Source organism: Streptomyces sp. NPDC097981 (assembly GCF_040302565.1).
Classification (GTDB): Bacteria; Actinomycetota; Actinomycetes; order Streptomycetales; family Streptomycetaceae; genus Streptomyces.
Window position 1 is genome coordinate 30,389 of sequence record NZ_JBEORW010000013.1, and the last position, 57,671, is coordinate 88,059.

Sequence of the window (57,671 nt, forward strand, 5' to 3'; positions counted from 1 at the left end):
GGCCGTGAGCTGCTCGGCGGGCTGCGGCTGCTCCTGGTCGGCGGCGAAGCGCTCGACCGCGGCCTGGCCGACCGGGGCCGCGAGGCCCCCGGACCCCCACAGACTCTCCGGGCGGTGTGGCACAGGGAACGTCACACTTCCAGCCGCACCGCCCGGAGCCAGAAGTCCGGAGTACGAAAGACCGCACCGCTCGCGGTCCGTTCCACCGGCAATACCCCAACAGGAACACCCCCCGGTGGACCCGGCACCCCGGAGCCGCCGTCAGTACCGCAGAACCCCCGCAGTACCCGCAGTACACGCAGTGCACCTTCGCGTCGCCTCGGGCCGTCACCCCGGGTCGTGCAGCCAAACGGCGTTTCCCAAATCCCGCGTCTCCAGTCTCCATGCGGGTGCCCCTTTGAACCTTGGGAGTTAGGCACCATGACCCAGTCGTCTGTAGAGCCCAAGACCAGCGCGGAAGAGGCCGGCGACGGCTCTCGTACCCCCGCCGGGCGTTCTTGGCTCGACCGGTACTTTCACATCACCCACAGAGGATCCAACGTCGGCAATGAAATTCGTGGCGGAGTCACGACCTTCATGGCCATGGCGTACATCCTCCTGCTCAACCCGCTGATCCTCTCCGGCAAGGACGTCGCCGGAGACACCATGAGCCAGAAGGCTCTCATCACCGCCACCGCGTTCGCCGCGGCCCTGACCACGCTGCTCATGGGCTTCGTGGGCAAGGTCCCGCTCGCCCTTGCCGCCGGCCTGTCCGTGTCCGGTGTGCTCTCCTCGCAGGTCGCCCCGCAGATGACCTGGCCGCAGGCCATGGGCATGTGCGTGATGTACGGCGTCGTGATCTGTCTCCTGGTCGTCACCGGCCTCCGCGAGATGATCATGAATGCGATCCCGCTCGCGCTCAAGCACGCGATCACCATGGGCATCGGCATGTTCGTCGCGCTGATCGGCCTCGTGAAGGCCGGCTTCGTCGGCAAGGGCTCCGAGTTCGGTCCCCCGGTCCAGCTCGGTTCGGTCGGCGAGCTCGCCGGCTGGCCCGTCCTGATCTTCTGCGTCACCCTGCTCACGATCTTCATGCTCCAGGCCCGCAAGGTTCCCGGCGCGATCCTGATCGGCATCGTCGGCGGCACTGTACTCGCCGCGATCCTCAACGCCGTGGCCGACATCGACGCCAAGGCCTGGCGCAACGGTCCGCCGACCCTGAACGGCTCCGCGGTCTCGATGCCCGACTTCTCGCTCTTCGGCAAGGTCGAGTTCGGCGGCTGGGGCGACGTCGGCATCATGACGGTCGGCATGATCGTCTTCACCCTGGTCCTCGCCGGCTTCTTCGACGCGATGGCCACCATCATCGGTGTCGGCACCGAGGCCAAGCTCGCCGACGACAAGGGCCGCATGCCGGGTCTGTCCAAGGCGCTGTTCATCGACGGTGCCGGCGGCGCCATCGGCGGCTTCACCGGCGGCTCCGGCCAGACCGTGTTCGTCGAGTCCGCCACCGGCGTCGGCGAGGGCGCCCGCACGGGCCTCGCCTCCGTCGTCACGGGCCTGTTCTTCGCCGCCTGCCTCTTCTTCACCCCGATCACGCAGATCGTCCCGGGTGAGGTCGCCTCCGCGGCCCTGGTCGTCATCGGCGCGATGATGATGCAGAACGCCCGCCACGTGGACTGGTCCGACACCGCGACCGCCATCCCGGTCTTCCTGACCGTGGTGGTCATGCCCTTCACGTACTCGATCACCCCGGGTGTCGCCGCCGGTGTCATCTCCTACGTGGCCATCAAGATCGCGCAGGGCAAGGCCCGCGAGATCGGCGCCTTCATGTGGGTCCTGACCGGTGTCTTCCTGGTCTTCTTCGCCCTCCACCCGATCGAGGCGTGGCTCGGTGTGAAGTAAGACCGGGCCCGTGATCAGGACCTGACCCTCCACGCATCCGATACTGGAAACCGAACCTCTCCGAGGAGGCCGCAATGCTGGACATCGCCGAAGAACTGAACCGGTGGGTCGAGCAGGGACGTGACTTCGCCGTCGCCACCGTGGTGGCGGTCGGCGGGAGCGCGCCCCGGCAGCCCGGAGCCGCACTCGCCGTCGACGGCGAGGGCACGGCCATAGGCTCGGTTTCCGGCGGATGCGTGGAGGGCGCGGTGTACGAGCTGTGCCGGCAGGCGCTGGAGGACGGCGAGACCGTCCAGGAGCGCTTCGGCTACAGCGACGACGACGCCTTCGCCGTGGGCCTGACCTGCGGAGGGATCATCGACATCCTCGTCACCCCGGTCCCCGTGGGATCCCCCGCACGTCAGGTGTTCGAGGCCGCGCTGGCCGCGGCCGCCCACGGCGAGGCCGCGGCGGTCGCCCGGATCGCGGAGGGGCCGGCCGAGCTCAGGGGCCGGGCCGTGCTCGTCCGGGGCGAGGGCGGCCACGAAGGCGGTTTCGGGGGCCACCCCGAGCTGGACCGCACCGTCGCCGAGGAGGCCCGCGCCATGCTGGACGCGGGCAGGACCGGTGTGCTGGAGATCGGCGCCGACGGGCGGCTGTGCGGAGAGCCGCTCAAGGTGCTCGTCGAGTCCAGCGTCCCGCCGCCGCGGATGATCGTCTTCGGTGCGATCGACTTCGCGTCCGCCCTGGTGCGGATCGGCAAATTCCTCGGCTACCGCGTGACCCTGTGCGACGCGCGGCCCGTCTTCGCGACGAAGAACCGTTTCCCCGAGGCGGACGAGATCGTCGTCGAATGGCCGCACCGCTACCTGGAGGCACAGTCCTCGGCGGGTTTGCTGGACGGCCGGAGCGTCCTGTGCGTGCTCACCCACGATGCCAAGTTCGACGTCCCGCTCCTCGAACTGGCCCTCAGGCTTCCCGTCGCCTACGTCGGTGCCATGGGCTCCCGCCGCACCCACGAGGACCGCAACGAGCGGCTCCGCGAGGTCGGCGTGACCGAGCTCGAACTGGCCCGGCTGCGCTCCCCGATCGGCCTGGACCTCGGAGCCCGCTCCCCGGAGGAGACCGCGCTGTCCATCGCCGCCGAGATCGTCGCGAACCGCCGGGGCGGCTCCGGCGCGGCCCTCACCGGAGCGCACATCCCGATCCACCCGGACACCTCGAACACCGTGATCGGCAGGATCGGCTCCGTCGCCTGAAGGGCGGCGGGCTCTGCGGCGCCGCTGGAGGAGTCGTAGCGCGACAGCAGGGCGCAACTCCGTGAGGGTTGCGCCCTTTCGCTGTTCCGCCTATTTTACCGGCCGGTAACAGCGCCTTCCTGCAACGGAGTTGAGCGGATGTCCCGGAATACCCGCACCGCACGCACCGCCCGTACTGTTCCCGTACGCACGCTCCTCGCCGGCTGCGTGCTGGCCGCGGTTTCGCTCGCGGCGGGCCCCGCAACCGCTTCCGCCTCCGCCCCGGCCTCCGGTCCGGCGGCCTCCGGCTCCGGCGTCCGCGAGGTGCTGTTCGTCGGCAACAACTGGGAGGGGACCGCCGATGTGCTCGCCTCCACCGGGGACCTCGCCAAGATCGGCCGGATCAACATGATCCCCGACAAGGAGGAGCGGCTCCGGGAGATCTACCTCAATCCGATCAAGCTCGGCTTCTTCCTCGGCATCCGCAACACCGCGGGTGAGGGCCACGACCAGTTCGTGGACGACATGTACACCACCCCGGACGGCACCGCCGTGGTCGCCTCCCGCCCCAGCTTCGCCGACGTCGTCTCGATCGACGTGCGGACCGGTCGGGTCAACTGGCGCTTCCCCGTCGCCGGCTACCGCTCCGACCACATGGCGGTCTCGCCGGACGGCACCCGCGTCGCCGTCTCCGCCTCCACCGCCAACACCGTGCACGTCCTGGACATCGCGACCGGCCGCCAGGTCGGCTCCTTCCCGACGGGGGACAAGCCGCACGAGAACACGTTCAGCCGGGACGGGCGCTACCTGTGGAACAGCTCGATCGGGGACGTGACCTCCGCGCTGGACGCGCCCTGGCTGGACTGGACGAAGGGCGACCGGAAGATCACCGTCGTCGACGCGCAGACCTTCCGCACGGTCCGCGTGATCGACATGCGCGAGCGGCTGAACGCCTTCGGCCGCCCGGACCTGTCCGACGCCGTCCGGCCGATGTCGTTCAGCCCCGACGAGTCCACGCTCTACTTCCAGGTGTCCTTCTTCAACGGGGTCGTCGAGTACGACGTCGCCTCCGACCGGATCACCCGGATCAAGGAGCTTCCCCGCAGCGCCGCCACCAACGCGGACCGCACCACCTGGGTCAACGACTCCCGCCACCACGGCCTGTCCATGAGCCCGGACGGGGCCAGACTCTGCGTCGCGGGCACGATGGACGACTACGCCACCGTCGTGGACCGAGCCACTCTCGCAGAGGGGCCGCTGGTGCCCGCCGACAAGCCGTACTGGGCCACCGTCGACGGGGACGGCTCGGCCTGCGTGATCTCCGAGAGCGGCGCCGACCGGGTCACCGCCATCGACTTCGCCACCGGGACCAAGCGGGTGTCCGTACCCGTCGGGGACCATCCCCAGCGCGTCCGGCTCGGGCACGTCCCGGCCGACTGGACCGGCCCGCGGTAACCGCATTCCGCAGGAGCGGCGTTCGCCCGCCCGGGCGGGGTGCGCGACCCGCCCGGACGGGCTGTCCGCCCTGCCCCGCCGGGATCAGGCCGGCAGGGAGATCCGGGCCGCCGACATGCGGAGAAGGAGCTCCAGGCCCCGGGAGTGAGCCCGGTGGGCTTCGGATGCAGGTCCTCGTCGCGGTAACGGCGTACGCTCCGGTGCCAGTTGAGTACGCCGGCCATCCAGTCCTCCAGCTCCCGCACGTACGCGTCGAGCGAGGCGCGCTCCGTGCGGCCGAGTCCGTGGTCCTCGTACAGCACCGGCAGCTGGTGGTCCCGGATGTGCTCGAACTCCCTGGTGCGCTGCACGAGCAGGTCCGCGACGATCCCGAACGCCTGGGGGTAGCCGACGCCGAAGAAGTTCTGGGTGACGAGGACGTGGTTGTGGACCCCGCCCTCGACCTCGATCTCCTTCTGGTACGAGTGGAGGTCGTTGACGATGCACCCGACGTCCGCGGCGGCGCTCTCCAGCGAGCGCATCACGCCGTCCCGGTAGACCTCGGGCGGGACGCCGTCGCCCTCGTGTCCGGACCTGGCCAGGAACATCGTCGGGTACGCGCCGAACGTGAAGCGGCGCATCTCGGCGTAGTCGACCGGGTCGGGAATCCGGTTCACGACGGCGTTGCCGGTCTCCCAGACCCAGCTGTCCAGCATCCCGGTCATGTGCCCGCGGAACTCCGCGCGCATCGCAGCGCTCATCCCGGCGACGGTGCGGGCCCACAGGTCCTTCAGGCTCCGTTCCATCGCGGTGACCGGCTCAGGGGCATCGGCCGGGTCGACCGGGATCATGGAGATCAGCCGGTCGGTCGCCGCCCGGGCCGCGCCGGGTGACTTCGGGCCGCCGAAGACCTTGGGGTAGTAGTCGTCCGCGTACGTGCCCCAGGCCAGCCACTGCGCGCTCAGGCTCAGCGCCTCGGGCGTGGCGTCGGGGTCGATGCCCGCCGAGCACAGCGCGAAGTCCATGCCGACCAGCTTGGCCTCGTCCCAGATGTCGGAGCCGGGGTCGCCGGGCTGCGGATGCAGCAGGCCCATCTCCCGGCACCAGACCGCCAGTTCCCGGCGGGCCCGGTCCAGGTGCGGACTGAGGGTGAGCGGGAACGGCAGGTGGAACTCGGGCAGCAGCGAGGGGCCCACCTTCTGGAACGGCACGTGCGTGAAGCTGCGCCGACGCATGTCCATGGCGCGCGGGGTGAACAAGGACCGCAGGTCGAGTGCGGCGGAACCGGGACCGCTGGGCATGAAGGGCAGCGTGAGCGGGGCGGCTCCCCGGGCCTCCTCGTTCATGTAGCGGCTGGAGACCATGTGCCATTCGTGGCCGCCCGACTGCCAGTCCTGGAGGCCCTTCGCGTACGCGAGGACGGACGCCGTCTCGACGGGGCCGAGCCCATGCCGGGCGGCGAGCGCGGGCACCTCGGCGAGGGCCGTGTGCTCGAACTGCTGGAGCCGCGAGGTCAGCAGGTCGTTCGACAGGTCGGCGGCCTCCTGGGTGGTGCACTTCAGGAAGGTCTCCAGCACCAGGACGGCGTTGGAGAGTTCGCCTTCCTGCTCGACCTCGCGCTGGTAGGAGAAGATGTCGTTGCGGATGTGCACCGCGTCGGCGAAGGCGTCGCGCAGCACTTCGACCGGACGCGCGTGCGCGACCCGGGCCGGCACCTCGGCGGACACGTACTCGACCAGCCCGGCGGACCAGGGGGCGCCGCCGACCTTGCGGCGCATCGCGATGTATTCGAGCGGGTTGGCCACACGGCCGATGTTGATGTTGTGGAGCTCCCACATGGACTCGTTGAGGAGGTTCCGCGTCGACTCGGAGAATCGTTCCCGCCAGTCCATCGACATCGCGGGCACGGTCCGCGACCACAGGTCCTTGAGGCCCGCCTCGACCGGGTTCGCGGGCTCGGGGAACCCGTCGGCGAGGTCCATCGGCATGAAGGCGGCCAGCCCGTCGAGGTACTTCTTCGCGCCCTCGCGGTCCAGGGTGCGCTTGTAGACCTCCAGGAAGTGGTCGTCGAAGAAGAACACCCACACGTACCAGTCGGTGACCAGGTCCAGCGCGTCGCCGTCGCAGTCGGGGTGGGTGTACGAGCACAGCAGCGCGTAGTCGTGCGAGTCGAGGTCGTTCTCGTCCCAGACGCCGGACCCCTCCAGCATCCCCAAGCCGCGGGCCCACTGCTTGGTGTGCGTTCTCGCGGCCTCCAGGCGGGGGTTCAGTCGCGCCGGATACGGTACGTAGAAATCCGGCAGTTGAAACGGCTGCGTCACGGCGGGCGGGCCTTTCCGTCCGAGGATGCGGGGGCCCTGGCTGCGACCCCCGCACGAGATCAGCAGTGCCCTACCCCCGTGGCCGCGGGGATACGGGGGAGTTCACCGCTTCAGGTGACGCAGGAGCCGTTCCGTGGCGCGGGGGCTTGGCGGGGGATACGGCCACTGCTTCCGCGCCCCCGCGCCCGCCCCGCCGCCCCCTCCGAGGCCATGCGCCCGAAGACCGGTGGCATGTGTATTCGGCATCCACCACTGCCTCGGAGCGCCGCTCGCCCGCCTCCAGGGCGAGATCGCCCTCACCCGGATCATTGAGCGCTTCCCCCGCCTGCGGCTGCACGAGACGCACGAGGCGCGGTGGCAGCCCAACCCCCGCCACCGCGGCCTGCTCAGCCTGCCCGTCCGGCTCCGGCGCGGACTACTCGGCCTCGCCCTCCAGGTTGCCCTCCGTGTCCAGGTACACCTGGCGGAGGGATTCGAGGATCTGGGGGTCCGGCTTCTCCCACATGCCGCGGGACTCGGCCTCCAGCAGACGCTCCGCGATGCCGTGCAGGGCCCAGGGGTTGGCCTCCTCCAGGAAGGCGCGGTTCTCCGGGTCCAGGACGTACGTCTCGGTCAGCTTGTCGTACATCCAGTCCGCCACCACGCCCGTCGTGGCGTCGTACCCGAACAGGTAGTCCACGGTCGCCGCCAGCTCGAAGGCGCCCTTGTAGCCGTGGCGGCGCATCGCCTCGATCCACTTCGGGTTCACCACGCGGGCGCGGAAGACGCGGCTGGTCTCCTCCACCAGGGTGCGGGTCTTGACCGTCTCCGGGCGGGTGGAGTCGCCGATGTACGCCTCCGGGGCCGTGCCCCGCAGAGCGCGCACCGTGGCCACCATGCCGCCGTGGTACTGGAAGTAGTCGTCCGAGTCGGCGATGTCGTGCTCGCGGGTGTCCGTGTTCTTCGCGGCCACCGTGATCCGCTTGTACGCCGTCTCCATCTCGGCACGCGCCGGACGGCCCTCCAGGCCGCGGCCGTACGCGTAGCCGCCCCACACCGTGTAGACCTCCGCGAGGTCGGCGTCCGTACGCCAGTCGCGGGAGTCGATCAGCTGGAGGATGCCGGCGCCGTACGTGCCCGGCCGCGAGCCGAAGATACGGGTCGTCGCGCGCCGCTCGTCGCCGTGCTCGGCCAGGTCCGCCTGGGCGTGGGCCCGGACGAAGTTGCCGTCCGCCGGCTCGTCGAGCGAGGCCGCGAGCCGCACGGCGTCGTCCAGCAGGCCGATGACGTGCGGGAACGCGTCCCGGAAGAAGCCCGAGATGCGCAGCGTCACGTCGATGCGCGGACGGCCCAGCTCGTCGAGTGGGATCGGCTCCAGGCCCGTGACGCGGCGCGAGGCCTCGTCCCATACCGGCCGGATGCCGAGCAGCGACAGCGCCTCGGCGACGTCGTCACCGGAGGTGCGCATCGCGCTCGTGCCCCACAGCGACAGGCCGACGGAGGCGGGCCACTCGCCGTTGTCCGTGCGGTAGCGGTTCAGCAGCGACTCGGCGAGCGCCTGGCCGGTCTCCCATGCGAGGCGGGAGGGCACGGCCTTCGGGTCCACCGAGTAGAAGTTGCGGCCGGTCGGGAGGACGTTGACCAGGCCGCGCAGCGGCGAGCCGGAGGGGCCGGCCGGGACGAAGCGGCCGTCCAGGGCCGAGACCACGTGGGCGATCTCGTCCGTGGTGCCGGCCAGGCGCGGGACGACCTCGCGGGCGGCGAAGTCCAGTACGGCCGCCACGTCCGCCGAGTATCCGGCCGCGACCGAAGCCACCGCCTCCGGGGCCCAGTCCGCGTCTTCCATCGCCTGGACCAGCGCGCGGGCAGCCTCCTCCGCCTCGTCCGCGGTCGTACGGGTGGCCGCGGACTCGTCCAGGCCGAGCGCCTCGCGCAGGCCGGGCAGGGCCGTGGTGCCGCCCCAGATCTGACGGGCGCGCAGGATCGCGAGGACCAGGTTGACGCGGGCCTCGCCGGTCGGTGCGCCGCCCAGGACGTGCAGGCCGTCACGGATCTGGGCGTCCTTGACCTCACACAGCCAGCCGTCGACGTGCAGCAGGAAGTCGTCGAAGCCGTCGTCGTCCGGGCGCTCCTCCAGACCCAGGTCGTGGTCGAGCTTCGCGGCCTGGATCAGCGTCCAGATCTGGGCGCGGATGGCCGGCAGCTTGGCCGGGTCCATCGCGGAGATCTGCGCGTACTCGTCGAGGTGCTGCTCCAGGCGCGCGATGTCGCCGTACGACTCCGCGCGCGCCATCGGCGGCACCAGGTGGTCGACCAGGGTGGCGTGCACGCGGCGCTTGGCCTGGGTGCCCTCGCCCGGGTCGTTGACCAGGAACGGGTAGATGAGCGGCAGGTCGCCGAGCGCTGCGTCGGGCGCGCAGGCCGCCGACAGGCCGGCGTTCTTGCCCGGCAGCCACTCCAGGTTGCCGTGCTTGCCCAGGTGGATCATCGCGTCGGCGCCGAAGCCGCCGTCCTCGGCGCGCGCCTGGATCCAGCGGTACGCGGCCAGGTAGTGGTGCGAGGGCGGCAGGTCCGGGTCGTGGTAGATCGCGATCGGGTTCTCGCCGAAGCCGCGCGGCGGCTGGATGAGGATGAGGAGGTTGCCGCGGCGTAGGGCCGCGAGGACGATGTCCCCTTCGGGGTTGGCCGAGCGGTCGACGAACATGTTGCCCGGGGCCTCGCCCCAGTGCTCCTCGACGCTGCCCCGCAGCTCGGCGGGGAGCTCGGCGAACCACCGCTTGTAGTCGGCGGCCGGGATCCGGACCGGGTTGCGGGCCAGCTGCTCCTCGGTCAGCCAGTCCTGGTCGTGGCCGCCGGCCTCGATCAGGGCGCGGATCAGCTCGTCGCCGTCGCCGGAGACCAGACCCGGGATGTCCTCGACGGGGCCGAAGTCGTAGCCGCCCGCGATCAGGGTGCGCAGCAGCTCCACGGCGCTGGCCGGGGTGTCGAGGCCGACCGCGTTGCCGATGCGGGAGTGCTTGGTGGGGTACGCGGAGAGGACGAGCGCGATCTTCTTGTCGCGGCGCTCGATGTGCCGCAGCCGGGCGTGCCGGACGGCGATGCCGGCGACGCGGGCGGCGCGCTCGGGGTCGGCCACGTACGCGGGCAGGCCGTCCTCGTCGAACTCCTTGAAGGAGAAGGGGACGGTGATCAGGCGGCCGTCGAACTCGGGGACGGCGACCTGCGTCGCGGCGTCGAGCGGGGAGAGGCCCTCGTCGTTGTCCTCCCAGGCGCTGCGCGAGCCGGTCAGGCACAGGGCCTGGAGGACCGGCACGCCCAGCGCGGCCAGCGCGCCCGCGTCCCAGGACTCGTCGTCGCCGCCGGCCGAAGCGGTGGCGGGCTTGGTGCCGCCGGCCGCGAGGACCGTGGTGATGATCGCGTCCGCCGACTCCAGTTCGGCGATCAGCTCCGGTTCCGGGGTGCGCAGGGAGGAGACGTACAGCGGTACGGGCGTGCCGCCGGTCTCCACGATCGCGTCGCACAGGGCGTGCACGAAGGCGGTGTTGCCGCTCATCTGGTGGGCGCGGTAGTACAGCACGGCGATGCGCGGACCGTACGGGCGTACGGGGGTGCGCTCCAGCGGGCCCCAGGTGGGCGCCGCGGTGGGCGGCTCGAAGCCGTGGCCGGTGAGGAGCACCGTGTCGGACAGGAACCGGGCCAGCTGGTCCAGGTTGGCGGGGCCGCCGTGCGCGAGGTAGCCGTGCGCCTCGGCCGCGATGCCGATCGGGACCGTGGAGGCCTCCATCAGCTGGGCGTCCGGGGCCTGTTCGCCGGTGAGGACGACCACCGGGCGGGTCTGCCCGGGGGCCAGGAGCAGGTCGAGGCCGTCCTGCCAGGCGCGCAGGCCGCCGAGGAGGCGGACGACGACCAGGTCGACGCCGTCGAGCAGTCCCGGGAGGTCTTCGAGGGGAAGGCGGGAGGGGTTCGCGAACCGGTACGGCACAGGGCCGTCCGCGGCGGCGCGGGCGCTGAGCAGATCGGTGTCGGACGTCGACAGCAGCAGGATCATGCGGCGGCAGGCCTTCCTCGGGGTTTCCGCGCCCCGGGCAGTTTGGACGGCGGGAGTTCCTGACTCACCCGGCGGAATGCTCTGCAGGGTTCACAGTGGCGGGACCGCGCCGGAATCGCACCGGGCTTCCTCCCATGTCGCCGTCCTCGGCGATGGCGGGCCGTGTGGCGCCGCCGGTGGTCATCTTAGGTGGCGTTTTCCCTGGCCGGGAGTGGGGGTGGCGCGCGGGCGGGAGCACGGCCGGCGGAGCCCGGCGCACGCCGGCACCCGGCGCGGGCGCAGCTCCCGGGCCCGCGGGGTGCGCCGGCTTGGCGCGGGCGCGCGCCGGAACCCTGTGCCGTCCTGGTGTGCCTGCGCGCATTCGGCGCCGGGCGCCGCGTCGCGGGCGCGGCGCGTGCCTTTGCGCCGCCCGGTGCGCGGCTCCACATCGCGGGCAGGTTCGCCGCGCAGGCGCGAGCCCGGGCGCGCGCCGCCCGGTGAGCCGGCGCATACGCGGCGCGGGAGGTCAGGTCATGGGCGCGGATGTCCGGCTTTGCGCCGCCCGTTGCCCGCGGCTGCACCTCGCGCTGCCTTGCCGGGCAGGAGCCGGCCCGGGCGCGTGCCGCTCGGTGGGCCGGCGCGCATCGGGCGATCGGTGGGTCCGGGGCCGCGGGTTCGGCTTCCCGCCATTGCCGCGCAGCCCGGGCCTCGGGCCGCTCGGTGTGCAGGCGCCTCCCCCGGCGGCGCCGGTCAACTCACCGGCCGCGGACGCCGGACCGGGTGCTCCGGGCCCCGTGCCGCCCCTGCGGTGGTATCCGGCCAGGTCGGGCCCGAAGCGGCGGGGTGGTGACGGCCACAGGTCGGGTCGCCGTAATCGTGGGTATGCTCGCCGCCATGCCGCCCCAACCCCCTTCCGCCGCATCGCGGGACGAACCCGTCATACGGGATCGCGGTGACGCCTGCCCCGGTGCGCTGCGGCTGCACGCGGCCGACGACGGGTACCTGGCCCGGGTCCGGATTCCCGGCGGGATGCTCGATGAGGGCGCGGCCCGGCTGCTCGCCGATGCCGCGGACCGGCTCGGCGACGGGCACATCGACCTCACCTCGCGCGGCAACGCGCAGCTGCGCGGACTCGGTGCGAGCTGCGGCGGCGAACTGCAGGCGGTGCTCGTCCGCGCCGGGCTGCTGCCCGCGCCCACCCACGAGCGGGTCCGCAACATCGTCGCCTCGCCGCTGACCGGTCTCGACCGGCGCGGCCTGCCGGACGTGGCCCCCTGGGTCGGGGAACTGGACCGGCTGCTGTGCGCGAGCGCGCCCGCCGCCGAGCTGTCCGGACGCTTCCTGTTCGCCCTCGACGACGGCCGCGGCGACGTGACCTCGCTCGCCGCGGACGTCAACCTGGCCGCCCGGGACGCGGACCGGGCCCTGCTGTGGACGGCCGACCCGGCGGACGCCGTGCTCGTGGCCACCGCCGACGCGCCCCGGGCCGCCCGCGTGGCCGCCGAGTACTTCCTCGACGCCGTCCGCGAAGCCGGCACCCGGGCCTGGCGGGTCTGCGAACTCCCCGCCGAACAGGCACTGCGCTCCGCCGAGTTGACCGCCCGTCTGGCTGCCGCCGGGATCGAGGCCCGCGCCGTGCGGGATACCGCCGCCCCGCACGGCCGGGCCCCCGAGCCCGGCGTGGTCGACGGCCCAGACGGCCCCGACGGCCCGCACGGCACCGCCGCGCTCAGCGTGCTCGCCCCGCTCGGCCGGCTGACCACCGCGCAGTGGCGCCGGCTGGCCGGCCTCACGGGCCGCTTCCGCCTGACCCCCTGGCGCGGGATCGTCGTCCCCGGCCTGCCCGCGGGCACCGCCGCCGACGCCCTCGCCGTCCTCGCGGACGCCGGCCTGATCACCGCCCCCGACAGCCCCTGGCGGTCCGTCACCGCCTGCACCGGCCGCCCCGGTTGCGCCAAATCCCTCGCGGACGTACGCGCCGACGCGCAGGCCGTCGTCGAACGGGCGACCGGCCCCTCCCCGAGCTCTTCGAGCAGGGGATGCCCCATGCCCGTGCACTGGTCCGGATGCGAACGCCGGTGCGGACACCCCCGCGGCACCGCATGGGTGGACGTGGTCGCCACCTCCGCCGGGTACGACCTCTCCGCGCCGGGCCGCACCCCGCGCCGCGGCGTACAGACCTCCGAACTTCCCGCGGCCCTCGCGGACGCACGCCGCACCACCTCCCACGACGCAGCGAAGAAATGAGCGAGTACACAGTGTTCGAGTACGAGAAGGACGGCGCGGCGATCTACCGCCAGTCCTTTGCCACGATCCGCGCCGAGGCGGACCTCTCCGGGCTCCCCGCCTCCGTCGCCCAGGTCGCGGTGCGCATGATTCACGCCTGCGGAATGACCGACCTGCCCCAGGACCTCGGCTACACCCCGGACGTCGTGCTCCGCGCGCGTGCCGCCCTGTCCGCCGGCGCGCCGATCCTCTGCGACGTGCAGATGGTCGCCAGCGGTGTCACCCGCAAGCGACTGCCCGCCGACAACGAGGTGATCTGCACCCTCTCCGATCCGGCAGTGCCGGCCCTCGCCGCGAAGATGGGCACCACGCGCAGCGCCGCCGCGCTCGAAGTCTGGCGCGACCGGGGCCTGCTGGAGGGCTCCGTGATCGCCGTCGGCAACGCGCCGACCGCGCTGTTCCGGCTGCTGGAGATGATCGAGGAGGGCGCCCCGCGCCCTGCCGCCGTCGTCGGCGTCCCGGTCGGCTTCATCGGAGCCGCCGAATCCAAGGACGCCCTCGCCGCGCACTCCTCGGACCTGGACCACCTGATCGTGCGCGGCCGGCGCGGTGGCAGCGCCATCGCGGCAGCCGCCGTCAACGCGATCGCGAGCGAGGAAGAATGAGCACCGGAAAGCTGTACGGCGTCGGGCTCGGTCCCGGCGACCCCTCCCTGATGACCCTGCGGGCCGTCGAGGTGATCGCCGAGGCCGACGTCGTCGCGTACCACAGCGCCCGCCACGGCCGCTCGATCGCACGCTCCATCGCGGCGAAGCACCTGCGCGCCGACCACATCGAGGAACCGCTGGTCTACCCGGTCACCACCGAGACCACCGACCACCCCGGCGGCTACCAGGGGGCGATGGAAGAGTTTTACGAGGCGTCCGCCGCCCGGCTGGCCGCGCACCTGGACAACGGCCGGACCGTCGCCGTGCTCGCCGAGGGGGACCCGCTCTTCTACGGCTCGTACATGCACATGCACAAGCGGCTCGCCGACCGGTACGAGGCCGAGGTGATCCCCGGCGTGACCTCGGTCAGCGCCGCCGCCGCCCGCCTCGGCACCCCGCTCGTCGAGGGCGAGGAGGTGCTGACGATCCTGCCCGGCACCCTGCCCGAGGAGGAGCTCACCGCCCGCCTCGCCGCCACCGACTCCGCGGTCGTCATGAAGCTCGGCCGCACCTTCCCCGCCGTGCGCCGCGCGATGGAGGGCAGCGGCCGCCTCGCCGAGGCGCGCTACGTCGAGCGCGCCACGATGGAGGGCGAGCGGACCGGCGTCCTGGCGGAGACCGACCCCGAGAGCGTCCCGTACTTCGCCGTCGCCGTCGTGCCCAGCCGCATCGGAAACCCGGGCAGCGTGCCGTCCGGGCCCGGCGAGGTCGCCGTGGTCGGCACCGGGCCGGCCGGGCCGCTCTGGCTCACCCCCGAGACGCGGCGGGCACTGGCCGATGCGGAGGTGCTCGTCGGGTACACCACGTACCTGGACCGCGTACCCGTGAAGCCGGGCCAGATCCGGCACGGCTCCGACAACAAGGTCGAGTCGGAGCGCGCCGAGTTCGCGCTCGACCTCGCCCGCCGCGGCAAGCGTGTGGCCGTGGTCTCCGGCGGCGACCCGGGCGTCTTCGCCATGGCCACCGCCGTCCTGGAGGTCGCCGGGCAGCCGGAGTACAAGGACGTCCCCGTACGGGTCCTGCCGGGGGTGACCGCCGCCAACGCGGCAGCCGCCGCGGCCGGGGCCCCGCTCGGCCACGACTACGCCACCATCTCCCTGTCCGACCGGCTCAAGCCGTGGGAGGTCATCGCGCAGCGGCTGCGCGCCGCCGCCGCCGCGGACCTGGTGCTCGCCCTGTACAACCCCGGCTCGCGCAGCCGGACCTGGCAGGTCGCCCAGGCCAAGGAGCTGCTGCTTGAGCTGCGTTCGCCGCAGACCCCGGTGGTCGTCGCACGGGACGTGGGCGGCCCGGAGCAGTCGGTCCGCATCCTCCCGCTCGGCGAACTGGAGCCGTCCGAGGTGGACATGCGCACCATCCTGCTGATCGGGTCCTCGCAGACCCGGGTCACGGAGCGGCCCGACGGCTCCCGGGTCACCTGGACCCCGCGCCGCTACCCCTGAGCGGGCGGCGGTACGACGAAGGCCCGGGGCGGTACGCCGCCCGGGCCTTCGGCCTTCGCCGGTCTCTCTGGCCGGAAGAAGGGTCGACCAGCGGGCGCGCGTTCGCCAGACTGGCCGGGTGACGACACCGCCGGCCTCTCCTGCCCGTCTGCGCGCCGTCCTCTTCGACTCGGGCGGCGTGCTGATGCAGCCGATCGGCGGCCGTTGGAACCCGCGGGCGGACTTCGAGCAGACCGTGCTCGCCCACACCCCATCGATCACACCGGAGCAGTTCGCGGCGGCCATCACCGAGGGGGACCGCTTCTTCGCCGACTCGCCGTCGACGCCCGACTACGACGACTACCACCGGGTGCTGCTGCGCCACCTCGGGGTGGAGCCGACCTCGCAGCTCCTCGGCGACCTGCGCCGCGAAGTCCCTCCGTCCGTGCTCCTGGAGACGTACCCGGACGTCGAGGAGACCCTGGAAGTGCTGAGCCGCCGGGGTGTGCGGATGGCCGTGGTGTCGGACGCCTGGCCCGACCTGCCCGCCCTCCACGCCGGGCTCGGGATCGGCCGGTTCTTCGAGGCGTACGCGATCTCCGCCGTCCTCGGCTGCACCAAGCCGGACCCGCGCATGTACCGCCATGCCAGCGACGCACTGGACCTCGCTCCTGCAGAGTGTCTGTTCGTCGACGACGATCCGGACCTGGTCGCCGCGGCGATCCGTCTCGGCTACGCCGGACGCGCGCTGTGCCGGGGCCCGGCCGTCTCGGACGTGCCCTCCATCGCCTCCCTGACGCAACTCCTGGACTTCTTCTGACACACCCGGGACGGTCCTGCGGCGCCCGCTCAGGTGCGTCGTGCGAGGCCGTGACCGCGCAGCCAGTCGGCTGCGGCCGCCGCCGTCGCCGTCTCCGGTACGCCCTCCGGGACCGGGGGGCGGCGCACGACGAGCACCGGGATGCCGGCTTCGCGGGCCGCGGTCAGCTTGGGGGCGGTGGCCGAGCCGCCGCTGTCCTTGGTGACCAGGACGTCGATCCGGTGGCGGGCCAGCAGCTCCCGCTCGTCGTCGAGGGTGAACGGGCCGCGGGCCAGCAGGACTTCGAGGCGCGGCGGCACCGGCGCGTCCGGCGGGTCCACGGAGCGCACCAGGAACCACGGGTCGGCCAGGTGCGCGAAGCAGTGCAGCCCCATCCGGCCGGTGGTCAGGAAGACCCGGCTGCCGAGCCCGGGGAGCAGCGCCGCCGCCTCGGCGAGGCCGTCCGCGAAGGCCCAGGCGTCCCCGGGCCCCAGGGTCCAGCCGGGGCGGCGCAGCGCCAGCAGCGGAACGCCCGAAAGCTCTGCTGCCCGGGCCGCGTTGAAGCTCATCCGCTCCGCGAACGGGTGGGTGGCATCCACCAGGTGGGTGACCCGGTGGGCGGCGATCCAGGCCGCGAGGCCCTCCGGACCGCCGAACCCGCCGATCCGCGTCCCGCCCGGCGGGAGTACCGGGGAGGCCACCCGTCCGGCGAGGGAGGTGGTCACCCGGTACGGGACGGGGTCTGCGGAGCCCTCGGATCCCCCGGGCCTGGCGGCGGCCAGCACCTCCGCGAGACGCCGGGCCTCGGTGGTGCCGCCGAGGATCAGGACGTGCGGGCAGGCGGGGACCGTACCGTCAGCAGACATGCCGGTCGCGCTCGGGGGAGTACAGGTGGCTGTCGCGGAACTGCTCGGCGCCGAGCGTACGGCCCACGATGATGACCGCGGTGCGCACCAGGCCCGCCCCCTTCACCTGGTCGGCGATGTCGGCCAGCGTGCCGCGCAGGATCAGCTCGTCGGGGCGGCTGGCCATCGCCACCACTGCGACCGGGCACTCGGCCCCGTAGTGCGGAAGCAGTTCACCGACGACCCGGTCCACGTAGCGCGTGGCCAGGTGCAGGACCAGCAGCGCGCCGCTGCGGCCGAGCGTGGCCAGGTCCTCGCCGGGCGGCATCGGGGTGGCCTGCTGGGCGATCCGGGTCAGGATCACGGTCTGGCCGACGGTGGGGACCGTCAGCTCCCGCTTCAGTGCGGCCGCCGCCGCGGCGAACGCCGGGACGCCGGGCACCACTTCGTACGGGATGCCGGCCGCGTCGAGCCGCCGCATCTGCTCCGCGACCGCGCTGAAGATCGAAGGGTCGCCCGAGTGGAGCCGTGCCACGTCCTCGCCCGCCGCGTGGGCCCGTACGCACTCGGCGATGATCTCGTCGAGGTTCAGCTGCGAGGTGTCGACCAGGCGGGCGTCCGGCGGGCACTCGGCCAGCAGTTCGCGCGGGACCAGGCTGCCCGCGTACAGGCAGACCGGGGCGGCGGCCAGCGTCCGTGCACCGCGCACCGTGATCAGGTCGGCGGCGCCGGGGCCCGCACCGATGAAGTACACGGTCATATCGTCTGATCCTTTTCGTTCCGTGCGGTCGCTTCGGTGTTGTCCTGTGCTCGCGGCCGGGGCTTGGCCACGGACCACTGCGTGACGGGCATCGCCTGCCGCCAGCCGGTGAACCCGCCGACCGGCACCGCGTGCGCCACGGCGAGCTTGACCAGGTCGCCGCCGTGGCGACGGTAGCGCTCGGTGAGGACCGCCTCCGACTCCAGGGTCACGGTGTTGACCACCAGCCGGCCGCCCGGGGCCAGCGCCGCCCAGGCCGCGTCCAGCAGGCCCGGCGCGGTCAGCCCGCCGCCGATGAACACCGCGTCGGGGGCCGGGAGCCCGGCCAGGGCCGCGGGAGCGGCACCGGTGACCACGCGCAGCCCCGGCACGCCGAGCGCCGCCGCGTTGCGGGTGATGCGGGCCGCCCGCTCCTCGACGCGCTCGACGGCCACCGCCCGGCACGAGGGGTGCGTCCGCATCCACTCGATGCCGATGGAGCCGGAACCGCCGCCGATGTCCCACAACAGCTCACCGGGGGCCGGGGCGAGAGCGCACAGGGTCGCGGCCCGGACGTGCCGCTTGGTGAGCTGGCCGTCGTGTTCGTACGCGGTGTCGGGCAGGCCGGGGGTCGCACCGAGCCGCGGGACCCCGCTCTCCTCGTCGCGGCGGCAGTCCACGGCCACCACGTTCAGCGGATCGCCCGGCGCGCGGTCCCAGCCGTCGGCCCGGCCCTCGTACGTGTCCTCGCGCTCGGAGCCGAGCTGCTCCAGCACCCGCATCCGGCTCGGGCCGAAGCCCCGCTCCCGGAGCAGAGCGGCGATCTCGGCCGGGCTCGCCGCCCCGGCGCTGAGCACCAGCACCCGCCGGCCCTCGTACAGCGCGGCCGCGAGGCGGGCCACCGGGCGGCCGACCACCGTGACCACCTCGGTATCCTCCACCGGCCAGCCCAGGCGGGCACAGGCGTACGACACCGAAGAGGGATGCGGGTGGACCCGCAGGGCGTCCGGCCCGAGCTCCTGCGCCAGGGCCCGGCCGATCCCGTAGAACATGGGGTCGCCGCTGGCCAGCACGGCGATCCGGCGGCCCGCGTGCTCGGCCATCAGCCTCGGCACGGCCGGCCGCAGCGGGCTCGGCCAGGCCACCCGCTCGCCTGCGCACTCGCCGGACGGCAGCAGGTCCAACTGCCGCGGCCCGCCGATCAGCACCTCGGCCTCGATCAGCGCGGACCGCGCGGCGGCGGTGAGCCCGGTCCAGCCGTCGGCACCGAGGCCGACGACCGACACAGGCATGGGGGGCGGTCCTGAACTCACTGCGCGGTACCTCGGGAACGGTAAGGGAAGCGGGTGGACCCGCAGCCTACTGGCCGGGGGCCCAGCCCCCGGCTCCGCCCCCGAGGAGCGGGAGGTCTACCCTCGGTAACCCCGGTGGGCCCCGCCTCACCGCACCGTCGCGAGGGAGCTCACATGCCTGGCTGGAACGCCGAGAACATCCCCGACCAGAGCGGCCGGACCGCCGTCGTGACGGGTGCCAACAGCGGTATCGGCTACGTGGCGGCGCGGGAGCTCGCCCGGCGTGGGGCGGACGTGGTGCTGGCCTGCCGCAGCGCGGTCCGCGGCCGGGCCGCAGTCGTACGGCTGCGCGCAGAAGTCCCCCGGGCCGAGGCCGAGTTCGCGCCGCTGGACCTGGCCGACCTGGCCTCCGTACGGGAGTTCGCGCAGGCGTACGGACAGCGCCGCCGCTCCCTCGACCTTCTCGTGAACAACGCGGGCGTGATGGCCCTGCCGCACGGGCGGACCGCCGACGGCTTCGAGACCCAGTTCGGGGTCAACCACCTCGGCCACTTCGCGCTGACCGGACTGCTCCTGCCCCGGCTGCTCGCCGCGCCCCCGGGAGCCCGGGTCGTCACCGTCTCCAGCGGGTTCCACGCGCTCGGCGACGTCGACCTCGACGACCTGAACAGCGAGCAGGGCTACCGGCGCTGGATCGCGTACGGCCGCTCCAAGACCGCCAACCTGCTCTTCACCCACGAACTGGCCCGGCGCCTCGGGTCCGCCGGCTCCGGGATCGTCGCGGCCGCCGCCCACCCCGGCTACGCCTCGACCAACCTGCACGTCGGGGCCTCGCGGCAGGAGGGCCTGCGCCCCATGTCGCGGCTGCTGGGGCTCGGCGCCGCCGTCCTCGCCCAGCCCGCCGCCTCCGGGGCGCTGCCCACGCTGTACGCGGCCACCGCGCCGGGGGTGCGGCCCGACGAGTTCTTCGGACCGCGGCTCGGCTGGCGCGGGGCGCCCGTCCGCTCCCCACGGGCGAAGTGGACCCTGGACGACACGTCCGGCGAACGGCTCTGGGCGGCCTCGGAGAAGCTCACCGCCGTCTCGTACCCCTCCCTCGCCCGGTGACCCGGTCCGGTCCGGGCGCCCCGTCGTGAGCCCGTCCGCCCCCGGGGTGCCTCGGGGCGCCCCGGGCGGGACCTGATCCGGGGTGCGGCCGTCGCGGGAGACTCGGCGCCATGGACGACACGGACAACCACCCAGAAGCCCACGATCACGCGGTGGTCCTCGGCGCCGGCATGGCAGGGCTGCTGGCGGCGCGGGCGCTCGCCCAGAGGTTCGCGCGCGTGACCGTGGTGGAGCGGGACGAACTGCCGGACACCGGACCGGCCTTCCGGCCCGGCGTGCCGCAGTCCCGGCACGTGCACGTGCTGTGGTCGCGGGGCCTGGAGCTGATGGAAGGGCTGCTGCCCGGGGTGACCCGCGAGCTGCTGGCGGCAGGGGCGGCCCTGATGGAGTCGCCGCGGGACTTCCTGTGGCTGAGCCCGGCCGACTGGTTCCACCCGGTTCCGGGGTCCCGGATCCTGATCGGCAGCCGCGAGCTGATCGACTGGACGGTACGCCGAGAGGTGCTGCGGGACGACCGCATCACGGTCCGCTCCGGATCGACGGTGACCGGACTCGTCGCCGGACCGGACGGGCGCTCCGTCACCGGCGTGCGGCTGCGCGAGGGCGGGCCGCTGGCCGCCCGCTTCGTGGTCGACGCGACCGGGCGGACCTCCCGCGCACCGGCCTGGCTCGCCGCCCTCGGCCACCCGGCCCCGGCGACCACCCGCTACGACTCCCATCTCGGCTACTCCAGCCGCTACTACGAGATCCCGCCGGATCCGGCCCGTCGCTGGCAGGGGATGTACGTCCAGGGCCGCCCCGACAGCCCGCGCGGGGGAGTACTGGTGCCCCTCGACGACGGCCGCTGGCTGGCCACCCTGATAGGCAACGGCGAACACGCCCCGCCGACGGGGGACGAGGAGTTCCTCGCGTACACGCGCAGCCTGCGCACCCCGGCCCTGTACGACGCCCTCCGCGACGCCAAACCGCTCTCCTCGCCCACGGGATTCCGCAGCACCGCGAACGAATGGCGCCACTACGAGCGCCTCGACCGCTGGCCGGCCGGATTCGTCGTCCTCGGCGACGCGGCCTGCCGGTTCAACCCCGTGTACGGGCACGGGATGACGGTGGCCGCCCTCGCGGCGGATGCACTGGCCGGCGCCATCCGGGGTCTCGCGCCCCGCGAGATCGCCGGTGCCGCACGGCGGATCCAGCGGCGTACGGCCGCCGCCGCCGACGTGGCCTGGCAGATCGCCACCAGTGAGGACATGCGGTACCCGGAGACCGAGGGGCCCCCGCCCGACCGGGCGACCAAGGTCCTGCAGGCCTACATGTCCCGGGTGATCGTGGGCGCCAACGCCGACCCGGAGATCTCCCGCCCCTTCTTCGGGGTGCTCTCGCTGTCCGCCTCGCCGAACACCCTGCTGAGCCCGGGCACGGTGATCCGGGTCCTGTCCAAGTGGCGCCTGCCGACGATCCCGGAGACCACCGCCTACCCGCCCCACCACCCCGGCCCGCCGGACTCCGGTTCCTAGGCGGTCCCTGGGATCCCGGGGCCGCGGCGACGGACCGCTCGTACACGCCGCGGACCCCGTCGTCGAAGCGGCTGCTGTACGAGGTCACCTCGTCGCCGCCCCCGTCGCGGCCGCCGATCACGCCGATCAGGGTGTGCGCGTCGGTCAGCACCGGACCACCGCTCGTGCCGTCGGGTACGTCCGCGCAATCCAGCCGCAGCTGCGTGGGCCCCGCGGCGCGGGCGGTGTTGAAACACTCCACCGGGTACTCGGTGTCGTTCGGATAGCCCACGACACGGGCCGGGGCCGGCAGTTCGGGCCGGAACCGGATCGCCTGGGCCCCGGTGGCGTCCTCCAGCCGCTCGCCGGGACGCCCGGGCCGGCGCATCCGGAGGAAGGCCACGTCGTGGTCGGGGTCCTGGTCCTCGGTCCAGCGGGGGTCCACGTCGATCCGGGTGGGCACCCAGATCCCGTACGGGGCCCTGCCGTCCCGGTAGCCCGGGGCGAAGACGAGGTTCGTGCGGAAGCCGAGGCCGCCGCGGTACACGCAGTGGGCGGCGGTGGCGATGAGGTCGCCGCCGGGGGAGTGGACCACGGCGGCCGAGCAGTGGTGGTCGGGGTCCCCGTCGTCGCCGGGCGAGAACAGCGCCCCGATCGCGGGCTCGGCGGCGGCGGGCCGGGCGGCCAGCGGGTCGGAGGGCCGCCAGCCGCCCGACCGCCAGTGCACGCCGGCCGGGGGGCCGTCCGTACGCTGCGCGGCCGGGCCCGGTGCGGCGGGATCCGGGGCCGGATCCCGCCGCACCGGGACCTCCGGCGCTCCCCCCTCCGCCTCTGCTTCCGCTTCCGCCGCCGGAACCTCCCGCGCCAGGCCGTCCAGCACGGCCGCCGCCGCCTCGTCGGCCGGCTCGGGGTCCTGTACGTAGCTCCCCTCCGCGGGATCCCCCTCCGCCGCGTGCGCCATGACGCCGCGCAGCTCCCACAGGTACCCGGCGCCCCCGGCCAGCGCCGCGCAGGACACGCCGACGAGCAGGGAGACCCGCAGGGCCCGTGCGGCCCGCCGGTGAACCGTGGTGAACATGTGGCACTCCCGCCCGAAAGCCCCGATCGGCTCCCTGTTCGACGGGCGGCACGTCGACAGGAGTTCCGGAATCGGAATGTGTCCGTCCTCACAGGAGGGGGTCCGTCATCCCGCATCCTTCCGTTCCTCGCCCAACTCAACGACTCTCCAGGCGAATTGACAGATGGCACACCGACGGGGGCGGACAGGTTCCGAAGGGACGGGATCGCGGAACCGGACGAAGGGTGCGGCCCGGCAGCAGCCCGCGGCCGAGTGCGAGGACCCGGTCGGCGATCCCCCCGACGAGCGCTGCGCGCATGCGAGAGGGGTGCGGGGCGCGGCTGCCGCCAGGTCGGTGCCGAGTGACGTACATCCGCCTGCGGGCCCGTGCCGGGCGTTGCCGGGCCGTTGCCGGTGCGGGGGCGGCGTCGTTGGGCAGCGGGGCGTTTCCGGAGCGCGGGGCGCCCCGAAGGCATACCGGACTCGTGGAGGGCGTACGACATGGACAGGACCCCCGAGGGTGTGAAGACGGTGCACCTCACCGCAGAGGTGTACGGGTACCTGGTGGCCCAGGCCGAGCCCCCGAGCCCCGTCCAGGAGCAGCTGATCGCCCGTACGCGAGAACTCGGCAGCCCGGCGCAGATGCAGATCCCGCGCGAGCAGGGCGTCTTCCTCACCCTCCTGGGCAAGATCGTCGGGGCCCGCCGGATCGTCGAGGTCGGCACCTTCACCGGCTACTCCACGCTCGCCCTGGCCGAGGGTCTGGAGGCCGGCGGACGGGTCCTGGCCTGCGACGTATCCGAGGAGTGGACGGCGCTCGCCCGGGAGGCCTGGAAGGCGGCCGGGGTGGACGACCGGATCGACCTCGTGATCGCCCCGGCCCTGGAGACGCTCCGGGCCCTGCCCCAGGACCCGGTGATCGACCTGGCCTTCCTCGACGCCGACAAGCCCGGCTACTGCGCCTACTGGGACGAGCTCGTGCCGCGCCTGCGACCCGGCGGGCTGATCCTCGCCGACAACGTCCTGTACGGAGGAGAGGCGGTGCGCGCGGATGCGGAGGGGAACGGCCTGGCCATGCGGGAGTTCAACGCGCACGTGCGCGCCGACGAGCGGGTCGAGTCGGTGATGCTCCCCATCGCGGACGGCCTCACGCTCGCGCGCAAGCGCTGAACTCCCGAGGCCGCCGGGGCGCCGGCGCGTCGGGGCACTGGGGCATTCTTGGGCGACAACCGCACCCCGAGGAGCCCCAGTTGACCGTCCAGCCCGCCGCCCAGCCGGCCGACCCGCACGCGCACCGCCGCCACATCGGCTTCGGGCGCCTGCACAACTTCCGTGACCTGGGCGGCTACCGCTCTGCGGACGGCCGCACCGTCGCCTGGGGCGTGCTCTACCGGGCCGACTCACTCGGCAAGCTCGCGGGCGACGACTGGGAGCGCTTCCTCGGGCTGGGCATACGTACCGTCATCGACCTGCGCTACCCGTGGGAGATCGAGGCCAAGGGCCGGATCCCGGAGGCCGAGCGGTTCACGTACGCCAACCTGAGCATCGAGCACCGCCCGTACGACCAGGCCGCGATCGACCCCGACGTCGACCCCTGGCGGTACCTGGCCGACCGGTTCGCCGAGGTGACCGAGGACGGGGTCCTGGAGATCCGCCAGGCCATCGAGCTCATCGCGGCCGGTCCCGGCCCGGCGGTCTTCCACTGCACCTCCGGCAAGGACCGCACCGGCCTGATCGCCGCATTCGTCCTGACCCTCCTCGATGTGTCCGAGGAGGAAATCCTGGCCGATTTCGCGCTCACCGAGCTGGCCACAGCCCGCCTCACGGCCGACTGGCACGCGGCCAACCCGGGCCGCACCATGCGCTGGCCCGCGTACGGGCGTGCCCCGGAGACGATCCTGTCCCTCGTCCTCGCCGACCTGACCACGCGCTATGGCTCGGCGGCGGACTATCTCGCCGCCCGCGTCGGGATCACGCCCGCCACGGCGGCGCGGCTGCGGGAGCGCCTGCTGCGCTGATCATGGCCGGAACGTTACGCCAGTCAACTCGACTTGCACGCTTGCCAGTTGAAGCGGGTATCTCAACAATGCGCATGACAACCGGAGGATCTTCGGTTGCATCGTCATCAGAGGGGAACCCCCACATGAACAAGCCTCTCGCCGGCGCCCTGCTCTCGCTGCTCCTGATAGGAGCGGCGGCAGCCCCGGCCGTCGCGTCCGCACCCCAGGACAAAGCCGCGCCTGCCGTCACCGTGAACTTCGCGGGGACGGTCGCGCTCAGCAACTGCTCAGGCTCCGTCGTCCGCGCCCCCGGCTCCCAGCCGACCGACCCCGCGCTCGTGCTCTCGAACGGACACTGCCTGGAGACGGGCTTCCCGGGGCCGGGCGAGGTCGTCAAGGACCAGCCGTCCAACCGCTCGTTCACGCTGCTGGGCGCGTCGGGCTCGCGCGTCGCGACGCTGCGGGCCAGCAAGATCGCGTACGCGACGATGACCGACACGGACATCTCGATCTACCAGCTCACCAAGACGTACGCGCAGATCCAGAGCCAGTACGGCATCAGCGCGCTCACGCTCAACGACACCCACCCGGTGCAGGGCACGGGGATCAAGGTCGTGTCGGGCTACTGGAAGCGGACCTACAGCTGCAACGTGGACGGGTTCGCGTACCGCCTCAAGGAGGGCGAGTGGACCTGGAAGGATTCGGTCCGCTACACCTCGTCCTGCAACACCATCGGCGGCACCTCGGGCTCCCCGGTGATCGACACGACGACGGGCAAGGTCGTCGCCGTCAACAACACGGGCAATGAGGACGGCCAGCGCTGCACGGACAACAACCCGTGCGAGGTGGACGAGAGCGGCAACGTCACCGTCCGGCAGGGCATCAACTACGCCCAGGAGACGTACATCATCGTCCCCTGCATCGGCGCGGGCAACAAGATCGACCTGAACCGCGAGGGCTGCGTCCTTCCGAAGCCGTGACGCGACCGGCCGTCCGCCCCCCCGGGGGGCGGACGGCCGGCGTACCCGCGCGGCGGCGCCGCCCGGGATCCGGTGGGTCGATGGCCCGCGCCGCCCTCAGGATGTGCCAGCGTTGACCGATGCAATCCGCCCACGGTGTCCTCACACCCTTCCTGCACAACGAGATCGGGTACCTGGAGAAGGCGCTCCGCACCATCGCGGTCTACGTGCTGATCCTGGTGCTGCTCCGGATCGTCGGCAAGCGCCAGCTCGCCCAGCTCAGCACCTTCGACCTGGTGGTCATGCTGCTGCTGGCCAACGTGGTGCAGAACGCCGTGATCGGTCCGGACAACTCGGTCGTCGGAGCGGCCTTCGGGGCCGCCGTACTGCTCGCCGTCAACACCGTGGTGGTCCGGGCGGCGGCCCGCCACGAACGGCTGGGCCGCCTGCTGGAGGGCACGCCCACCACCCTGGCCCGCAACGGCCACTGGGAGACCTCCGTGATCCGCCGCTGCGGCCTGCGCCGCGCCGACCTGGACGCGGCGGTCCGCCACCAGGGCGGCGACGACGTCACGGAGACCTCGGAAGTCACCCTCGAACCGGGCGGCACCCTGGTGGTCCAGCTGGCGGAAGCGGAGCAGTCGGCCGACAAGGCGGACATCGCAGCCCTGAAGGCCTCCATCGCCACCCTGGAACGCAAACTCGACGACCTGGCGGCCGGCAGACCCCTGAAGGGCCCATCGTCGCGCCGTTGGCGATCGACTCGTCATCGGGGTGGGCGTGTACGAAAAGCAGCCGACGCCCAGGCCGTGGGGACCCGGGACGTGTCATCGAGCACTCCTGTGCGGTAGGCAACCGAGCGCATGATCGCGCCGAAGTAGATTTCCAGCATGTCGGACTACCTCTCGCGTACCCTCGCCGCCTACGGGCACAGCGTTCACAAGTACGAATCCGCCACGAAGGGCATGGTCCCGGACGCCGAAATGGACATGTTCCTCCAGCTGTTGCCCGACCCGGTGGGTCCGGTACTGGACGCCGGCTGTGCCTTCGGCCGCGATACGGCCCTGCTCACGGCCAGGGGCCTGGCGGTGACCGGCATCGACCTGAGCGAGCCGTTCCTCGCCCGGGCCCGGGAGCTGCACCCCACCCTCGACTTCCGCAGCATGGACGTGTGCGCGCTGGACTTCGCGGACGGCAGCTTCGCGGGCGTCTGGTGCCAGGCCACGCTGCTGCACCTCAAGGACGAGCACGTGCGGACCGCCCTCGGCGAGTTCCACCGGGTCCTGCGCCCCGGCGGGGCGCTGTTCGTCAGCTTCAAGGAGGGCCAGGGCGAAGAGGAGATCGTCGAGTCCTTCAGCGCCGACGCGGCCCGCTTCTTCCGCTACCAGACCGTGGACCGCGTCCGCGCCATGCTGGAGGCGGCCGGGTTCGCCGATCCGGACGTACGCGTCGTCAACGAGCTGGAGCGCTACGGGCCGGGGCACCGCGATCTCAACTGGTTGTCGGCGTACGCCCGTTCCTGACTCCCCTTCGTGCGAGGGCTACCGTACGGGCGTCAGCGCTCCGGCGGCGCGGGCCGCCAGCCGGGCCACCCGGTCCGCGGCCCGCACGGCCCCGGCCGCGTCGACGCCGGTGAACGCGATCCGCACCGAGCCCGGTTGCCCGTCGAACGCCGAACCGGACCCCACGTGTGCCCTCGCCGCAGAGGTCGGTCCCGGGGGAACGCCCGGACGGCGGGTGCGTCGCGGTTCGTCGGCCGCATCACGCCCGGTTGCGGCGCGGGCGGGCTCTTGACAATTGGTCATGCTCCTGACTGCAGTGGGCACTGCGCCACTCCCACGAACGGCACCACACCCCGAAGGGAAGCGATCAGCGCATGACCAAGCCCGAGAGTGCGGGACACGACTACGACGTCGTCATCAGCGGAGCCAGCCTGGCCGGCAGTGCCGCGGCGATCCTGCTCGCTCGACGCGGTGTCCGCGTCGCACTGCTGGAACGCCGCTCGGACCCCGAGGCGTACAAGGTGCTGTGCACCCACTCCCTCACGGCCAACGCACACCCGGTGCTGGACGAGCTCGGCCTCATACCCGCTCTGGAGAAGGCGGGAGCCCTCCACAACGACGCCCGCTGGTACACCCGCTGGGGGTGGATCGAGCCGAGGGCGGCGCCGTCGGGCCCCGAGCTGCCGTACGGGTACAACATTCGGCGCAGCACCCTCGACCCGCTGATCAGATCCCATGCGGCGCAGACGCCTGGCGTCGATCTGCTCCTCGGCCACCAAGTGACCGGTCTGGTCCGGGAAGCCGGGCGAACCTCGGGGGTGTGCGCATCGACGCCACAGGGCGGGCGTGAGATCCGGGCCCGCCTGGTGGTCGGCGCCGACGGCAAGAACTCGGCCGTGGCGAAGTTCGCCGAGGTTCCGGCCCGGAGTTACGAGAACGCGCGGTTCGGCTACCTCGCGCACTTCCGCAACCTTCCGCTGCACGGCGGGATCGGCCAGACCTGGTTCCTGGAGCCCGACATGGCGTACGCGTTTCCGAACGACGGCGGGGTGACGGTCCTCGCGGTGCTCCCGGACAAGAAACGGCTGCCAGCCTTCCGGGAAGACCTGGAGGGCAGCTTCCTCTCGTTCGTCCGCGCCCTGCCCGAGGCGCCGCCCATCGACTCCGCCGAGCGCATCACCAAGATCATCGGTACGGTCGACTACCCGCTCATCAGCCGCGAGCCGACCGCGCCGGGCGTCGCGTTGATCGGCGACGCCGCCCTGACCAGCGATCCCCTGTGGGGAGTGGGATGCGGGTGGGCTCTGCAGTCCGCGCACTGGCTGGCCGAGGCGGTCGCCCCGGCCGTAACCGGCCGGGGCGACCTCGACCGGTCGCTCGCGGCGTACGCACGCACACACCGGCGCCGGCTGCGCGGCCACCAGTCCCTGGCCGTCGACTACGCCAAGGCCCGTCCGTTCAATCCCGGGGAGCGGCTGATGTTCTCAGCGGCAGCGCGAGATGAGTCGATGGCGCGGCACATGTATCTGTTCGCAGCCCGCCTGATCGGTCCGCTGCGCTTCTTGAACCCCATGGCCCTGGCCAAGGCTTCGGCCGTCAACATCAAGCATCGCGGGCCGGCTGCGCCGACCGCGCACCAGGCACACACAGAGTCCTGACCGGCTCCGCTCCCACGTCGCCGACGCGCAGGTCGGCGCCGCGCACGAAGGCACGGACGTGGTGGGTCCGGGAGGCGGTCAGGCCGGGCGCGGGAGGTACGCGAGGCCGTGCGCGCCGGGCTCGCCGAGCTTGGCGATGTCGAGCCGGGCCAGGCGCTCCAGCGTCTCCAGGTCGACGATGTCGACGGTGGACGAGATGACGCAGGCCACGTAGGCGAGCCGGCCGTCGGGGGACGAGGTGATGGTCAGCGGGAAGAGGCCGACCTCGACGTCGCCCAGCTGCTTGCGGGTGTCGGCGCAGAACACGGCGAGGCGGCCCGGTGCGTGGCGCCCGAGTCGGGAGGCCGCGTCGGGTGCCATGCGCACTTCGCCCGCGAGCAGCCTGCCCGTCGAGGTCAAGTGCACCGGCAGGACGATGTCCCCTGTGGGCAGGGTGTCGACGACGGCCGCTGTCCGGGTGTCGATGACCCGGATTCCGGTGGGCGGCCGTTCCTCGGCGGTGCCGGAGAAGTTGCCGTAGGGCGCGGCGACGAAGACATGCGCGCCGTCGGCGGAGACGGCGAGGCCCTCACTGCCCGGTACCTCGACCTTTGCGGTGAGGGTGCCCCGTTCGAGGTCGACGACCGACACGAACGGGGCTTCCTTGTTGGTGGCGTAGCCCGTCCGCCCCGCCGGATCGATGGCGAACCAGTGCGGGCCGGGCGCGTCCGTGTCGATCCTGCCCAGGGGCCGGCGGGTTGCCGTGTCGATCACCACGACAGCGCCGGGCCGGTCGTGCGAACTCTCCACACTGACGTAGAGGCGGCCGCGTACCGGGTCCAGCGCCAGTCCGTGCGGCCCGTGTTCCGGGGCGAGGTCGACGACCTCGACGATGCGGCGGGTGTCGGGGTCGATGACGGCCAGTTCGGTACGCCGGCCGCCGTTCGCGTGGTAGTAGCCCGAGTGGTACGTCAGGGTGCACCACAGCAGTCGCTGCGTCGGGTCGAAGCACAACTCGTGTGGCTCGGCAGGGACTCGCACATCGCCGAGGTGTCGGTCGGAGGCGGCGTCGAAGAACGAGACCGTCGGTCCGCTCTGACTGACGACGGCCAGGACGTCGCCTTCCCGACCGGCACGGGGGGACTGCTGCACAGCGGCTCCTCGAAAGAAGTGAAGGGAATGCCACGCGTCTTCGCGGGCATCTCCACTCTCTGCGCCGGAGGATGCCGCGGCAATGCAAAGATTGACACGCAATCATTGACTCAGGCGTAAAAATGCAGCTCAGGAGGCATTGATGGATCTCAACCTGCTGCGAGTCCTGGACGCCCTGCTCCAGGAGAACAGCGTGACCCGCGCAGCGGAGCGCCTGGGCACCTCGCCCGCGGCGGTCAGCCGTACCCTGGCCCGGCTCCGCCGTGCCGTCGGCGACCCGCTGCTGGTCCGGGCCGGCCAGGGGATGGTCCCGACCCCGCGCGCCGTGGAACTCCGGGACGAGATCGGCGTGTTGCTGCGCGGCTGCGACAACGTCCTGCGGCCCGGTCCCGGTTTCGATGCCGTGCATCTCCAGCGCACCTTCACGGTGCAGGCCGCTGACCTGCTGCTGGTGGGACTGGCGGGGAGCCTGACCGAGCGGATCCACGCGGAGGCCCCGCAGGTGGACGTCGTCTTCCTGCCGGAGTCGGTGGAGGGCGGCCCTGGGCTGCGGCAGGGCTGGGTGGACGTCGAACTGGGTGTCCTGGGACACCTGGACCCGGAGATCCGGACCCGGCAGCTCACGCGGATGCCGCTGGTCGGCATCGCCCGCAGCGGTCATCCCCTCTTCGACGGGCGGATCGACGCCCGTCGTTTCGCCGCGGCCGACCACATCGGCATCTCCCGCCTCGGCAAGCGCCTCGGGCCCATCGACCGCGCGCTCGCGGAACTCGGGCTGCAACGCCGGACCGCGGTCGTCGTGCCCAGCCACACGAGCGCGATGATGCTCGCCCGGGACACCGACCTCGTCGCGCTCAGCCTGGCCGACTGGCTCCCCGACACCGTCACCGCCATGGGACTGCGGACGTTTCCCATCCCCCTCGACCTGGCACCCCTGGACCTCGGGATGGCCTGGCACCCCCGCAACTCGACCGATCCGGGGCACCGCTGGTTCCGCGAGCACCTGGCGGCCGTCGTCCTGGCCCCGCCGGGACCGGGGACGGCGGCCGCCCGCACCGCCAGCTGACTTCCTCAGCGGCGGGGTGGGCAGCCGGGTTGCCGGCCGACGGTGAACAGAGCCGTCGTCGATCCGCCATTCCTCAACGACGCGTTTCGGAAGCGGCCTGTACGAGTGGTATTCGTCCCACCTACCCTGCGGCGTCATGGAGTTGACTCGGAGGGCGATTCTGCGCGGTACGGGAGCCGTACCGCTGGCCGTGGCCGCCGGTGGGCTGGCGGCTGCCCCGCCTGCGCTGGCGGCACCGGGTCCGTTCCGGTTGGCCATGAAGACCAGGCCCGCGAGTGGCCGCAGCTGGGCCGATGCCAGTGACGGCCTGAGGGCCAGGCTGGAACATGCCGGGCTGGCCCAGGTGCTCGCGTCGGCGCGATGGAACGGTACGGGTTCCGCACCCGGGTCGGCGGTCACTCGATCGTGTCCAGCGAGTACACCACCGCCACCAGCGGGCGCGCCGCCCGCTGGACCTGGCGAACTCGGGGTACATCGCCGACGGGGATCCGGTCGAGGGCTGGAGCCTCAGGACCGAGAGGGTGCAGGGGGCGGTCAGCGTGACCAGTGGTGCCTACTACTCCGCCAACACCCGGCGAGCACACCCGAACGACCCGCCGCTTCCGGGGCAGCTGTGGATGCAGATGCCCCGCGGCTCTGCGCCCCGGAAACACCGCCGCCTTGCCGTCGGCCCTGAGGACCTCAGCTACGACCCTGCCCAGGTCCCGGCCCGGGGGTGGCCGCGGCCCTTGCCGAGGCGCAGCGGGAAGTCCGCGCACTGACGGCCGCGGAACGGGACGAGGAATACGCCTCGCTGGCAGCCGAGGCCGACTGCCCGGTGCCCGCCGGAGCGGCCCGCGGCACGGTCCGCGACAGTGGGTCCGCCCGTGCTCCGCGGCTTGCACCCGAACACCCCTTCCACTGGGCGCCGTTCGTCCACATCGGTACTCAGGAGGCCGTGTCATGACCCTGCGCGCGGTACTGATCGGCGCCCAGACCTTCGGTCTGTCGGGGGTGCACTCCGACGTCCGGCTGATGGAACGGGTACTCCGCGACCGCGGTTTCCGGGACGTCCGGACCCGGACGGACGACGGCGCGCGGTACCACTCCCTCGTTGAGACGCTCGACGGGCTGGAGAGGGACACCGAGCAGGGGGACGGGGTGGTGCTCTACTACTCGGGGCACGGCGCGATGCACGAACGGCCCGACGCCGCGGAACGAGCCCGTGCCCGCCGCTCCCCCTATCTGCACTACCTCGTGCCCACAGACGTGGACGACAGCAGCTCCGGCGAGTTCCGGGGCCTGCTCGTCGAGGAGCTGACCGCCACCGTCCGCAGGCTGACGGCGATCACCCCGAACGTCACCGTCATTCTGGACTGCTGCCATTCGGGTGGAGCCGTACGCGACCCGCGGGTGGCCGTCCGGGCCGTCAGCCGGGACGTGCCCCTGGACGCGGCCCTGGTCCGAGCCGACCGGCTGTCCCGGGAGCTGCCGGCGCCCGACCCCTTCGTCGTACGACTGACCGCCTGCCAACGGCACGAGCAGGCGTACGAGGCTCCGAGCCTGTACCGGCCGGGCGAGCGGAACGGGCTGACAATTGCCGCTGCTGCAGCGAGGGCGCCGCCTGGTGGTGCCCGGCGGCGCGGTGCTGGGTCTGGCGCAGGACGACATCGTGGGACTGGTCGCGCCGGGCACGGCCCCCGCCGAGGCACCGCAGGCCAAGGTCACCGCGATACGGGGCGCGGATGCCGAACTGGAGTCACCCCTGGATCTGCCGAAGTCCCCAGAGTTCCTCGACTCCCCGGAGGCCGGCGTACCGGGCCTCCGTGCGATACCGGTGCGTACGGCGGTCCGGCGGTACCTGGCCTTCGACGGGGACGGGCCGTTGTCCCGCGCCCTGCGCTCCGCTCTCCCCGGTTCGGTCGGACTGGCGGTGGCGGGACCGGTCGCCCCGCCCTTTGCCACGGTCCGCACCTCGGAAGACACCGTGGTGGTGGTCGACCCTGCCGGTCTGGCCTTCCGCCCACCGGTCCCCGACGACCCCGACCGCTGCGGGCACCTGCTCGCCCTGTTGGAGGACCTGGCCCGCGGCGAACGCCTTCGCGCACTGCCCGGCGCCGGCGGCGCGGCGCACCTGGACGCCGACGTGGAGGCCGTGTTCGAGCGCCGACGCCATGGCGGACCGCCTCGGCCTCTGCGCTCCGGCGACCGGCTGTCGGACGGTGACGCGTACCACGTCCAGGTCGTCAACCATGCGCCGGAACGGCTCTTCGTGTGGCTGTTGGACGTCGGGCTGAGCGGGCGCACCGCACTGGTGACCGATGACGAGCCCAGCGGCTGTCTGCTGGCCCCGGCTCGCCGGGCACATCGGCCGGGACCCGGCGTCTGGAACTCCGGCTGGATCGACGTCTACTGGCCGTCGGACGTCCCGTACGAAGGTCCCCGTCCGGAAACCCTGACCCTCCTGATCGGCAACCGCGAGACAGACCTGTCCTCCCTGGCCTCTCCCGACGCCGGAGGACGCGCACGGCCGCGTTCCCTTCCGGCGGGCCTGGAGGCCGTCGCCACCGAAGTCCTCGGTGGCGTACGCGACTCCGTACGCCCGGGCGGCGGCTTCCGCTACACAGTGCTGCGCTGCGACACGGAGGTGGTGCCCCGCCATCCGGGCGGGTGAGCGCTGCTGCGCCGCTGTTCGGCCGAGGACCGCGAGGGCGTCGGTTCCGATGAGGATGCCCGGGGGAGGCCGGCGTAGCCGGTGGTGCGGGCGGCTGCCCACGCCTGCGGCGTGGAACGGCGCCGCACCCACCCCTTGAGTGTGGCCCGCTCCTCATCCGACAACGTCAACTCGGCCTTCGGCCGCCCCGTCCGTGCCATTCCGCAAGCCTGCACATCTGAACGGAATTCCTGACTCGGAAGACTAGGGATTCGGGGAGGCCGGCATGCCGATGAAGGCGGCGATCGCGGCGAGCGCGGCGAGGGCCCCGCACGCGAGCCATACCGAGTCGCCCATCAGGGCCCACGCGGCGACACCCGCCGCGGGTCCCACGGCGGAGCCCACCCCGAACATGGCCTGGGAGGCGCCGAGGTACCGGCTCCGGTTCTCGGGCGCCGCAGCCAGCGCAGGGTAGGCGGTCATGGTCGGGGAGCCGATGATCTCGCCGACCGACCACACCACCGTGGCGGCCACGAGCCCGGCGACGCCCCAGGGCAGCGCGTACGCGGCGAGGCCGCCGCCGACGGCGAGGATTCCGGTGACGGTGGCGATCCTGGCCGGCCACCGCTGCACCTTCCGGGTCACCACCAGCTCGCACAGGATGACGATCAGGCCGTTGACGGCGACGAGGACACCGTAGACGAAGATGTCGAGTCCGCGCTCCCGCACCGCGAGCGGGAGCGTCGACAGGTACTGGGTGTAGACCGCGGAGAAGCCGAGGATGGCGAGCAGGAACAACACGAAGCTCCGGTCGCCCAGCACCGCCCGGTAGCCGCCCGGGCCCGCCGCCTCCGCCTCGGGGGCCACCTTCGCCCCGGCCGGGCCGGTGGCGGCCGTGGGCCCGGGGCGGTCGCGCGGCAGGAGCCGGCCGCCGAGTACGGCGACGCCCAGGGCGGCGGCCGCCTCCGCCCAGAACAGCAGGGTGTACGAGTGGGCGACCAGGGCGGCGCCGATGAGGGGCGCCGCGGTGGTCCCGATGTTGGTGGCGAGGCGGTACATGGCGAAGACCATGACGCGGCGCTGCTCGCTGGTGAGACGGCTGACCAGCTCCGCCGAGGCGGGCCGGTAGACCTGGCTCGCCGCGCCGGTGCCGACCGCGAGCAGCAGCATCACCGGGTACGACGCGGCGTACAGGAAGGCCGCCGTGAGGGCCGCGTTGGCCGTCATCGAGGAGACGATCGAGGCCCGGACACCGATCCGCCCGACGAGCCAGCCGCCGAGGAGGATCCCCGCCACCGCGCCCGTTCCGTGCGCGGCGAGCGCGAACCCCGCCTGCACCTCGGGGTATCCGCCGGCGACCATGTAGAGCACGAGGAACACCTGGAGGAAGCCGCCGAGTCGGTTCACCATGATTCCGGCGATCACCGCCTTCACCGGCAGGGGTGCCTCGCGCCAGGTGAGTACGACGCCGGCCGCCTCGGCATCGTCGGCGCGGGTCGCCCCGTCCACGCTCATCGCGGGGCCGGGACCGGCTCGGCCGCTTCGAGGCGCACCGCGTCCTCGGCGGCGTCGAGCGTCGCCCGGCATTCCTCGGCGGTGACGGCGGAGGCCACGAGCATGGCGTACCGGCCGGTATGTGAGGCGGGCGGGAGTTCCAGGACGTGGCCGGGCTGTGCAACCACGCGGGCGATCCCGATGCCCGCGGGCAGCCGGTCGCGGTCGATGGTGACGCGGCCGACGACGGTCTCCACCTCGGGATAGAGGAAGCGTACGGCGGCGGCCCCGGAGCGCGCGGCGCCCTGTTCGGGGCGCTGTCCGAGCGCCAGGCGGGCGGCTGCCAGGCCCGCGTCCCAGCCCGTGGCCAGCAGTCCGAGGTACGAGATGAAGTCGCCGCCGCTGCGGGCGTTGACCTCGACCAGGGCGGGGCCGCGCGCGGTGAGGCGCCACTCCGAGTGCGTCCAGCCGCGGGTGATGCCGACGGCGGCGTGCACCGTGGTCAGGGCGCGCAGCAGCTCCGGGTCGGCCAGCAGCGGGTCGGAGGCGTCGACGCCGTGTCCCACTTCCTCGAAGTTGGGCGGCGGGCTCAGTTCCTTGCGGGCGACGAAGAGCGGGGTCACCTCGCCGTCCCAGATCAGGGCGTCGACGCTGATCTCCGGACCGTCCAGGTACTCCTCGATGAGCACGGGCTGTTCGAAACGCTCGCGCACCTCGACCATGGTCGTCCCCCGGATGGCGGGGAAGATTTCGGCCAGTTCCTCGGGGGTGCGGGCCATGCGCGTGCCCGTGCTGCCCACGAGCGCCCGGGGCTTGACCACGACCGGGTAGCCCGTCTCCGCGGCGGCCTCGTACGCCTCGGCGAGGGTGGACACCGGGGTGGAGCGGGCCTGCGGGCCGCCTGCCTCGGCCACCGCGAGGCGGGTGAGGTGCTTGTCGCGGCAGGTCAGTACGGCTTCCGGGGTCAGCCCCGGAAGCCCCAGGGCGCCGGCCACCTTGGCCGCCGGAAGGATGCGGGTCTCGTCCCAGCACAGGATCGCGTCCGGTGCCACGGGCAGGGCCGCCTCGATCATGCCGTCGGCGTCCAGGGTGTCGACGCGCGTGTGCCCGGTGATGAACGGCGCCTCCCAGCCGGCCTCGCGGTCGGAGAAGAGCCAGATCCGGTGGTCCCGTGCCACGGACTCCAGCAGGTGACCACGGGTTTCCTGGTCCATGGGGCTGATCAGGACCAGCAGCGGGGACGAGGACTGGGACGAGGGCTGGGACGGGGACGGGGAGGGCATGGCACGTGAACCTTTCGGCCGGGGCGTATCGGCTGGTCAGTCTGCTGACCAAGAAATGTGCACGCCAGGCCAGTTGACCGGCTCGCCACCGGACCAATCCCGATCCGGCTGTAAATTCGTGACGACCGCTACAAACAGTAAAATTTGGGGGGACAACATGACGTGGCACGTCATAGTGGAGGTGCGACGCGACACCCCGGAGCCACTCGGCTCCCAGATCGCCGACCAACTGCGCAGACAGGTGGAGCAGGGACGGCTGACGCCCCGCTCCAGGCTCCCGTCCAGCCGCCAGCTCGCCCAGGACCTGAAGGTGTCGCGCAGTGTCGTGGTGGAGGTGTACGAAAAGCTCACCGGAGAGGGCCTGCTGGAGTCGGTCCGCGGTTCCGGTACGCGGGTGGCGGCCCACGCCGACACCCGGATCAGGAAGCCCGTGGTGCTGGTCGACCGGGCGATCCCGCCGGTCCGGTTCAACCTGCTGCCGGGCACGCCCAATGCGGCCACCTTCCCGCATCGTGAATGGACGGCTTCCTACCAGCGGGCCGTGAGCACTGCCCGCTACCAAGGACTCGGCTATCCGCCGCTGCTCGGCGTCGAACAGCTGCGTACGGAGCTCGTCGCGTATCTCGGCCGGGTCCGCGGTGTGCTGGGGCATCCGGACAACACCATGGTGACGGGCGGGTTCGCGCACGGTCTGGGCCTGATCTGCGCAGCCCTGAGCGAGCTGGGCATCGACAGGCTGGCGGTCGAGGACCCCAGCCATGACCGCCAGCGCCAGTTCGTCGAGGAGAACGGGATCCGGACGCTGGCCGTGCCGGTGGGGCCGGAAGGGGTGGAGATCGAGCAGCTCTACGCCAGCCGGGTGCGGGCCGTCCTGGTCACGCCCTCGCACCAGTTCCCGCTCGGCGTGCCCATGTCGCCCAAGCGCCAGCAGGAGCTGGTGCGGTGGGCACGGGACACCGGCGGCTGGATCATCGAGGACGACTACGACGGCGGGCTGTGGCTGGAGCACCGCGGTCGCCACCTGGCGCTCCAGCCCGCCGATCCCGAGCGGGTCATCTACGCCGGCACGGCGAGCAAACTCCTCGCTCCCGGCCTGCGGTTGGGCTGGCTGGTGCTGCCGCCGGCGCTGACCTCGATGATGGAGACGATCCGGGTCAGGCGCGACCTGGGCGGCGACGGCCTGATGCAGCTGGCGTTCGCGGACTTCCTGCGCAGCGGCCTGCTCGACGGGCACCTGCGCAAGATGCGCACGCGCTACCGGGCCCAGCACGGCATGCTGACACAGGCCGTGGAGCAGTACCTGCCGGCCGCGACCCTGGTCGGCCCCGTCGCCGGGCTGCACGTCGTCGCCGCACTGCCGCCCGGCACCGACGAGGAGCGCCTCGTCGCCGAGGCGCTCCAGCGGTCCGTCCTGGTCAAGGGCAGCAGGGCGTACTACGACGATCCGGCGACGGCCCGGCCCGGGCTGGTACTGGGGTACACAGCCCTGGGCCGGTCGGGCATCTCCGAGGCGATCCGGCGCATCGGGGAGGTGTACGCGCAGCAGTCCGACGGGACGCGGCCGACGGACCCCGTCAGTTGAAGGGGGAGAGCGCCGGACGGGACCGGATCCAGGGGCTGAGGACGGTGCTCGGTCCGGAGCGGTGCTGCGGAAGCAGTGACCGGTCCGCGTCGAACAGCCTGTCCTGGTAGAAGCTGCGCAGGTACGGGGCTCCCGAGGTGCCGCCCGAGCCCGTGGCCTCCGTGGGCAGGTAGCGCAGAGCGACCCCGTAGTGGATCTTCCGCCAGGCGAACAGCTCCTGGTCGAGGCGGTGGGCCGCATCCAGCACCCGCCGCCCCGCCTTCTCCGCAGGCACCCACCGCAGCAGCTCCCGCAGTGGTTCGAAGTCCGGGTTCTGGTGCATCAGGAGGTAGGCGTTCTCCGTGGCTTCGGCGAGCGCCTCGGCCTTCTCCGGGTGGACCCCGAGCAGGTGGATGTGCAGCAGCTGGGTGGGGAACGCCTGGACGGCGCTCGCGTCGCCCGTCGCCTCCCGGAACCCCTGGAAGTGCTCCACGGGCATCGTCCTGCGCATGACAAGTAAGGCCTCGGTCTGGGCTGCGGCCAGGTCCGCCGCGCGCCCCAGGCACTCGGCGGCGTACTCCCACCGCCCGCCGCGCAGCCACTCGGCGGCGGACATCACTCGGGCGAGCACCCCCCATGTGGTGGCCTCGACGAGGTGGATCACCCGCAGGAAGGTGACCTCGTCGTGCTGCGTGGTCTGGGGCAGCACGGCCAGGTGCTCCAGGACGTTGGCGGGGCCGTGCGGCGTGAGCACGTAGTCCCGCCAGTGGCGGGGCGGTTCGGGCGCGGCGGGGCACAGCGCGGGCGCGCGGCCGGTGCTCAGGGAGACCAGCGACCCGAGCCGTGCGATGCGCTCCGTCAGCTGCCCGTCGGAGGGCAGGGCGTCCTGTGCCCATTTCTCCGTTCCGTCGACGGTGCGCTGTTCGTAGGCCCGCCAGCTCTCGGCGGTGGCGCGGATCGTCTGCCAGCAGGCCCGCTCGACGGCCCCGTCCGGGGCGTGGCTGCGGGTGCCGAGCACGTGGTTGAGGAGCCGTACGTTGCCGTAGGGCTGGTAGCGCTTGCCGCGCCGGTCCAGCGGTCCGCCGCCGCGCGAGGCGACCTCCTGGGGTGCCTCGCCCTCGGGGAGGGTCAGTTTCCACTCGGCCTGGAAGACGAGTTCGGCGAAGCGGAGCATCGTGTATTCGCTGCGGCTGAGCCGGTCCCGGTCGAGGGCGAGGAGAGCGACTGTGTCCTCGTATGCCTCGGCCATCCAGGCGCGCAACGCGGGGTCGAGTAGATCACGCCCCACGGCGCGGGCGTTGCCGACGTAGTCGGTCAGGTCGAAATCGAGTATGGCGCGCAGAGTGGCAGTGGTGCGCATCGTGCAGTTCCCCCCAAGATCGCTTGCGGCGCTCATGAGTTACGTGGTGCGGCGGGTCGGCGGGGCCGCGGGTCACTCGCAGAGGGCCGCTGCCGAACGCGGAACGGTCTCTCCGTGCATCGGGAGGCGGCCCAGGACCTCCAGGCGGCTCTCGGTCTCGGCCGCCAGTGCCCTCGCCGTGTCGGCGAAGTGGTCTTCCAGCTCGTCCCGGGTGAAGCCCGTCCGGCTCCCCTGCCCCCCGTGCGCGTGCGGTCCCCCGGCCGCATACGACGTCCCCTCGGCCCTCGTCACCATGGGCAGTGCCAGCCAGGCCTCGCCGAGCCGGTCGTTGACGAACGAGGCCGCGGCCCGCGCGGCGGCCATGTACCGCTGCGGGTACGGTCCGACGACGTCGGTCGCGCCGACCATCAGCAGCTCCGCGACCCGCCAACGCTCGAACTCGCCCTCAGTGAGCACGACTTCGGCGGGGAGGGCTTCGGCGGGGAGGGCTTCGAGCTGCCGGGCCAGCGACGCCAGTGCCCGGACATCCGCGGGCCGGTAGAAGTGGGTGGCCTGCAGGGTGCACCCCGCGGCGATGAACCGGGCCACGACGGCGCGCTGTTGCTCGGGGGTGCCCGAGAGGCGGACGTAGACGCCGCCGACGTACTGGCGCTGCCAGCGGGCCGTGGCCGCGTACACGTCCGGATGCCCGCCCGTGTGCCCACCCGCCTCCGGCTCGCCGACGCATATCAGGATGCGCCGCTGGTGCCGGCTGGGCAGGGGCTCCTGCGAGAGCTCCTCGCAGCCGGCGCCCGGGAAGCCGGTCGTGCCGGTCACAGTCTCACCTCCAGCACGTCTGGGACTGCTCCGGCGTCCTTGAGGAGATCGCGCAGCAGCCGTACGGCGCCGTCGAAGTCCTCGGCACCCAGGCCGGGCGCGTCGTACACGGTGAAGACCAGGTGCCGGGAGTTCTTGGTGACGCTGGTCCGGCGGTCGGGACCCTGGAGGACGGAGGCGACGATCGCGGCCCCGTCCCGGACGACGGGCTCGTCCTGGGCACAGGTGACGGTGGAGCGGAAACCGGCGAAGGTCTCGCCCTGCGCCGCCCAGTCGAAGTGCAGGTCGCCGTCGATGGCGTCGGCGTCCTGGACGCCCATCAGCACGCCGCTGGTCAGCTCGGCGTACAGCAGGGCATCGACGGCAGGCCCGATCACGGGCAGTCCTTTGCGGCGGGCCGTGGCGATCTGGCCGGGCAGCGGACAGGTCACGCCGTGGGCGTCGAACCACCGGGCGTAGACCTCGGCGGTCTTCGACGCACGCTCGAACACATCATCGGACTGCAATGCCAGTTCCTGGCGCCGCAGTTCGAGCAGGGTGCTGAGAGCCGCGGTATCCACCGCTGCCACGACGGCGGCGAAACGGGTCAGCTCGGCCGCTCCGGACGGCTTCTCGCCTGCGCTCAGTGCTGGGGCTTTCAAAGGGGTTCTCCGGTTCACTTGCCGGGCGCATCTCGCTGATCATTCCAACAGCCGGACGCGGCCCCCCCAAGTCCACCGGAGACTGTGCAGTCCAGGCCAGTCCCACTATGTGGACGGATGGCACCACGAGTCGACCGTCGACTGCCAGTGGCCGGCGTTCACGGCAGGACCGCCGGCCCCCGGGGCGACGGCTGGTCCGGGACGGTGGTCGTCTCCAGCAGGTTGCCGTGCCGCATGTGCCGGAGACGGGGTGCGCCGGTCGCCGCGGGCAGGCGGGCCTTGAGGGGCGGCGCGCAGGTGAGCGCTGCGGCGCAGGCGCCAGACCGGGACATCGCTGATGGAGGCGGCGGTGTCCGGCTCCCGGAGCCGGGTGGCTTCGGCAAGCAGCTCGACGGGCGGCCTCGGTTTGCTGGGCGTCGTGCTTTTTGGCATGCCAGTTGGCTGCTGTGGTGGCGGCGAAGAACGCCATGTCGGTGAGCATGGCGGTGGTGGCTCCGCCCTCGCCCCGGCCCAGTGCGGGCCCGCTGTGGACGAGGTCGTGTGCAGCCTGCCGGAGGGCTCCCCGTTGCGGCACATTCTCCCCAGATCCTCCCCAGGGCCCTGGAATAGCGGCACCACGACCTTCGCTGGCACGAAGTTGATCAGCGATTCCGATCTGTCGGCTACAGCCAGTCGCGCTTCTTGAAGATGACGTACAGGCTCACGCACACCGCTGCCATCAACAGGATTGCGAAGGGGTAGCCGGCCGCCCAGTGGAGCTCCGGCATCGTCTCGAAGTTCATGCCGTAGATCGTTCCCACCAACGTGGGTGCAAACAGGATGGCGGCCCAGGAGGATATCTTCTTGAAGTTGTCACCCTCATGCCGCTGACCTGCGGAAACCGGCCCGATAGGTCCTCTGACCTGCGACGATCCGCCTTTCGGGCCCTTTCGCTGTGCTACCCGTTGATGCGCCCGATCCTCCCCAGCCGCTCCCCAACAGGGCTTCGTTCTCCCCAGATTCTCCCCAGATGCAGCCCGTTCCCGTCGCGGCTGGGAGGGAGCTCCGGAGGGGCATGTGAGAGGGGCTGCGCACCGCGTCGGGTCGGCCGCTGCGTCGGGGTCGACCTTGCTCCGCTCGCGAAACCGATCCCCCGCGACTGCCTTGGGCAATCTGTTGGGATCGTCGATCACGAAAAGATGGCAGGACCACTCCCCGGGCCAAACAGCGTACAACCTGAACTCGTCGGCCACCGCCCGCTCGTACGTCGCGCGGTCGGTTCTGTGGGCGGCGCTGCCGTCGTTCGTGGGAGACAAGCGAGGCCATGTGCTGCATCGTCTGCACCTGCACCGTCACCTGCTGGTGAGGGACAGGTCACAAGGTGTCAGGCCATGGGCCAGTTCACGCCCCGCCCGGATAACATCCTGGTGGGGCGCCTTGATTCGACAAAGGGGGACAGTGGACCTTTCCGGCAGACTCGTCAAAGCCAAGAATCTCCTGATAGCGGGAGAAGCCGAATCAGAGGTCCCCGACGTCATCGGGTACCAGGACGTTTGGCACCAGTGGGAACGCGGCTACCGTGAGACGCTGGAGCATGCCATCGAAGACGGCGAGTGCGGCCCGGACAGCACCAGCATCATCGACTTCCCCAAGACGGATCTGACAGTACGGCCGGTAGCCCGATTCTCCACCCGAGACCGGCTTATCTACGACGCTCTTGTCTTCACCATCGCCGATCAGATCGACCGGCATCTTCACCCCGATGTCTCCAGCTACCGATGGGACCGCTTCAAGGGTGAGCCCAAGGGATGGTGGCCCAACTGGCAGTCCTACCGGGCGAAGTCGCTGCAAACTATCCGCTCCGACACTTCGCTCAGGGTTGCCTACCTCGACATCGCGGCTTTCTATGAGCACATCGACGTGGCTATCCTCGGTGACGATCTAGAGGCGCTCGGTGGCGACGGTCGGGCTGCCGGCCACATCACCGACTTTCTCACCCGGTTTCAGACCATCAACCACGCTTGGGGCCTGCCTCAAGGGCCGGACGCCTCTGGCATACTCGCCAATCTCTACCTCGCCCCTGTCGATTCCTACCTGGCCCAGAACAGCGCCCGGTTCCTGCGCTACTCCGACGACATCAAGGTCTTCCACCCCGACTGGAGCGAGCTGCGCGATCTATTCCTCGGCGTGAACAGTCAACTGCGCTCCAGAAGGCTCGCTATCTCGTCCAGTAAGACCGTCATCCTCGACCCCCAGGACGCCCGGGAACGTGAAACCGACATTCGGCATGACTCCCTCGCTGGTGCCATTAGATACGGTCGTCCGCGCGCTCGGGATAATATCGTGACCTACTTCGAGGAGATTTCCAAGGAGGGAAAGTTTAATGGTAACCAGGTCCGCTTCATCCTCGGTCAGCTCCGCTGGCTTAGAGACGATCGCGCGGTCGGCTGGTGTCTGGACAATCTCACTCGTCTCCCGCACGCCATCACGCACGTGTTCAAGTACCTTAACGCGGCTAAGTCTAGATCCCCGGAGGTCGAAAGCGCCCTGGTTCAGTTTCTGCACTCCAGCCACAGCGCCGCCCACCCTCTGATTGAGCAGCGTGTCCTGCGCTACTTCATCGCCATGGGCTTCAAGGATGAACGAGTGAAAGAAGCGGCGTGGGCTGTTCTAGGGGACCGTAACAGGGTCGACTATACCCGCGAGTTTGCCGCTCGCTATATCGGACAGAATGCATCTATTGCCGAGGGGCAGTTGCTGCGCCATCGATTCGAGGGGGAAACCAGCGCTGCCGTCCGGCGCGCCGTACTCGTCGCATTGTACGAGGCTGGCTACCTCTCCACCCGCTACCGCAATGAGATCACGGCCTCCATTCCCGGCATGGTATGGCTTTGCAACTTCCTTGCTACTGAACCTTACATAAGACCGCCCCGGATTGGACCCTATGTCTACTTCTGACACGCAGTTCGAGAGCGTCAAGACTGAGCTGAAGCGCATTCATGGCAACTGCCTCTACAGCGCCCAGGGTTACTTCGAGGCGGCTAAGAGTGCCGAAAAGTGGGGGCGGCTGATGGTGTTCATCCCTGCCTGTGTGACCGCTGTCTCCAGCTTCCTGGCCGCGGTCAAGGTCGGCCCCGGAGTGTTCTTCAGTGGGCTCGGCGCCGTTGCCGGAGCCATTGCCGCCACCGCAGCCTTCTTGGGCTCGCCGAAGAAGGCCGCTGATCACCTCGCGTCTGCTCGTGCCTACACCGCACTCAAGCACCGCGCAGACACCGAGATCAGCCTCATGACCGAAGCCTCCGACCTGGCTGTGCTCGAAGCCAGAACCCGAGAGCTGAGCGCAGACTATGTACGCATCACCTCCACCGACACCCCAATGGGGAATAGGTTCTACGACAAGGCGCGCCAGCGGATACAGCAAGGCTCGGCAGAGTAACAGCCGCCGAGCACACCGAAGGTCCCCATCTGGGAGGCTGGACCCCAACCGGCTCCCACGACACGGCGACGGTCTATGAAGCATCAACGGTCTGTCCCGTAATCGATCACAGCCCCGGCCGCCTTGATGCTCCGGCGATGACGGTAGCGCTTGCGGGGCATCGGTTCGGCCGTTGGCCGTGGCGGATCCGGCTCCGCCACGGGCGGAGTCAGGTAAGCCGGTGGTGGAGGGGGCCCGGCTCGCATCTCCTTCCGACTCTCTGCGGCGACCTGGATGACGAATTCGGGTGCGTGATTCGGCGTCGGCGTACCGTGCTGGGGGTGACGGATACGAATCGAGAAGATGCTCTGACGGCAGTGCTGCCTAGCCTGTCCGACGCGTTCGGGCTGGGCGCGGTGAGTGATCGGCGGTTCCTTGCCCACGGCCTGATGAACCGGAACTGGCGGCTTGTGACCGCTGCTGGAGTGTTCGCGCTCAAGGAGATCACCGATGTTCCTCTGCCGCAGGTCCGCAGGAACCTTGCGGTCCTCGTGGATCTGGCTCGCGAGGGCATCCCCGTGCCGGGGCCGCTGAGGGCGGCCAACGGTGAGCTCGTGGCGGAAGTCGGTGGTCACGGCTACTGCGTCCTGCCGTGGGTGGACGGTGAGCACCTCCAAGGGACGGATCTCCCGCTCGACCAGGTGCGCGATCTCGGTGCTCTGCTGGGCCGCCTCCACGAGGGCTTGCGGCGGCATGGTCCCGGCCCGGTCCCGGAGCAGGCGCCGGTGGCGAAGGTCCGTGATGTGGCCGAGGCCGACCGTGCGGCTGCTGGTCTCCTGAGCCGCTTGCCTTCCGCTCCGGTGACGGACTTCGACAAGGCCGCCGCCGAGGCCCTGCACGAACGCCGCGGCCTTCTCGCGCGGTACGCCGATGCCCGGCCGGACGGCGAGGTGCCGACCGGGCCCTACGGGTGGACGCACGGCGATTTCCAGTACCGCAACCTGCTGCGCCGGGACGGCCGGGTGGTGGCGGTCCTGGACTGGGACCGGCTCGGTGTCCGTCCGTACGGGGAAGAGGTCGCGCGGACCGCGCAGGTGCAGTTCGGGGTGGGTGGTGCCTTCGACCTCGACCGTGTCGCCGCATTCTGTTCCGGATACCGGTCAGTGATCGATCTGTCCGAGGGTGACCTCGTCGATGCGGTGAAGCGGCTGTGGTGGAAGCGGCTGACCGACTTCTGGCAGCTGGAGTTCTACCTCGACCGCCAGGACCCTGCCTTCGGCGAGATGTTCCTGACGGACGAGGCCCTGCTGAACTGGTGGACCGACCGCGCCGACGAGGTGCAAGCCGCCTACGGGGCCCGTTAGCCGGCGGCTGCTGCCGCCGGGATGAGTCCGGCGGCAGCCAACTCGGGCAGGCACGGCCGGACCAGCGGCGCTGCCCCGGCGCGGGCCCTCGCGCCGAGGCCGGTCCGGTCGGCCGACTCGATCGCCTGCAGCCAGCCGTCCACGTCGTCGGGGTGGAGAATCACTCCGCCGTCCCCGACCGCCTCGGGAATGCCGCCGCGGGACGAGCCGATCGTGGGGACGCCGTGGAGCCCGGCTTCCACGATCACCCGGGGGAAGGCGTCCTCGACCTGGGAGGGCACGAGCAGCAGGTCGTTCGCGGCGTAGATCGGGCACATGGCGTAGGTGCGGGGCACCCAGTGCACGTTCGGGTACGCGTTGAACTCGCTGGCCGTGTCCCACCAACCCTCGACGAGGGTGAACCGGCGGGCGGGCGGGCAAGCGGCGGATCAGCTGGTGTAGGAGGGCCGCGCCCTTGGCGGGTATGGGGTTGACCATCAGCACGCCCCCGCGGCTGCGACCGATTGTGCCGCGCCCCGAGACGAGGACGGTCCCCGTATCTTCGGCTGGCGCGAAGGGCGGGTAGAAGACGACCACCTCCGTGTCGGCGTGGGCCTGGGCACGTCCAGCGACGAACTTCGACGTGGCGAGGACGACGTGAGGTCGGCCGTGGAGGACGCCCATGCTGTTGGCCGAGACCGAGTGCAGCCATCCGGCGACCCGGGAGGACCGGCGGGCAAGCGAGGCCAGGTCGGCCGCCTGTTCCGGCGAGGTCACCACCAGATCCGGCCGGGCCTCGGTCAGGAGGCCCTTCAGCGTCGCCTCCACCCTGTCCTGCGGCACGGCTCGGCACGAGACGCCGTTCCACCGGTAGCGGACCTCCCTGTCGCCTTCCTCCCACACGGTTCCGTGGGCCTGGAGGTGTGCGCGCAGATGGCCGATCTGGGCGGACCCGTTCCAGGGGGCCTGAGGGCTGCCGAGGTAGACGACCTGCCACCCGGCCCGGACGATCTCCCCACGGGGCCCATAAGGGCTTGATCTGTGGTTCGCTTGCGCTAAGTCGATCAAGCTCGTGGGGTGGGGCGCTACAGCCAGTCGCGCTTCTTGAAGATGACGTAGAGGCTGGTGCAGACGACGGCCATCAGGACGATGGCGAAGGGGTAGCCGCCGGCCCATTTGAGTTCTGGCATGTCTTCGAAGTTCATGCCGTAGATGGTGCCTACCAGGGTGGGGGCGAAGAGGATGCCGGCCCAGCTGGAGATCTTCTTGAAGTCCTGGCCCTCACACCGTTGACCTGCGGAAATCGACTGGAGAGAGGCTCTGAGCTGCGGTGATCCGTCTTTCCGGCCATTTCGCCCTGCTGCCCTACGCGGTCGATTCTCCCCAGCCGCTCCCCAACGGGGCTTCATTCTCCCCAGATTCTCCCCAGCGGAGGCTGCCTCGGAAGGAGGATCGCCGCTGGTCGGGACCGTGATCCGCGCGTCAGGACAGGCTACGCGACGTAGTGGTAGCGGGGTAGGAGCAGGCGGCCGCAGTCTGCCGGGCGGTGCTCGCGGTTGGGTGCGACGGCTCGTTCACAGAGAGAACAAGCCCTCCTGGATCCCGCCCGCCACCACCGAGCGTTCGGGGTAGAAGAGGCCGAGCAGCATGAAGGTCCTGGGATGGGCGGCGATGTTGCCGACGAAGAGGTGTACGGCGCGCTTCGGGGTGACCAGTCGCTCGTACCAGCGCTCACGCAGTTTCTCGCGGACGTCGGCCTCACCGTACTTGCGCAGGAACTTTCGGTAGGACTCGCTGGCCTCCCAGTCTCTCAGCGCCATGTCGTGGCCGGGGCAGTTGTCGTCCGAGCATCGGAAGGCGTAGCGGAACTCCAGGGGAACCCACTCCAGGCGGCGGAGGTCCTGGTCTAGAAGGTCCATCTGATCGGCCACTGCAGCTTTGGAGGCAGGCCAAGGCTCAGCGGGAGCGAGCCGGAAGCCCGTGATCTCGGCCGGACGGAACACGCCGAGCGAGGTCCGGTTCGTCTCTTGGTCACGCTTGATGCCGCACAGCGAGGGCGCGACCAGCGGCTCCACGTGTGCGTACCGCTGCCGCCAGCCGTCGGAGGGCGGTATCCGGTCGAGCACCTTGAGGGTGTCTAGATTCGGACGCAGGCTCTCCGGGCGCCGGTCGCCCTGATGCGTCCGGACGTCGACCTCGACGACCGAGTACTTGGCGAACTGTGCTTGCGCAGCCAGTAATCGGAAGGGGACCGGGAAGAGCCGTACGTGCTGTGGTTCTCCCTGGTCCAGTCGTATGCCGGCGACGCAGCTGGTCTCCCGATACTTGGTGGACAGTTCGGGATAGGTCTTGACGGTGATCATGATGCGTGCGCGCTGCCATGCTCCGGTCACGGCGTCCCCCTTCGCCCAACACCTCGTCAGATTGGACGGGGACTGCCGCCTTGGACAAGGGCGCGTGCGGGGTAAAGGGGCGAAGTCAGGCCAACGGCACCACAGGTACCTCGATGCGCTTGCGGACCGCGGTCAGCACCACATGGCGGTGGCAGCGGCTCTCGTCCTGCTCGAAGCACAGCACCGCTACGCGGGACAGGCTCGCCTGCTCGGTCAGCCGGTCCAGGTCCGCCTGGGCCTCGTCGGACCGCAGCAGGCTGCGGAAGCGGGCCCGGCCCACGCCGAGGCGGCCATCCCAGAAGGGCGCCCTGTTGTCCTTGGGGTTGCCCAGGGCACGGAGGTGGATGTACTCGATGCCGGCCTCGGCGAGTGCCTGTCCGAGGCGGGTCTTGCTGAAGCCCGGCTTGCGGCTGATCGGGGTCAGCCGCACGTCGGCCACGACGTCGATCCGGCTTTCGACGAGGGAGGCCACGAAGGAATCGATGTCCCGTCCCTCGTAGCCGGCGGACCACAGTCCATGTGTTGGCGTGGTCGGACGGAAGAGGTCGTCCAGGGAGACCTCCAGGGCCGCGGCCAGCGCGCCGATCGTGAAGAAACCTGGCTGGATCGCACCGCCACTCTCTACCCGGGCGAGGGTTCTCGGCTGGACTCCGGCCTCCTTCGCCAGCCGCTCGCGGCTCCAGCCTCTGGCCTCCCGGAGGGTTCGTAATTGCTGGGCCAGGGCCCGGGCCCTGGCGTGGTCCGGTGTGTACTCAAGAGGGGGCGCAGCCATGGGCCGTGATACTAACGTTCCCGGGCCAGGCGCTTCCACGGTGTCGGCCAGCTTCACCCCGATCGGTCGGCGGCCGTGGTGAGAGGCGGTCCATGGTGGCGACGACACCCTCTCGACGGCTGGGCCGATGCCGGATTATGCATCGGTGCCGCAGGCTTCCTTGAGGATCTCGATGCTCTCGCGGTCCGTTGGTTCGGAGCGTCGGAACTGGGGATGGCCAAGGTCCATCTGCAGTGCGGCGTGAAGTGGCGCGGGGTAGCGGGTTCGGTCGGACCACGAGAGTGCCTGGTGGCTGAGTCGGGCTGCGGCGACGGCGAGGGCCTCGCGCTCGTATCCGCGGTGTGTGTACATGGGAGTGATTTCGCGCGTGGTCATGCTGTACCAGGGAGAGTTGAGCTCGTTTTCTTTGCGCTCGTCAGCGTTTTTTGACGCCTTGCCCGGATCCGCGCGCCAGCGGGTCTTCCACTGTCCGTGGCGCTTCTTACCGTAGTTGCGGGGCTCGGTGAACAGGAACCAGGGATGGCCTTCGGGACGATCTTCCGGGTAGTAGAGGTCGCTGGAGGTCTTGAGCGGCTTGGTGGTGCCGCTTTTCAGCTTCTCGGTGACGGATACGAGTCGCGGCATCTCGGCCTGCGCGCAATTCATGCGGATGATGCTGACGGGGTTCCAGGAAGCGGGCAGGCCGCTCCCCGGAAGCCACAGGCGCGAATCGTCCGGGTCCGGGGTGAGGCCCTGCTTGTTGTTGTGCAGGCCCGGCCACACGCGACGGCTGGCGTGGCCGTCGATCATCAGTGCGTACGGGAGCCCATCGAGCTCGTCGCTGAGGTCTTGGAGGGCGGTACGGACGTCCTCGCCGGCCTGTGCCCAACGCTGCATTTCACCTTGGCCGTCCTGCGTGTGCAGAGGGTAGTTGGAGGCATGGAAATTGCTCTGCGCCCGCGCGTAGTGCTCCCACTGCGGGTGGATGTTGCTCCAACCGAGCATGCGCCAGGTCTCGCCGGCCCTGCTGGACGGGATCACCGCGGTGGCGGTGATGATCCTCTTGGGCTGTCCCTTGTACTTGCGATCGGTGGCCTGCTTGCGGACATGGATGCCCACAAAGGCCATGCGAGGCACCGGATAGGGGTCGTCTTCAGGGTAGAGAGCACGCTCGAACCGGTCGTCGATCACGCCGCATGATCGGTACAAGTCCAGCTGGCCCATGTAGACGCGGTGGTCTTCGAACGCAGCAGCGGGCTTCTTGACGGTGCTGAACGTCTTGGTGAACGGGTCGTAGGTGCGGCCGACCAAGAACTGAGACGGCACTGCGGCCTTTGCGAGCTCCCGTACTACCTGGTGTTTGGCGTCACTCTCGGCGAGGGCGGACTTCACCTCGGCGGGCTTCATGCCTTCGTGCTCTTCCCCGCGGACGGGGAGCTCCGTCTCACACCAGGCCGCGAGGAGCACGCCCGGTTCCGCGAACTGGCTGAGGAGGGACTCGGCGTCCGAGGCCCTCTCCTTTCCAGGGCCGTGCTTCAGCAGAGTCTCGGCGTTGCAGAAGACTGCCTCGATGCCCTCCGCGAGAGGCGTGGTGTCCTTTCCGGTGGGGTCGGGGTCGATGTGTTTCGGATCGAGGCCATAGGGGTGGGCGAGACCATGGATCATGCGCGTGAGGGTCTCGTCCCGGTACCAGAGACACAGGATGCGGAGTTTGGTGTAGCTGGCTGCTTCGATGGAGCGCCGGATGCTGTCGGGCGAGGGATTGCCGATGAGGTCGATGTAATCCCCGTCGCTCTTTCGCTTCTTCTTCTCCTTCTCCTGCATCGAGGTGGCGGGTTCGTGGGGCCGCTTGCCGAAGACGTTCCCCTTCGACTTCAGCTCCAGCAGAGAGACGGTGTCGCCGAAGGCGCGCCGGATCTGGTCCTGGAGAAGGGAGAGCTGGTAGATGCCGGCGCCGGTACCGACGGCGAAGGAGTCCGTTTTGGGCATGGTCGGCCGGATGGTGCCGGGCGCGGGTGTGAGGATGTCGATCCTCTTGCCGTCTTCGTCCCTGAGGTTCAGGCGGTGGCGTTCGTCGACAACGCGTTCCTCCAATGCCGTGAGCGCTGTCCGGTCGGCGTCGAGTTTCGCCAGGATCTCCAACGCGTGCTTGTTCGCCTCGCGCAGGCCCCATCCGTCCAGAGAGAGGGACAGCAGGGGGCGCTGCGTTCCTTGATCGAGCAAGGCAGTGCGAGCGTGGACCACGGTGTTGTTGACGCGGCGGATGTGTGCGTTCAGGTTCAGGACGGGGTTGGGCTCGGCGGTGTAGGTGGCCATCTTCACCGAGACGCGGGACATGGCGTACTGGACTTGCGCCCTCGTAGGGTCCTTGGGACGGGCGGTGGCAGCTTCACTGAGATTGACGGGGTGGGCCAGGGAGGCGAAGAGCGGGCCGATGGGGTGGTCCCATGCGATCAGGTCGCCGTCGCTGTCGGGTTTGTAGTACACGGCCGCGGTGTTGGTGGACGGCTGCCAGTCGACGATGCGTTCCTTCGTCACGCCGTCCTTCGTCTCATACGGCTCACGGATCGGCTCCACTTCCGTGTCCAAGAGGGGTTCAGCGGCCAGCCTCTTCGCGATATGCCACTTCACCGCCTGATAGGCCCAGCTGTCAGGGCTAGCTGGCCTGCCGTCCTGCTGGGCGAGGATGTTCTCGGCGAGGCTGAGCGACTGCGGCGTGACGCCGGCCACCAGTTTCGCCAGGGCGGGCTCGTCCATGAACGGGATCTCGTCGAGAGGGACCTTGCGGACGATCCCTTCCAGGTAGGTGAAGACGTTCTTGAGGACGCCGGGTTCCACGGGGCTGAGCGTCACCATGAACGCCAGGTTTCTGTCCAGGTACACGTACCCGTCGGTGATCTGCTGGAGAACGGTGACCGCGATGGAGTACGGAATCAGGAAAGGGTCGGAGTCCTGTACCCCTGCGATCCGCTTGCTGTTGCGGGTGGCCGTGCTGCCCAGGTCGCGCCAGGCTCTGCGCGTCGGCGAGTGGTAGTCACCGAAGTCCCAGACCAGGGCGGTCATGCCGTCCAGGAGCTGTGGGGTGCACTTGATCGATGTGGTGTGTGCGGTGAGATCCCGCTGAGTGCTGCGACGCCCCATGGACGGTCTTACCTCTTCTCTCGGCTTTTCTGCCGGGCAGGGAAAGCAGCCCCCACCTGCACCCGGGAGGGCAGGGGCAGATGTAGGTCGTTCAGAGCATCTCGCGATCGAGTCCTGCGTAGGTGAGAAATGCCTGAAGTGCTTGACCGTAGAGCTCATTCATGATTGAGCGCTGCTCGGGGTTCCAGTCGGCGTAGATCTGCTTGATGATCGTGGCCAGGTCAGAGCTGAACTTCTGGTCGTGGATGGCGTGGTCCACGATGTGCAGGGTCATGTCGGTTTCGCCGCGGCGGGCTCGTCCGGCGAGCTGGATGAGCAGGATGAGCATTCCTGCGACGAGTTCTTTGCGCAGGTCGTGGTCCATGTTGGAGAACCGGGCCGGGGAGCGGAGGATCTTGGAGAGTTGCTTCCAGGAGGCTTCCCCGGCGCTGCGCAACTCGGCCAGCGGGGTGTCGCTGCCGCCGACGGGGAGGGTGTTGATGCCGGCGGCGTTGACGCTCGCGTGCATCCAGTCGGTGTCCTCGATGCTGAGGACGGGCCGGACGCAGAGGTAGATGTCGCGGACGGCGGAGCGTGTGCCTACGACGATATTCAGACCTCGTCCGATGACAGCGAGGGGGGCGATCAGGATTTCCCCGCGGTTGGGGAAGTCCTTCAGTTCTTCGCGGACCATCCTGTCCACGTGAGGAGGCAGGTGCTCCTCGTAGTTCTGCTTTTCTGCCTTCTTCACGAGCAGGCAGACTCGGTGGTTCAGACCGTCGGCTTGCGCCACTCCGGAAGCGAGGTGGGCGGCCTGCTCGTAGGAGTTGACGGTGAGAATGACACGGGCTCGCTCCGGCTCCCGTTTCTCCAGGTGGGTCAGGCGTCGGGCGAGCTGCTGCTCGTAGAGACCCCGCCCGAGATCTCGAAGGGCGTTGGGCTTCAGTTCCGGTGGCAGACCACCGATACGCATCGCGTCGCCGGCGCCACTGCGTACGGGGGTTGCGAGGGTGACGATGGATTCGGGGCGTGTATCGGGCAGCCACCATCGCACCGGGGCGTGGATGTGCTCTTGCACGGCCTGCGGCAGGTAGGCGGTGGCCGACAGTCCCATGACGGGCCGCTGCACGCCCGCGGTCAACAGCGATGTGAGGCCGCCTAGTTCGGAAACGAACGTATGCGGATCGCCTCCGAAAGACCGGGAGAGGAGCTCGGCTTCCTTCTCTTTGTTGTCCATGCCTTTGACCTGGTAGCCGTGGATGGAGCGGCCCAGCATCGCCAGGGGGTACAGGGTGGCCACCGTGCTGCTGCGCATGGTCTCAAGGATCTTGCGGACCGAGCCCAGGTCCAGGTAACGCAGGGTCTGTGCCTGCGCGCGCAGTTCGTCGAGTGCGCCGTCGAGTTCGCGCAGTACCGTCCGGGTGACCAGCAGGTTGATCACAGCAGCCTGCCGATGCGCGTCGGGCACGAGCCCGAGGAGAAGCTTGCGCATCTCGTCGCGGGTGTCCGTGAGGTGGTCCTGGCCGCGCTGCGCTGTGAGCGCGATCAGGGCGGTCCGAACGGCGTCCCAGTCCGCGCCTTCGGGGAGGTCGAACTCTTCCTCGTCCGGCTCGGAGCCGTACCAGCGGGCGGGCATGATCTCGTTGAGGAAGGCGAACAGCTCGGGCGGGATGTCCTCGGCCGCAGTCGCTTCGGGGAAGAGGACCTGGAGGATCTCGCGGTCCCGTGAGTGGGCCAACCGCCAGCCGGTGTTGTCGCGGCCGGCGCCGTCGGGGCCGTCCGTTTCGTTGCCGGGATTCAGCTTCAGCCCACGTCCGGAGCAGAGCCACAGCAGCAGCATCTCGGCCATGAGGCGGGCATGGCTGACCGGTGAGACGAGCCCCATCTCGTGGACAACAGGAAGGTTCTTCGCGTCGGAGTCGATCTCCCGCAGTGCGGTTGTCCTCTTCCGGGAGGCGAGAGTGATTTCCGAAGTGCAGCGGCTGATCGCTGCTGTCTGGAAGGCGTCGATCTCGTCGATCACCAGGGCATCGCAGGCGCGCAGGGTCATCTCCAGGACGCTCATGCCCCGGGTGCCGCGCGCCTGACCGCGGAACTCCTGCCCGTCCAGCACGACACCGATGCGAGTGCGTCCTTCGAGTAGGTTTGCGTGATTGGTGACGATAACAGCCGCGTTGGTGGCCCGATAGAACTGCTGAAATTTGCCGCACGTCGGTGCGAACGGGCAGGTCAGCCGGTTGGAGCCGCTGGCCTCTGAGGTCAACGAGGTGCAGTTCTCTTCCCCGTAGGGGTACAGGGTGGGCGGGTCCATCAGCGCGCGCTGTGCGCATCCGGTCGACAGAAGGCCGATGTCCGTCCTGGCGCGACGGTCCCACTCGTCGATCTGGGTGGAGGTGCCCAGGGCTGCATAGTCCATGGCGCGCCGGTGCATGCTTGACGGGGACATCAACGGCGTGCAGTGAGTGGGCTCGGTGAGACGTTTGATCTTGTGGAGATAGGTCAGGTCGTTGTTGATGTCCCAGGCCATCTCCAAGGTGGCCCGGACGTCTGTGACGGCGAGAGCGATGCGCCGGTCGTTCAGAGCAGCCCATGAGGCCAGAACCCTCACCAGGACGGTCTTGCCGCTTCCCGTGGGAGCGTTTAGCAGCTGCAGATCGCCGGCAGTCAGGTCGAGTTCGGTCATCGCGCCCGTCGTCGTCTTCATGCTCTTGAAGAACCGCTTGAGCACCTTGTGTAGGTAGCGGACACTCTTGTCCTGCCCGCTGAGCGTCTTGGCGACCTCCAAGAGCTGCTCCACGGTCGGTGCGACCCGGTCACGCGGTGGCCTAGTGTGCACCTGAGGCAGGAACTCATGTCCGGGTGCTTCCCGAAAGTCGGGCGTGGCCGGGATGAAGATCTCCCTGCTGGTCGTGCCGTGCTCCGGGCCCAGGTAGGCAGTCCTCGTCTTCAGCTTTCCCGGGCCGGCGAACGCCTGGGCCTTGGGGCGCTTGCCGAAGGTGAAGAAGGGGCCGGTGACGCGTTGTACGTAGCCGAGAAAGTCACCCCCCATCCGTGGGATCGCTGCGTCCGCCAGGTGTGGATCTCCGGGCGGCAAACGCAGCGAGCCTCCAGAGCGGTCGGCGATGTCCGGTTCTGATGACAGGACTCCGAGCATGGCGAGCACCGAGGTCCGGAGTTTCTTCGGATCCGTCCACTCCTGGGCCATCAAGGTCATGACCTGACGGATGAGGTTTCGCTCACTGGTGGGCAAGTTCGCCCATTCGGACCAGGCTTGCGGCTTTCGGTGCGCGAAGAACGTGGCTTCCTCGAAGCCGGCCAGAACGTGTCCCTCGTCGTCCTTGCGTGGGAAGTAGTGGGCGGCCAGCGCAAGTGCTCCGGCGAGGCCGGCCTCCGTGCCCGTCATGTCGCCGCTCATGCCTGGCCCCCCTTGGCCTGGTTAATGACCATCTCCAGGTATTCCGTCGCGGTCATCGCCGCTTTCATGCTGTGTCTGCGGCACACCACATCGAGCTGGTCCACTTGCTCCCTGCGATGGTCGGGCACCACCAAATACTCGGCGCCGCCTCGGTCACCGCCGTCCAGGTCGAGTTTGCTGACTAGATGGTTGGACCAGGTGTAGTCCTTGAAGTCGGCCATGAACCGGGGTTCATCGTTGTCGGCATGAGTGATCCACAGGTCGCACTGATCCCCGTTGGGCCACAGGTGCGACGTCCAGGGCGTGCCCTCGAGGCTGGCCGAGACTGCTCGATGCAGGGCCAGCTCGGGAAGTCCGGGTACCACGGTGTATCGCCACACGGGCCGCACGAGCACGACCGTATCCGCCACCGCTCGGGCCTCCGGCACGAGCGGAACGGCACCGGTCCACAGCGGGGCGAAGCGGCCCGACGGCACTCGGCACTCGAACGTCGGGTGCAGCTCGGGTGCCGTTTTCCGGCGAGTGGTCACGACGAACTCATACGACGCGCCTGTCTCATCGTGCCAGGGGTACAGGCAGCGTACTTGGCCGCGGATGCGCCCGCTGGATCGGTCTGTCGTCACCTTCATCGGCCACTGACAGGCCGGACAGGGCCACCACCAGCCGCTGTACTGCGCGTATTGAGCGATAGGGCGGTAGAAGTCGTTGGCCCGGGAAGGCAGGTTGAGGGTAGCCAGATCCTTCCTCGGCACGGTCGGGTTCTCGACCAGCGTCCTGCGGTGCCTCTCGTAGAAGGGGCCCTTGATCGCGCTGAAGACGGACTCTTGGCTGTACTCGTCATCCAGCTTGGGCTTGGTGACCTGGCCGCTGAACTTCCCGACCTTCTCCGCGGCGCGCATGACACGCTGAGCCTCGTGCCGGAAGTCGAAGCCGTCCTCGGTTGCGACGCCGTCGCTCTCCAAGAGCCGTACGCCGGCGAGCTCCTCAGCGTTGATCCACTTGGGCAGCAACCGCTCGAGGGACCCTGCCCGTTCACCGGTGAGTCTGCCCATCAATTCATCGAAGGGGATGTGGTGTCCGGGGCCACACGCGGCCATCAGAATCCCGTGGGCTTCCATAAGGCGGTCCAGACGCCGGGGGCCAGTCAGCTCCCCGGCGGCCACCGCGTGTTCACACACCGCGAATGCCTTGACGATTTCCAGCAGGACATGGGTCTGCTGGACCGTGGTCGTGTCTCCGTGTCGCATCATCGGTGGGGAGGCTACGACACCCCACTGACAATGGACCTTGGTGTCACTCCATCGGATGATCAGGTGAACATTTTTTCGATCGAATCAATGTCGACGCTTGGATACAAAGACCGGTAGGTGTCGATGTGGTCCTTGATATGGCGTCCTCCGGAATCGGTGAGGAACCAGCGGTAGGGTCCGTGGTCCGCTCCGTCAGGGAGACGTAGAACGATGAAACCGCGGCTGGGTGTGCGCCCGTCGGGGCTCTGACCGACGGCAAGGTAGTGCGGTCCCCGTCCGGCGAGGCTGCCGTCCACACCTTGCGTCCCTGCCCGCGCGACACGAACCACGATTTTCCATAGCCACGGCGACAGTAGTGCTGCGGGTGGTGTTGGAACCGGCGTAACCCCGAGCGCTGCGCGTGCGACCGCTCGGCCATGCCGCGTCATCTCGACGCGTGTACGTGGAACCTCTCCTATGCCATCGACATACAGGCGGTCCCGGTAGACAGTGATCAGCCCCCGTCTCTCCAGCGCGCTCACGGAGGATCCGGCCCCCGGATCGTGAATGTCGGCCTCCCGGAGCCGCTCTTGGATACGGGTGAAGCCGACAAGGTCGGCCGGGGCACTGAGTGCCAAGGTCAGCCGTCGCCATGCTGCAGCCGGCTGCTGGACCGCTCCCGCATAGCGGTTTCGGCGCTGTTCCTTTTCCTCCTCCTGATCCTGGTGGAAGATGCACGTCAGGTAGCTGCGCTGCCGCTCGTTGAGCTCACACCAGGTTGTCAGTGCTCTCCCGGACGCGTTGCGAGGTCGACGAGTTGGAAGCTCGGGGGCCGCGTCGTTCGGGCGCGTGCGGCGCCAGGCATCGATGACTACGCGGTCAGGAATTCCGTAGACCTGGGCCAGCATCCGTGCCACTCGGCCTTGGGTTTCGGGCGACAGCCAAGTCCGCCCGCGCACCAGGCGGCCACACTCAAGATCACGCACTTTCTCAGCGCTGATGTGCAGACCTTGCGATGCTCGCTTGCGGCGAAGCAGCGAAGCGACCTCGGCGGTGCTCATACCCGCCCGACGGCGCAGATCCTGCAGCGTCTCGGTCCCCCGTTCGCCTGCAGTCAAATCTTGCGCATCACAGCGCAGCACCTTCAGTAGACGCCCGAAAGTTCGGTCGCCTACAGCTTGTGTTCCGGCCTCCCAGCGGCGTACGGACGCAGGTGAGACACCAGTGGCTTCGGCCAGCTCGTTCACGCTCATACCTCGGAACCCACGCTGCTGCTTCAGAGCCTGAGGGGTGAGGGACTGTGCCATGCCTCCCAGCAAAACGCAGTCGACGGGCCGGAGCAACCACCATCCAGACTCGAACGCTATGGAGGTTA

General features: G+C 70.6%; 40 protein-coding genes, 6 pseudogenes and 1 riboswitch. Of the genes and pseudogenes, 23 read left to right on the forward strand and 23 right to left on the reverse strand.

Going from position 1 to position 57,671, the window contains the following annotated elements; genetic code table 11:
• Positions 1–420 precede the first annotated feature (420 nt).
• The 3 genes from ABTY04_RS15140 (at position 421) to ABTY04_RS15150 (ending at position 4,556) form a co-directional block, all read left to right on the forward strand.
• A complete protein-coding gene (locus ABTY04_RS15140) occupies positions 421–1,884 on the forward strand; it encodes an NCS2 family permease (RefSeq protein ID WP_352213827.1) in 1,464 nt (487 codons plus the stop codon).
• Between the two features lie 74 nt (positions 1,885–1,958).
• Positions 1,959–3,122 carry an XdhC family protein gene (locus ABTY04_RS15145; RefSeq protein ID WP_352213828.1) on the forward strand — a complete coding sequence of 388 codons (1,164 nt, stop codon included), beginning with the start codon at positions 1,959–1,961 and terminating at the stop codon, positions 3,120–3,122.
• Between the two features lie 138 nt (positions 3,123–3,260).
• Complete coding sequence (locus ABTY04_RS15150; protein WP_352213829.1) at positions 3,261–4,556, forward strand: YncE family protein; 1,296 nt, start codon at positions 3,261–3,263, stop codon at positions 4,554–4,556.
• A gap of 395 nt (positions 4,557–4,951) precedes the next feature.
• On the opposite strand, the pseudogene ABTY04_RS15155 reads toward ABTY04_RS15150, so the two are convergent.
• Positions 4,952–6,745 (reverse strand): annotated as a pseudogene (locus tag ABTY04_RS15155) (terpene synthase family protein); the annotation flags it as partial.
• A gap of 526 nt (positions 6,746–7,271) precedes the next feature.
• A complete protein-coding gene (cobN, locus tag ABTY04_RS15160) occupies positions 7,272–10,883 on the reverse strand; it encodes a cobaltochelatase subunit CobN (RefSeq protein WP_352213830.1) in 3,612 nt (1,203 codons plus the stop codon).
• A gap of 46 nt (positions 10,884–10,929) precedes the next feature.
• Positions 10,930–11,047, reverse strand: a riboswitch (cobalamin riboswitch).
• A 709-nt stretch (positions 11,048–11,756) separates the two neighbouring features.
• On the opposite strand from cobN, the gene cobG reads away from it, so the two are divergent.
• The 4 genes from cobG (at position 11,757) to ABTY04_RS15180 (ending at position 16,036) form a co-directional block, all read left to right on the forward strand.
• Positions 11,757–13,109 carry a precorrin-3B synthase gene (gene cobG, locus ABTY04_RS15165; RefSeq protein ID WP_352213831.1) on the forward strand — a complete coding sequence of 451 codons (1,353 nt, stop codon included), beginning with the start codon at positions 11,757–11,759 and terminating at the stop codon, positions 13,107–13,109.
• Positions 13,106–13,753: a precorrin-8X methylmutase gene (locus ABTY04_RS15170; protein WP_352213832.1), complete on the forward strand. Its 648-nt coding sequence runs from the start codon at positions 13,106–13,108 to the stop codon at positions 13,751–13,753. Before cobG ends, ABTY04_RS15170 begins: the two co-directional genes overlap by 4 nt.
• Positions 13,750–15,237, forward strand: a complete 1,488-nt coding sequence (locus ABTY04_RS15175) for a precorrin-2 C(20)-methyltransferase (RefSeq protein WP_352213833.1) — start codon at positions 13,750–13,752, stop codon at positions 15,235–15,237. The genes ABTY04_RS15170 and ABTY04_RS15175 overlap by 4 nt, the downstream gene beginning before the upstream one ends.
• A 118-nt stretch (positions 15,238–15,355) precedes the next feature.
• On the forward strand, positions 15,356–16,036 hold the full coding sequence (locus ABTY04_RS15180) for an HAD family hydrolase (RefSeq protein WP_352213834.1): 681 nt from the start codon (positions 15,356–15,358) through the stop codon (positions 16,034–16,036).
• Positions 16,037–16,065: 29 nt separating this feature from the next.
• Here ABTY04_RS15180 and ABTY04_RS15185 read toward each other — a convergent pair whose 3' ends face one another.
• The 3 genes from ABTY04_RS15185 to cbiE are packed head-to-tail and all read right to left on the reverse strand — an operon-like array spanning position 16,066 to position 18,891.
• Complete coding sequence (locus tag ABTY04_RS15185) at positions 16,066–16,881, reverse strand: cobalt-precorrin-6A reductase (RefSeq protein ID WP_352213835.1); 816 nt, start codon at positions 16,879–16,881, stop codon at positions 16,066–16,068.
• Complete coding sequence (cobM, locus tag ABTY04_RS15190; RefSeq protein ID WP_352213836.1) at positions 16,871–17,620, reverse strand: precorrin-4 C(11)-methyltransferase; 750 nt, start codon at positions 17,618–17,620, stop codon at positions 16,871–16,873. The genes ABTY04_RS15185 and cobM overlap by 11 nt, the downstream gene beginning before the upstream one ends.
• The gene (cbiE, locus tag ABTY04_RS15195; protein WP_352213837.1) at positions 17,617–18,891 is read right to left on the reverse strand and encodes a precorrin-6y C5,15-methyltransferase (decarboxylating) subunit CbiE; all 1,275 of its coding nucleotides are present in this window, start codon (positions 18,889–18,891) and stop codon (positions 17,617–17,619) included. The genes cobM and cbiE overlap by 4 nt, the downstream gene beginning before the upstream one ends.
• A 174-nt stretch (positions 18,892–19,065) precedes the next feature.
• On the opposite strand from cbiE, the gene ABTY04_RS15200 reads away from it, so the two are divergent.
• Complete coding sequence (locus ABTY04_RS15200) at positions 19,066–19,998, forward strand: oxidoreductase (protein WP_352213838.1); 933 nt, start codon at positions 19,066–19,068, stop codon at positions 19,996–19,998.
• A gap of 110 nt (positions 19,999–20,108) precedes the next feature.
• Positions 20,109–21,512, forward strand: coding sequence for an NAD(P)/FAD-dependent oxidoreductase (locus tag ABTY04_RS15205; protein ID WP_352213839.1), 1,404 nt, complete (start codon positions 20,109–20,111; stop codon positions 21,510–21,512).
• Positions 21,513–21,669: 157 nt separating this feature from the next.
• On the opposite strand, the pseudogene ABTY04_RS15210 reads toward ABTY04_RS15205, so the two are convergent.
• A pseudogene (locus tag ABTY04_RS15210) lies at positions 21,670–22,569 on the reverse strand (trypsin-like serine peptidase); the annotation flags it as partial.
• A 480-nt stretch (positions 22,570–23,049) separates the two neighbouring features.
• Here ABTY04_RS15210 and ABTY04_RS15215 point away from each other — a divergent pair.
• The 5 genes and pseudogenes from ABTY04_RS15215 (at position 23,050) to ABTY04_RS15235 (ending at position 27,030) form a co-directional block, all read left to right on the forward strand.
• A complete protein-coding gene (locus ABTY04_RS15215; protein WP_352213840.1) occupies positions 23,050–23,718 on the forward strand; it encodes an O-methyltransferase in 669 nt (222 codons plus the stop codon).
• An 80-nt stretch (positions 23,719–23,798) separates the two neighbouring features.
• Positions 23,799–24,566 (forward strand): tyrosine-protein phosphatase, encoded by a 768-nt coding sequence (locus ABTY04_RS15220; protein WP_352213841.1) that lies wholly within the window; start codon positions 23,799–23,801, stop codon positions 24,564–24,566.
• Positions 24,567–24,691: 125 nt separating this feature from the next.
• The gene (locus tag ABTY04_RS15225; protein WP_352213842.1) at positions 24,692–25,528 is read left to right on the forward strand and encodes a S1 family peptidase; all 837 of its coding nucleotides are present in this window, start codon (positions 24,692–24,694) and stop codon (positions 25,526–25,528) included.
• Positions 25,529–25,809: 281 nt separating this feature from the next.
• Positions 25,810–26,130 (forward strand): annotated as a pseudogene (locus tag ABTY04_RS41155) (YetF domain-containing protein); the annotation flags it as partial.
• 267 nt (positions 26,131–26,397) lie between these two features.
• Entirely contained in the window at positions 26,398–27,030 is a 633-nt protein-coding gene (locus ABTY04_RS15235; RefSeq protein WP_352213843.1) for a class I SAM-dependent methyltransferase, read from the forward strand.
• An 18-nt stretch (positions 27,031–27,048) separates the two neighbouring features.
• Here ABTY04_RS15235 and ABTY04_RS15240 read toward each other — a convergent pair whose 3' ends face one another.
• Entirely contained in the window at positions 27,049–27,195 is a 147-nt protein-coding gene (locus ABTY04_RS15240) for a hypothetical protein (protein WP_352213844.1), read from the reverse strand.
• 188 nt (positions 27,196–27,383) lie between these two features.
• Here ABTY04_RS15240 and ABTY04_RS15245 point away from each other — a divergent pair, with 188 nt between their 5' ends.
• Positions 27,384–28,667: an NAD(P)/FAD-dependent oxidoreductase gene (locus tag ABTY04_RS15245; RefSeq protein WP_352213845.1), complete on the forward strand. Its 1,284-nt coding sequence runs from the start codon at positions 27,384–27,386 to the stop codon at positions 28,665–28,667.
• A 78-nt stretch (positions 28,668–28,745) separates the two neighbouring features.
• Here the strand turns inward: ABTY04_RS15245 and ABTY04_RS15250 are convergent, their stop codons facing one another.
• On the reverse strand, positions 28,746–29,798 hold the full coding sequence (locus ABTY04_RS15250; RefSeq protein ID WP_352213846.1) for a YncE family protein: 1,053 nt from the start codon (positions 29,796–29,798) through the stop codon (positions 28,746–28,748).
• A gap of 142 nt (positions 29,799–29,940) precedes the next feature.
• Between ABTY04_RS15250 and ABTY04_RS15255 the strand changes: the two genes are divergently transcribed.
• From ABTY04_RS15255 to ABTY04_RS15270, 4 genes and pseudogenes are all read left to right on the forward strand, one after another.
• On the forward strand, positions 29,941–30,864 hold the full coding sequence (locus ABTY04_RS15255) for a LysR family transcriptional regulator (RefSeq protein ID WP_352213847.1): 924 nt from the start codon (positions 29,941–29,943) through the stop codon (positions 30,862–30,864).
• A gap of 715 nt (positions 30,865–31,579) precedes the next feature.
• Complete coding sequence (locus ABTY04_RS15260; RefSeq protein ID WP_352213848.1) at positions 31,580–31,810, forward strand: hypothetical protein; 231 nt, start codon at positions 31,580–31,582, stop codon at positions 31,808–31,810.
• Positions 31,807–32,385: pseudogene (locus tag ABTY04_RS15265) on the forward strand (caspase family protein); the annotation flags it as partial. The gene ABTY04_RS15260 and the pseudogene ABTY04_RS15265, both read left to right, overlap by 4 nt.
• A 55-nt stretch (positions 32,386–32,440) precedes the next feature.
• The gene (locus ABTY04_RS15270) at positions 32,441–33,517 is read left to right on the forward strand and encodes a hypothetical protein (RefSeq protein ID WP_352213849.1); all 1,077 of its coding nucleotides are present in this window, start codon (positions 32,441–32,443) and stop codon (positions 33,515–33,517) included.
• Positions 33,518–33,760: 243 nt separating this feature from the next.
• Here ABTY04_RS15270 and ABTY04_RS15275 read toward each other — a convergent pair whose 3' ends face one another.
• Positions 33,761–35,011, reverse strand: coding sequence for an MFS transporter (locus ABTY04_RS15275; protein WP_352213850.1), 1,251 nt, complete (start codon positions 35,009–35,011; stop codon positions 33,761–33,763).
• Positions 35,008–36,273, reverse strand: coding sequence for an ATP-grasp domain-containing protein (locus tag ABTY04_RS15280; RefSeq protein WP_352213851.1), 1,266 nt, complete (start codon positions 36,271–36,273; stop codon positions 35,008–35,010). Before ABTY04_RS15280 ends, ABTY04_RS15275 begins: the two co-directional genes overlap by 4 nt.
• Positions 36,274–36,430: 157 nt before the next feature.
• Here ABTY04_RS15280 and pdxR point away from each other — a divergent pair, with 157 nt between their 5' ends.
• Positions 36,431–37,855 (forward strand): MocR-like pyridoxine biosynthesis transcription factor PdxR, encoded by a 1,425-nt coding sequence (gene pdxR / locus ABTY04_RS15285; RefSeq protein WP_352213852.1) that lies wholly within the window; start codon positions 36,431–36,433, stop codon positions 37,853–37,855.
• Here the strand turns inward: pdxR and ABTY04_RS15290 are convergent.
• The 5 genes and pseudogenes from ABTY04_RS15290 to ABTY04_RS15315 all read right to left on the reverse strand — a co-directional run.
• Positions 37,848–39,194, reverse strand: coding sequence for a hypothetical protein (locus ABTY04_RS15290; protein WP_352213853.1), 1,347 nt, complete (start codon positions 39,192–39,194; stop codon positions 37,848–37,850). The two genes, pdxR and ABTY04_RS15290, sit on opposite strands and share 8 nt — an antisense overlap.
• Before the next feature lie 72 nt (positions 39,195–39,266).
• Positions 39,267–40,010 (reverse strand): hypothetical protein, encoded by a 744-nt coding sequence (locus ABTY04_RS15295; protein ID WP_352213854.1) that lies wholly within the window; start codon positions 40,008–40,010, stop codon positions 39,267–39,269.
• Positions 40,007–40,651, reverse strand: coding sequence for a phenylalanine--tRNA ligase beta subunit-related protein (locus ABTY04_RS15300; RefSeq protein ID WP_352213855.1), 645 nt, complete (start codon positions 40,649–40,651; stop codon positions 40,007–40,009). Before ABTY04_RS15300 ends, ABTY04_RS15295 begins: the two co-directional genes overlap by 4 nt.
• A gap of 158 nt (positions 40,652–40,809) precedes the next feature.
• Entirely contained in the window at positions 40,810–40,983 is a 174-nt protein-coding gene (locus ABTY04_RS15305; protein ID WP_352213951.1) for a hypothetical protein, read from the reverse strand.
• Between the two features lie 330 nt (positions 40,984–41,313).
• A pseudogene (locus ABTY04_RS15315) lies at positions 41,314–41,499 on the reverse strand (CorA family divalent cation transporter); the annotation flags it as partial.
• Between the two features lie 589 nt (positions 41,500–42,088).
• Between ABTY04_RS15315 and ABTY04_RS15320 the strand changes: the two are divergent.
• The 3 genes from ABTY04_RS15320 (at position 42,089) to ABTY04_RS15330 (ending at position 45,409) form a co-directional block, all read left to right on the forward strand.
• The gene (locus ABTY04_RS15320; protein ID WP_352213856.1) at positions 42,089–43,588 is read left to right on the forward strand and encodes an RNA-directed DNA polymerase; all 1,500 of its coding nucleotides are present in this window, start codon (positions 42,089–42,091) and stop codon (positions 43,586–43,588) included.
• Positions 43,575–44,066, forward strand: a complete 492-nt coding sequence (locus ABTY04_RS15325; protein ID WP_352213857.1) for an SLATT domain-containing protein — start codon at positions 43,575–43,577, stop codon at positions 44,064–44,066. The genes ABTY04_RS15320 and ABTY04_RS15325 overlap by 14 nt, the downstream gene beginning before the upstream one ends.
• Positions 44,067–44,413: 347 nt before the next feature.
• Positions 44,414–45,409: a phosphotransferase gene (locus ABTY04_RS15330; RefSeq protein WP_502996646.1), complete on the forward strand. Its 996-nt coding sequence runs from the start codon at positions 44,414–44,416 to the stop codon at positions 45,407–45,409.
• Here ABTY04_RS15330 and ABTY04_RS15335 read toward each other — a convergent pair.
• The 8 genes and pseudogenes from ABTY04_RS15335 to ABTY04_RS15370 all read right to left on the reverse strand — a co-directional run bounded on the left by ABTY04_RS15335 (position 45,406) and on the right by ABTY04_RS15370 (position 57,603).
• Complete coding sequence (locus tag ABTY04_RS15335) at positions 45,406–45,744, reverse strand: glycosyltransferase (protein ID WP_352213858.1); 339 nt, start codon at positions 45,742–45,744, stop codon at positions 45,406–45,408. The genes ABTY04_RS15330 and ABTY04_RS15335 overlap by 4 nt on opposite strands.
• Before the next feature lie 729 nt (positions 45,745–46,473).
• Positions 46,474–46,659 (reverse strand): annotated as a pseudogene (locus ABTY04_RS15340) (CorA family divalent cation transporter); the annotation flags it as partial.
• A gap of 303 nt (positions 46,660–46,962) precedes the next feature.
• Positions 46,963–47,781, reverse strand: a complete 819-nt coding sequence (locus ABTY04_RS15345) for a DUF8758 domain-containing protein (RefSeq protein ID WP_502996640.1) — start codon at positions 47,779–47,781, stop codon at positions 46,963–46,965.
• Between the two features lie 85 nt (positions 47,782–47,866).
• The gene (locus ABTY04_RS15350; protein WP_352213859.1) at positions 47,867–48,553 is read right to left on the reverse strand and encodes a DUF488 family protein, N3 subclade; all 687 of its coding nucleotides are present in this window, start codon (positions 48,551–48,553) and stop codon (positions 47,867–47,869) included.
• Between the two features lie 135 nt (positions 48,554–48,688).
• On the reverse strand, positions 48,689–51,595 hold the full coding sequence (locus tag ABTY04_RS15355) for an RNaseH domain-containing protein (protein ID WP_352213860.1): 2,907 nt from the start codon (positions 51,593–51,595) through the stop codon (positions 48,689–48,691).
• Positions 51,596–51,764: 169 nt separating this feature from the next.
• The gene (locus ABTY04_RS15360) at positions 51,765–55,067 is read right to left on the reverse strand and encodes a hypothetical protein (protein ID WP_352213861.1); all 3,303 of its coding nucleotides are present in this window, start codon (positions 55,065–55,067) and stop codon (positions 51,765–51,767) included.
• Positions 55,064–56,317, reverse strand: coding sequence for a restriction endonuclease-related protein (locus tag ABTY04_RS15365; protein WP_352213862.1), 1,254 nt, complete (start codon positions 56,315–56,317; stop codon positions 55,064–55,066). The genes ABTY04_RS15360 and ABTY04_RS15365 overlap by 4 nt, the downstream gene beginning before the upstream one ends.
• A 59-nt stretch (positions 56,318–56,376) precedes the next feature.
• The gene (locus ABTY04_RS15370; protein ID WP_352213863.1) at positions 56,377–57,603 is read right to left on the reverse strand and encodes a helix-turn-helix domain-containing protein; all 1,227 of its coding nucleotides are present in this window, start codon (positions 57,601–57,603) and stop codon (positions 56,377–56,379) included.
• Positions 57,604–57,671 lie beyond the last annotated feature (68 nt).

Bases quoted from the DNA above. Each gene is read 5' to 3' on its own strand.
- ABTY04_RS15145 (WP_352213828.1), top strand. From the start codon at position 1,959: ATGCTGGACATCGCCGAAGAACTGAACCGGTGGGTCGAGCAGGGACGT.
- cobM (WP_352213836.1), bottom strand. From the start codon at position 17,620: ATGACCGTGTACTTCATCGGTGCGGGCCCCGGCGCCGCCGACCTGATC.
- ABTY04_RS15235 (WP_352213843.1), top strand. From the start codon at position 26,398: ATGTCGGACTACCTCTCGCGTACCCTCGCCGCCTACGGGCACAGCGTT.
- ABTY04_RS15255 (WP_352213847.1), top strand. From the start codon at position 29,941: ATGGATCTCAACCTGCTGCGAGTCCTGGACGCCCTGCTCCAGGAGAAC.
- pdxR (WP_352213852.1), top strand. From the start codon at position 36,431: ATGACGTGGCACGTCATAGTGGAGGTGCGACGCGACACCCCGGAGCCA.
- ABTY04_RS15325 (WP_352213857.1), top strand. From the start codon at position 43,575: ATGTCTACTTCTGACACGCAGTTCGAGAGCGTCAAGACTGAGCTGAAG.
- ABTY04_RS15280 (WP_352213851.1), bottom strand. From the start codon at position 36,273: ATGCCCTCCCCGTCCCCGTCCCAGCCCTCGTCCCAGTCCTCGTCCCCG.
- ABTY04_RS15305 (WP_352213951.1), bottom strand. From the start codon at position 40,983: ATGTCCCGGTCTGGCGCCTGCGCCGCAGCGCTCACCTGCGCGCCGCCC.
- cobN (WP_352213830.1), bottom strand. From the start codon at position 10,883: ATGATCCTGCTGCTGTCGACGTCCGACACCGATCTGCTCAGCGCCCGC.
- ABTY04_RS15200 (WP_352213838.1), top strand. From the start codon at position 19,066: ATGCCTGGCTGGAACGCCGAGAACATCCCCGACCAGAGCGGCCGGACC.
- ABTY04_RS15175 (WP_352213833.1), top strand. From the start codon at position 13,750: ATGAGCACCGGAAAGCTGTACGGCGTCGGGCTCGGTCCCGGCGACCCC.
- cbiE (WP_352213837.1), bottom strand. From the start codon at position 18,891: ATGCCTGTGTCGGTCGTCGGCCTCGGTGCCGACGGCTGGACCGGGCTC.
- ABTY04_RS15360 (WP_352213861.1), bottom strand. From the start codon at position 55,067: ATGAGCGGCGACATGACGGGCACGGAGGCCGGCCTCGCCGGAGCACTT.
- cobG (WP_352213831.1), top strand. From the start codon at position 11,757: ATGCCGCCCCAACCCCCTTCCGCCGCATCGCGGGACGAACCCGTCATA.
- ABTY04_RS15350 (WP_352213859.1), bottom strand. From the start codon at position 48,553: ATGGCTGCGCCCCCTCTTGAGTACACACCGGACCACGCCAGGGCCCGG.
- ABTY04_RS15365 (WP_352213862.1), bottom strand. From the start codon at position 56,317: ATGATGCGACACGGAGACACGACCACGGTCCAGCAGACCCATGTCCTG.
- ABTY04_RS15290 (WP_352213853.1), bottom strand. From the start codon at position 39,194: ATGCGCACCACTGCCACTCTGCGCGCCATACTCGATTTCGACCTGACC.
- ABTY04_RS15140 (WP_352213827.1), top strand. From the start codon at position 421: ATGACCCAGTCGTCTGTAGAGCCCAAGACCAGCGCGGAAGAGGCCGGC.
- ABTY04_RS15205 (WP_352213839.1), top strand. From the start codon at position 20,109: ATGGACGACACGGACAACCACCCAGAAGCCCACGATCACGCGGTGGTC.
- ABTY04_RS15170 (WP_352213832.1), top strand. From the start codon at position 13,106: ATGAGCGAGTACACAGTGTTCGAGTACGAGAAGGACGGCGCGGCGATC.
- ABTY04_RS15370 (WP_352213863.1), bottom strand. From the start codon at position 57,603: ATGGCACAGTCCCTCACCCCTCAGGCTCTGAAGCAGCAGCGTGGGTTC.
- ABTY04_RS15150 (WP_352213829.1), top strand. From the start codon at position 3,261: ATGTCCCGGAATACCCGCACCGCACGCACCGCCCGTACTGTTCCCGTA.
- ABTY04_RS15355 (WP_352213860.1), bottom strand. From the start codon at position 51,595: ATGACCGCCCTGGTCTGGGACTTCGGTGACTACCACTCGCCGACGCGC.
- ABTY04_RS15275 (WP_352213850.1), bottom strand. From the start codon at position 35,011: ATGAGCGTGGACGGGGCGACCCGCGCCGACGATGCCGAGGCGGCCGGC.
- ABTY04_RS15245 (WP_352213845.1), top strand. From the start codon at position 27,384: ATGACCAAGCCCGAGAGTGCGGGACACGACTACGACGTCGTCATCAGC.
- ABTY04_RS15215 (WP_352213840.1), top strand. From the start codon at position 23,050: ATGGACAGGACCCCCGAGGGTGTGAAGACGGTGCACCTCACCGCAGAG.
- ABTY04_RS15185 (WP_352213835.1), bottom strand. From the start codon at position 16,881: ATGTCTGCTGACGGTACGGTCCCCGCCTGCCCGCACGTCCTGATCCTC.
- ABTY04_RS15225 (WP_352213842.1), top strand. From the start codon at position 24,692: ATGAACAAGCCTCTCGCCGGCGCCCTGCTCTCGCTGCTCCTGATAGGA.